Source organism: Streptomyces sp. NPDC006610 (assembly GCF_040611575.1).
In the GTDB taxonomy this organism is placed as follows: domain Bacteria; phylum Actinomycetota; class Actinomycetes; order Streptomycetales; family Streptomycetaceae; genus Streptomyces.
The window spans coordinates 1-56202 of sequence record NZ_JBEXOP010000009.1; the positions used below are offsets into that span (position 1 = coordinate 1).

Below are 56202 nucleotides of genomic sequence, written 5' to 3' on the forward strand. Positions count from 1 at the left end.
CTTCCGGGTGCACGCCCTATGGGTCGTCCGTGTCGGGGGGCCAGCGGCCCCCGGAGCGGGGCGCCCCGGGGGCGGGTGCCCCCGCGGGTGCGCGGGGCCGGCCGGGGGGCGCGGCCTAACGCGCCGGCGACCGCGCCGGGGTCGGCGGTGGCGCCGTCCGTGGGGCCGGGGGCCGCTGCGCCGTCGGCCGGGCGGAGCGCCAGGTCGACGGCCAGGTCGCCGGCGGTGAGGGTGAGTTCGCCCGCCCCGTGCCCGGTCACGGTCGGCACCTCGCCCGTCGCGGTGAGGGTCAGCGGCCCGGACGGCGGCAGCGGGACCGGCTCCCCGGTACCCCGCCAGGTGGCGCGCGCGGTGGCGCCGTGCTGCGTGAGGCCGACGTCGAGCCGGGTCTCGGCCCGGACGCCCGCCGCCCCGAGCGCGGCGAGGTCCGCGACCGCCTGCTGCGGGAACTCGACGCTGGCGGCGACGTCCGCCGGCCGGATCTCCTCGCCGACGTCCGCCCGGTCGGGAAGGGCGGCCAGGACCCGCACCGTCACCGAGCGCTCCCCGGACGGCAGGGCGCACACGTACGGCAGCGCGGTGTCGACGTCCTGCGTGCCGACGGCGACGGCCGTGGCCGGGAAGGTGGCGGCCAGCACGACGAACGCGGCGATCGCCGCGCTGCGGGCGCGGGACCGCGCCGGCGGCCGGACGGCGCTGCGGGAACCCCTCATCTCTTGCTCCGATGCTCGGCGGGCCGCGCCCGGTGACGTGCGGGCAGCCCGCGCGCCCGGCCGGGATCGCCGGCCGGACCGCCGCGAGCCGCCCGTGGCTTACGGGTTGGTGCCGACGATCTTCGGAATGGTGCTGGTGCCGGTGACCTTCACCGCGTAGTTGCCCCGGAAGGTGGGCTTGGTGGCGGTGGTGACCACCGTGCCGCAGCCGGAGGCGGAGGTGACGGTCAGTTCACCGGAGACGCTGTTGACCGCCAGGATCCCGGTGGAGTTGGTGTAGGTGGCGGAGGCCTTGCCCTGCACGTTGAACACGCAGGCGCCGGCGGTCACCTTCGCCTTGACGTTGCCCACGTAGCCCTTGGTGACGCCCGTCGAGGCGGTGTAGTCCTGCGCCACGACCGTCCACGGCGTGGTCGCCACGGTGGTGACGTTGCCGAGGACGCTGGTGCACGGCGAGGTGCTGGTGCCGAAGTTGATGGCGCTGATGGAGGCGACCGTCGCCGGGTTGCCGGTGGCGCTCTGCATGGTGCCCGACGCGGTCGACGTCGTGCACGTCATCGGGATGTTGGCGGTCAGCACGATGTTCCCGCTGTTGGTCGCCGTGTAGTTGGCGGGGGACGGGGTGACGGTCCACACCGTGGACGGCACCGCGGAGGCGGGAGCGACGGCCATGCCGAACGCGGCCGCACCCGCGCCCGCCACGACGGCGATTCTCTTCATGGGCTTTTTCATGACTCCGGGACTCTCCTTGTGGATTGGCCGGCAGAGGGGGACCGCGTTCTGACTGAGTGAGGGAGAACGGACGGTCCGCGGCTCGGAAACCTCGGCCGCGAGCATCGACGTTACTTGCGGGAAACTTAGCCGAACAATGGAGCAGACCAAGATTCTTTGTGGAACGGAAAACATCTGCGGCGGAGTGAGCGGTCCGCGGAGCGTTTTAGTCATGCGCTGCCAAGGCGGGTCGTCCGGCAGGGGTGTTCGCCGACGCGGCGGTTTCTCACCCGATGACAAATCCGGTGCGCGGTTTTGTGTCCGCGGTGACAGGTCGGCGGCGGCCCCGCCGAACTCCGGGGGAAAACTGGGAATCGGCTCTTGCCCGCCCAGGTTACTCGACCGTAACCTGCGGAGGCCGGCGCTGATCACGCGTCGCACCGGCCTGACGTGCGCCGCGCCGGGTACGCCGGCCCGATCCCCCGGGAGGTGATGTGGGAATCGAAGTCGTGGTCGAGGGCCTGACCAAGTCGTTCGGCAGGCAGCGGATCTGGCAGGACGTCACACTCACCCTGCCCGCCGGAGAGGTCAGCGTGATGCTCGGTCCGTCCGGCACCGGAAAGACCGTATTCCTCAAGTCGCTCATAGGGTTGCTCAAACCGGAGCGCGGCCGTGTCCTCATCAATGGGGTGGACATGGTGAACAGTCCGGAGCGCGATATATACGAGACCCGGAAACTCTTCGGGCTCATGTTCCAGGACGGCGCCCTATTCGGTTCGATGTCCGTTTTCGACAACATCGCCTTTCCGCTGCGCGAGCACACCCGTAAGAAGGAGTCGGAGATCCGCCGCATCGTCATGGAGCGGATCGAGGTGGTCGGCCTCCTCGGCGCGGAGGGCAAGCTGCCCGGGGAGATCAGCGGCGGGATGCGCAAACGCGCCGGCCTCGCCCGCGCCCTGGTGCTCGACCCCCAGATCATCCTGTGCGACGAACCCGACTCGGGACTCGACCCGGTGCGCACCGCCTACCTCTCCCAGCTGCTGATCGACCTCAACGCCCGCACCGACGCGACGATGCTGATCGTCACCCACAACCTCGACATCGCCGCCACGGTCCCCGACAACATGGGCATGCTCTTCCGGCGCGAACTGGTCACCTTCGGCCCGCGCGAGGTCCTGCTCACCAGTGAGGAGCCGGTCGTCTCCCAGTTCCTCGACGGCCGGCGCGAAGGCCCGATCGGCATGTCGGAGGAGAAGGACGCCGCCACTCTCGCCGCCGAGGCCGCCGCCCCCCGCGCCGGGCAGACGACGCCGCGACGGATCGTCCCGCAACTGGAGCCCTCCCCGGGCCTCCCGCCCCGCCGGGCCGTCACCCGGCGCCGCGAACGCGTCCTGTCCCTGCTCGACCGGCTGCCACCCGCCGCCCGCGCCGCCATCGAGAGCTCCTACGCCGCCACCCCGCTCCCCGTGACCACCCCGCTCCCCACGTCCGGGAGCGGCGCATGATCACCGGGGCCCTGCGGCAGACCGGGCAGCTCTTCGCCCTCGCCGCCGAGGTCGGCCGCGCGGTGTTCAGAAGACCGTTCCAGTTCCGGGAGTTCGTCGAGCAGTTCTGGTTCGTCGCCAGCGTCACCATCCTGCCCGCCGCGCTCGTGTCCATCCCGTTCGGCGCCGTCATCGCCCTCCAGGTCGGCTCTCTCACCGAGCAGTTGGGCGCCCAGTCGTTCACCGGCGGCGCGAGCGTCCTCGCCGTCGTCCAGCAGGCGAGTCCGCTCATCGTCGCCCTGCTCATCGCCGGCGCCGGGGGCTCCGCGATCTGCGCCGACCTCGGCTCCCGCACGATCCGCGAGGAACTGGACGCCATGGAGGTCATGGGCGTCTCACCCGTGCAACGCCTGGTCGTGCCCCGGGTGCTGGCCACCATGGGCGTGGCCGTCCTGCTCAACGGCCTGGTCTCGGTGGTCGGCATCGCCGGCGGCTACGTCTTCAACGTCTTCCTGCAGAACGGCACCCCCGGCGCCTACCTCTCCAGCTTCTCCGCCCTCGCCCAGCTGCCCGACCTCTACATCAGCGAACTCAAGGCCCTGGTCTTCGGCTTCATCGCGGGCATCGTCGCCGCCTACCGCGGACTGAACCCGCGCGGCGGCCCCAAGGGCGTCGGCGACGCGGTCAACCAGTCGGTCGTCATCACCTTCCTCCTGCTGTTCTTCGTCAACATGGTGATGACGGCCGTCTACCTCCAACTCGTCCCGCCGAAGGGAGGCTGACGCCCGTGGCCTCCCCGCTCCTGTGGCTGGACCGCTCCGGGGACCAGCTCCTCTTCTACGCCCGCTCGCTGCTGTGGGTCCCGCGCACCCTCGTCCGCTACTTCAGGGAGGTGCAGCGGCTGCTCGCCGAGGTCGCGTTCGGCACCGGCGGTCTCGGCGTCATCGGCGGCACCATCGGCGTGATGATCGCGATGACCCTGTTCACCGGGACGGTCGTCGGACTCCAGGGGTACGCGGCCCTGGACCAGATCGGCACCGCCGCGTTCACCGGGTTCGTCTCCGCGTACTTCAACACCCGTGAGATCGCCCCCCTCGTCGCCGGGCTCGCCCTGTCCGCGACCGTCGGCGCCGGCTTCACCGCGCAGCTCGGCGCCATGCGGATCAACGAGGAGGTCGACGCCCTGGAGGGCATGGGCATCCGCTCCCTGCCCTACCTGGTCACCACCCGCATCATCGCCGGCGTCGTCGCCATCGTCCCGCTCTACGCGATCGGACTGCTCTCCTCCTACCTGGCGTCCCGCTATGTCACGGTCCTCTTCAACGGCCAGTCCGCGGGCACCTACGACCACTACTTCAACCTGTTCCTGTCGCCCACGGACGTCCTGCTGTCCGTGCTCAAGGTGCTGATCTTCAGCGTGATGGTGGTCGTCGCCCACTGCTACTACGGCTACCGTGCCACCGGCGGCCCGGCGGGCGTCGGCGTCGCCGTCGGCCGGTCGGTGCGCAACGCCATCGTGCTGATCAGCGTCACCGACTTCTTCCTGTCGCTCGCCCTGTGGGGCGCCACCACGACCGTGAAGGTGGCGGGTTGAGATGAGCGAATCCCGAGGCGCGACGCTGCGCCGCCGGCTCGCCGGGGTGGTGTTCCTGCTGGCGCCCGCCCTGCTGGTGTGGCTGGCCGTCGCCGTCTACGACAAGAGGTTCACCGACTCCGCCCGGGTCGTCGTGGAGACCGGCAGCGTCGGCAACGAGATGCACCTGGGCGCCGAGGTCAAGCTGCGCGGCGTCGTCGTCGGCGAGGTCCGCGCCATCGACGCCACCGACGACGGAGCCCGGCTCACCCTCGCCCTGAGCCCCGGCGCCCTCGCCGACATACCGGCCGACGTGAGCGCGCAGATGCTGCCGACGACCCTGTTCGGCGAGCGGTTCGTCGCCCTCGTCCCGCCCGAGCGGCCCACCGTCGAGCGGCTCGCCGCAGGCGCGGTCATCCCGCAGGACCGCTCCGCGAACGCCGTCGAACTGCAGCAGGTCCTCGACAACGTGCTGCCGATGCTCACCGCCGTCCAGCCGCAGAAGCTGTCCGCGACCCTGTCCGCCGTGTCCCGGGCGCTGGAGGGCCGCGGCGAGCGGCTCGGCGCCACGCTCACCCGGCTCGACGCGCACCTGCGCGAGTTCAATCCCCATCTGCCGGCCCTCAACCGCGACCTGAAGGAACTCGTGAAGGTCGGCCACCTCTACGCCGACGCCGCACCCGAGGTCCTCACGGCGCTCACCGACTTCACCACCACCAGCGGCACCCTCGCCGAGAAGGAGAGCGAACTGGCCGGCGCCTTCGGCGCCACCACCCGGGCCGCCGAGGACCTGACGGCCTTCCTGCGGGCGAACGAGCGCACCATCATCCGGCTCTCCGCCGCTTCCCGGCCCACCCTGGAACTGCTCGCCGAGTACTCCCCGTCCTTCCCCTGCACCCTGCGCACCCTCGCCGACTTCGTCCCCGCCATGGACAAGGCGCTCGGCAAGGGCACGGACCGGCCCGGACTGCGGGTCGACGTCACCACCGTGCCCTCCCGCGGCGCCTACGTCCCCGGCCGGGACACCCCGTCGTACGACGCCGGCGGAGGCCCCCGCTGCCACCCCGTCCCCTACCTCGGCGTGCCCGCCGAACCGGCCGCGCAGCCCCCCGCGTCCGCCGCCCAGGACCTCGGGCCCGCCAACTCCCCGCAGGAGAACGACCTGGTCAACGAACTGCTCGCGCCCGGCGCCGGGAAACGCCCCGCCGACCTGCCGGACTGGAGCAGCCTGCTCGCCGGCCCCGTGCTGCGCGGCTCGGAGGTGACGCTGCGATGAGACCCCGGCACGGCAAGGACCGCACCGAGCGCTCCGCGCACACCCGCCGCCGCCCCCTGACCGGCCCCCTGCTGAAGTCCCTCGCCTTCCTGCTGGTGACCGCGACGGCCACGACCGTGCTCGGTCTGAGCGTCGCCGGCACCGGCGTCGGCGACGGCAGCCGCTCCTACAAGGCGCTGTTCACCGACGTCACCGGCCTCGTCGCCGGCGACAGCGTACGCATCTCCGGCGTCGAGGTCGGCGAGGTCACCGACGTCCGCGTGGTCGAACGGCGCACCGCACAGGTCACCTTCACCGTCGACGAGGACCGCACCCTGCCCCGCTCCACGACCGCCGCCGTGAAGTACCTCAACATGGTCGGCCAGCGCTACATCGCCCTGGACCGCGGCACCGGAGACCTCGCCGGCTCCCTCGCCGGCGGCGACACCATCCCCCTCGACCGCACCGCGCCCGCCCTGGACCTGACCCTCCTCTTCAACGGCTTCAAGCCGCTGTTCGAAGGGCTCTCCCCGAAGGACGTCAACGAACTCGCCGGCTCCATCGTGCAGGTGCTGCAGGGCGAGGGCGCCACCGTCGACAGCCTCGTGCGGCACATCGGCTCGCTCAGCACGACCGTCGCCGCCAAGGACAAGGTGATCGGCGAGGTCGTGGCCCACCTGAACACGGTGCTGACCAGCCTCAACGACCGCGAGGCCGACTTCGACGACCTGGTCGACACGCTGCGCAGGCTGGTCTCCGGCTTCAACGAGGACCGCGAGCCGCTGGGCAGGGCCGTCACCGCCATGGGCGAGCTGACCACGGTGACCGCCGGCCTCCTGGACGAGGGACGCGAGCCGCTCAAGGAGGACATCCGCGAACTGGGCCGCCTCTCCCGCAACCTCGGCGACGCCACCGGGCGCATCGAGGACTTCCTCGCCCGGACGCCCGCCAAGATGACCGCGCTGGCCCGCCTGTCGTCGTACGGCTCCTGGTTCAACCTCTACCTCTGCGAGGCCCGGGTCGGCGGGGTCGGCACCTCGGACGGCTCCCGCCCGCCGACCGGGATCGCGGTCACCGAAGCGAGGTGCGGCGCATGAGACTCAAGCCCGTCAAGGAACGCGACCCCGTCGCCGTGGCGCTCGTCGGCCTGCTCCTGCCGGCGCTGCTGACCCTGCTCGCCTACAACGCCGACCGGCTTTCCCTGTCCGGCGGCACCGCCTACAGCGCCGACTTCTCCGAGGCGGCCGGCCTCGACGTGGGCGACGAGGTGCGGATCGCCGGCGTCAAGGTCGGCGAGGTCACCGGCGTCGCGCTGGACCGCGACCGGGTCAAGGTCGGCTTCGAGGTCGAGGATGCCTGGATCGGCGACCGCACCACTGCGGCCATCGCCGTCAAGACGCTGCTCGGCGACAAGTACCTCGCCCTCGACCCGCTCGGCACGGCCCGCCAGGACCCCGGCGCCCGCATCCCCCTGGCCCGCACCACCTCGCCGTACGACGTGACCCAGGCGCTGCAGGACCTCAGCGGGACCGTCGACGCCATCGACACCCGCCGGCTCGCGGAGAGCTTCGAGACCATCTCGAAGACCTTCGAGAACTCGCCGCCGCACGTCCGCAAGGCCGCCACCGGACTGTCCGACCTGTCCGAGTCCGTGTCGAAGCGGGACCGGGAGCTGTCGCAACTCCTGGACGGCAGCGCCCGGTTCAGCCGGACCCTGGAGAACAAGAAGTCCAGCTTCGAGACCCTCGTCGAGGACGGCGGCTCCCTCCTCGGCGAACTCCAGGACCGCCGCGACGCCATCGACGCCCTGCTGGAGGGCAGCCGCGCCCTCGCCACCGAACTCGACGGCCTGGTCCAGGACAACAACCGCCAACTCGGCCCCACCCTCAAGGCGCTCGGCCGCGTCACCACGGTCCTGGAGCGCAACACCGACCAGCTCGACCGGACCCTGGCACTGGTCGGCCCCTACTACCGGCTGATCGGCAACACCCTCGGCAACGGCCGCTGGTTCGACAGCTATCTCTGCGGGGTCGTGCCCCGCGACTACCTGCCCGCACAGTCCCGGCCGGAGAGCGGATGCATGCCGCCGAAGCAGCCGGCGCAGGCCCCGGGAAGCGGTGAGCGATGAGCAGGCGCAGCAGACTCCTCGCGGCGGCAATCGCCCTCGCCGTCGTCGCCGCCGGACTGGCCGCCGTGCGGGCCCTCGACGACACCGGCCTGCGCCTGACCGCCTACTTCGACCGGGCCGTCGGCATCTACGCCGGGTCCGACCTGCGCATCCTCGGCGTCCGGGTCGGCGAGGTGGAGTCGGTGCGGCCGCAGGGCACCCGGGTGCGGGTGGAACTGGCGGTCGACGAGGGCGTACGGGTGCCCCGGGGAGCGCGGGCCGTGGTGGTCGCCCCCAGCGTCGTCGCCGACCGCTTCGTGCAGCTCACCCCCGCCTACCGGTCCGGGCCCGCCCTCGCCGACGGCGCGGTGCTGCCCGCCGACCGCAACCGCATCCCGGTCGAGATCGACCAGCTCTACGCCTCCATCACCGACCTGAGCAAGGCCCTCGGCCCCGACGGCGCCAACTCCGCCGGCGCCCTGTCCGAGCTGCTGACGACCGGCGCCGCCAACCTCGACGGCAACGGTGAGGCGATCGGCGACAGCATCGAGGAGTTCGGCAAGGCGGCCAAGACCCTCGACGGCTCCAGCGAGGAACTCTTCGCCACGCTCGCCAGGCTGCAGTCGTTCACCACCATGCTCAAGGAGAAGGACGGCGACGTGCGCACGGCACAGGAGCGGCTGGACACGGTCGTGACGTTCTTCGCCGACAACAAGGACGACCTGGCGGGCGCCCTGGAGGAACTCGGCACCGCCCTCGGCCGGGTCAAGACCTTCATCGAGGACAACCGGGGCGAGCTGAAGAAGAACACCGAACGGCTGGTGCCGATCACCGAGACCCTGGTCCGGCAGCGGGCCTCGCTCGCCGAGGCCCTGGACGTGGCGCCGCTCGCCGCGGGCAACGTCGTCGGCGCCTACAACCCCCGCACCGGCACGCTCGACGGGCGGGCCAACCTCAACGAGATCAGCATGGGCGGACCGCTGCTGCCCCTGCCCGCGACCGGGGGGTCGCAGAGCGGCGATCCGGCGCCCGCGGGGGAGGAGCGGCGGTGAGGCGCGCAGCGTTCACGGCGCGCGGCGTGGCCGCGGGCACCGGGCTCGGCATCGGCGGACTGCTGGCCCTCGGTCTCGGGTTCACCCTGGCCGTCGGCGCGCTGTCCGTCCCCCTCCCGCGCTTCGACGGCATCGAGGACCTGCCGCTGCCCGGCGGCGCCGACCTCGGCCCCCGCCCCTACACCGTCACCGCCGAACTGCAGGACGCCCTCAGCCTGGTCCCGCAGGCCGCCGTCAAGGTCAACGACGTCGCCGTCGGCCGCGTCACCGGCATCCGCCTGGGCGACGACTGGTCCGCCCGCGTCACCATGAAGATCAACGGCGACGTGCGGCTGCCCGCCGACGCCGGCGCCCGTCTCGAACAGTCCAGCCTCCTCGGCGAGAAGTACGTCCAGCTCGTCGCGCCCACCGAACCGGCCACCGCCGAACGGCTCCGCGACGGCAGCGTCATCCCCGTCTCCCGCACCGGCCGCAACACCGAGGTCGAGGAGGTCTTCGGCGCCCTGTCCCTGCTCCTCAACGGCGGCGGCGTCAACCAGCTCAGGACCATCACACGGGAGCTCAACGCCGCCCTCGGCGGGCGCGAACCCGAGGTGCGCTCCATGCTCGAACGGGTCGAGGAACTGGTCGCCGACCTCGACGCCCACCGCGGCGACATCACCGGCGCCCTCGACGCCGTCAACCGGCTCGCCGCGACGCTCGCCGACCGCGACGACGACGTCCGCACCGTCCTCACCGACCTCTCGCCCGGCCTGAAGACCCTGGAGGAGCAGCGCGGTTCGCTGCTGACGATGCTGCGCTCCCTGGACACCCTGTCCGGCGTCGCCGTCGCCACCGTCGACGCGAGCAAGGACGACATGATCGCCGACCTCAAGGCCCTCGCGCCCACCCTCGAGGCGCTCGCCGACGCGGGCGCCGACCTCCCCGACTCCCTCCAGGTGCTGCTGACGTACCCGTTCACCGACGAGGTGCTGCGCGGCGTCCGCGGCGACTACCTCAACGTGTACCTGACCATGGCAGCCGTCCCCGGCACGCAGGTGATTCCGCCCCTGGTGCCGCGGGGAACGGCGAAGAAGCCCTCCGGCGAGGGGAGGCCGGCGTCCCCGCCCGTGCCGCTGCCGTCGGTGTCCGCGCCGACGGGAACAGGAGGCGAACCGGGATGATCACCCTCGCCGTACGGCTGAAGAACCTCGCCTTCCTCGTCATCGCCGTCCTCGTCCTCGGCTTCCTCGGCATCCGCTACGCCGACCTCGGCCGGTACGTCGGCGTCGCCGACCACTACACCGTGGACGTGGAACTGCCGCGCACCGGAGGTCTGTTCACCCACTCGGACGTCACCTACCGGGGCGTGTCGGTCGGCCGGGTGGGGCCGATCGACCTCACGGCGGACGGGGTCGTCGCCGAACTGCGCATCAAGAAGTCCGCGCCCCGCATCCCCGCCGACACGCGGGCGGTGGTGGCAGGGCTGTCCGCGGTCGGCGAACAGTACATCGACCTGCGCCCCGACAGCGACGGCGGCCCTTACCTCGCCGACGGCGCGCGCATCGAGCGGTCCGACACCGAGGTGCCCGCGCCCGTCACCGACGTCCTCACCGGCGTCAACGACCTGACCACGTCGGTGCCGCTGGAGGATCTGCGCACGGTAGTGGACGAGTTCGGCAAGGTCTTCGAGGGCCACGGCGACGACCTGGAGGCGCTGCTGGACAACGGCAGCGCCTTCATCGAGGCCGCCGACCGCGCCCTGCCGACCACGACCCGGCTGATCACGGACGCCGAGACCGTCCTGCGCACCCAGGCGGAGGAGGCCGAGGCCATCCGCGGCTTCGCCACCGGCGCCGAGGAACTCGCCCGCGCCCTCAAGGGCTCCGACGCCGACCTGCGCCGACTGCTCACCGTGACCCCCGATGCCGCGACCCAGGTCAGCGGCCTCCTCCAGGACCTCGACCCCAGCCTGGGCGTCGTCCTCGCCAACCTGCTCACCACCTCCGAGATCGCGGTCACCCGCCAACGCGGCCTGGAGGAACTCCTCGTGAAGTACCCGGCGGCCGTCTCCGCCGGCGCCACCGCCGTCGAGGGAGGAAAGATGCGGCTCGGCCTGGCCGTCACCTTCTTCAAGCCCTTGCCCTGCACCGCCGGTTACGGCGGCACCCGCTACCGCAACGGCCTCGACCTGGGCACCGCCCCCGCCCTCAACACCGGCGCGTCCTGCACCGCGCCGGCCGCGAGCGGGGTCAACGTCCGCGGCTCTGCCAACGCCCCCAGGGGCGGACCGGTTCCCGCGCCGGCCAGGCCCGGCTCCCTGCCCTCGGGCAGCAGCCGGGCCGGGACCGGCGCACCCGCCGCGTCGCTGCCGGGCGCGCTCGCCCTGCCGGGGACGGGCGGGAGCATCCGCCCGGACGGCCTGGCCGGGCTGCTGGTCCCGGACCCGGGGGCGGGCCGATGACACGGGGCCGACTGCTCACGGGCACGATGCTGGCGCTGGCGCTGGGCTTCTGCGGGGCGGGCGCATGGAGCTACGCCCAGGCGCGGGGCGACGACTCCCTCGCCCACGGCCGGGCACGCGACGCGGCGCTGGCCGACGGGCGCGAGGCCCTGGCCGTGCTCCACACCCTCGACGCCTCGTCCCCGCAGCGCGCCCGGGCGGGCATCCGGGCCTGGCGCGCCGCCTCGACCGGCCCGCTCGGCGACGAACTGGCCCGCACCGAGGCCAGGTCGGGCGCATCCGCGCGGGGCACGGTCACCGAGGCCGCCGTCACCGCCCTGGACACCCGGTCCGGCACGGCGAAGCTCATCGCGACCGTGCGCGTGGAGGTCACGCCGGCCGGCGCGAAGACGCCGACCACGGACCGCAAACGCCTGGAGGCCGTCCTGGCCCGCACGGGCGACGGGGAGTGGAAGGTCAGGGCACTGAGCGCCGTACCGCTCGCGCGGACGGCGGGGGAGGACGACGGCCGATGACACGGCTCCTGCACATCCGGCGGCCGCGGGACGAGGCCGGCGACGGCCCGGACGCCGAGACCGTCGCCCAGGGCGACGGGGCCGGGGGCGCTCCGGACGCCGACACCGTGGCCGGGGGCGACGGGACCGAGGGCGAGCAGGGGAAGGAAGCGAGCGCCCCGCGCCCGTCACGCACTCGCCTGCGGCGCGCCGCCCCGGCCACGGCCGCCGTCGCGCTGGTCCTCGCCGGCTGCGGATTCTTCCACCACGCCCACGAGCTGAGGACCGATCCGTCGGCGCGCAACCGCGCGCTGACCGACACCGAGGCCACCACCCGCGTCGCCGGGGACGTCGGCAGCGCCCTCGCCCGCGTCTTCTCGTACGCGCCGGACGGCCTCGCCGCCACCGAGCGGTCCGCGCGCTCCGTCCTCACCGGACGCGCGGCCCGCCAGTACGCCGAGCTGATGGAGCGGGTCCGCGCCGACCTCGCCGGGCAGCGCGTCACCCTGAGCACCCAGGCCGTCCGTACGGGAGTGGTCGAACTGGACGGCGACACGGCGACGTTGCTCGTCTTCCTCGACCAGATCTCCCACCGCGGCAAGGAGGAGCCCACCACCGCGGCGGCCCAGCTCACCGTCACCGTCCGCCGGCAGAACGACCGGTGGCGGATCGCCGACATCAAGGCCCGCTGAACGCGCGGCGGAGAGGGGAGACCACCATGCAGCGCACAGCACGCGCCTCGGCAGCGTTCCGGTCACTGCCGGTCGTGGCAGCCCTCGCCCTCACCCTCGTCGCGGGCGGGTTCGCGGCGTGGACGGGCTGGGGCTGGTACGACGCCGCGCACGACGACTCGGCCGCCTACGCCGCCCAGCGCGACCAGGCCCTCGCCGCCGGTGAGCAGGCCGTCCAGAACCTCAACACCCTGGACCACCGCAGCCTCGACCGGGGCCTGGACCTGTGGGAGTCGTCCACGACCGGCGAACTCCACGACCAATTGGTGGCCGGACGCGAGGAGTTCGCCGACCAGGTGCGGAGCGCGAAGACCGTCACCACGGCCCGCGTCCTGTCCGGCGCCGTCACCGAACTGGACGACCGGGCCGGCCGCGCCCGCATCCTGGTCGCCCTGCGGGTCACGGTGAAGGCGCCCGGAGACGCGAGCACCGACAAGGACAGCCGCATGCTCGGCGAACTCACCCGCACGGGCGGCCGGTGGAAGCTCAGCGCCCTGGGCCAGGCCCCCGTCGGCGGCACCCCGGCCGGCTGACCCCGGCCGCCGCACGAGAGGACGACACGCCATGCCGACGACCCGACACCACATCAACAGCCGGCGCCGCCGCCAGGCCCGCGAGGCGACCCGGACGCCCCTGCCCACCCCCGCGGGCGCCGCCCGTGTCGCCGTACTCCCGAAGCGTGCCGCCGCCCCACCCGCGCCCACGGACGGCGGGCGCGAGCGCACAAGACCCCGCTCCCGGCCGCAGGCCCCGCTCTCCCTGGTGCTGCTGTGCCTGCTGACCCTCGCCCTCGGCGGCTTCGCCGGCTGGGCGCACGCACGCGCCGAGAGTCTGCGGGACGACCCGGCGACACGCAACACGGCCCTGACCGACGCCGCCCGCACCAGCGAGATCAAGGGACAGACGGCCAAGGCCGTCGCCGCGCTCTTCTCCTACGACCACGCCGACCCCGCCGCCTTCGAGAAGGCCGCCCGGGAACTGCTCACGGGCCGGGCCGTCGCCCAGCACCGGACCCTGCTCGACGCCGTCCGGGCCGGCGCCCGGCAGCAGAAGGCGGTGATCACCACCACGGTCACGGACAGCGCGGTCGAACGCATCGACGGCGACCGCGCCCGCGTCCTGGTCTACGCCGACCAGAGCAGCGTCAGCACCGCCGGCACCAAGGACGCCGCAGGCGAGGGGGCCGACCGCGGCACGTACGCCGGGGCGATGCTCGCCGTGGACGTCGTACTGCGCGACGGCCGCTGGCTCGTCTCCGGCATCGACACCTTCGGCCGCTGAACACGGCAGGCCGCCCGGCCGGACGGCCGCCACCGGAGACGTCCGTGCCTCGGCCATCGAGGACGTCCGCGCCCTGCTCGACCGTTTCCGGGACGACATCGCCCGGCACCGCGCCGAACTGCCACTGGCGGACACCCTGACGGCCGTCGCGTCGGACGTCGACAGCCGCCTCGAAGACCCCCCGGGCTCCAACGAGGCGCCTTTGCGGGCCGCCGCCCAGACGCTGCCGGCCCCGGTCGCGGGCACGGTCGTGGCGGAGGGCGGCCAGGCGCTCGCGACGGCGCTGGGCGGCCTCCTCGGCTGACGAACTCCCCAGCCGGCACACGCGTTTCCCCGCCCGCCCCCGGGTACGTTCGTGACGTGCCCGCCCGAGCGGGAACCACCGGGCCCCGCACCCGACCTGGGAGGCCTCATGCCGCTGCCCGCGCGCGTGCCCGTGCTGCCCGAGGGCGTCGACCCCGCCTGGCTCCCGCCGGCCGTCTTCCGGCCGCTCGGCTCACGGCGGACGCTGATCCGCGGCTCGGGGCCGCCGGTGGACGCCGTGCACGCTGAAGTGGCCGATGCCTGCGCCCGGTTCGGCGGGCAGATGACGAGCGACGACGCAGGCGCGGCGACGCCCGCACACGACCTCGTGCTGGAGGCCGGGGACGCGAAGGGCCCGGAGGGGGAGGAGTTCACCTGCTCCCGCCGCGACGGCACCACCACCGTGACCGCCGCCGGACCCGCCGGACTGCTGTACGGCCTCTTCCACGTCGTCCGGCTAGGCGAGGACGCCTTCCGCGGCGCGTGGCCGCCCGAGACGCACCGTCCGGCCGTCGGCCTGCGAATGCTGGACCACTGGGACAACGTGGCCGTGCATCCGGTCATGGGCCAGGTCGAGCGGGGTTACGCGGGCGGGTCGCTGTTCTGGGCTGACGGGCGGGCACGCGGCGAGTCGGAGCGGGTGCGGGCCTACGGCAGGCTGCTCGCCGCCTGCGGGATCAACGCGATCACCGTGAACAACGTCAACGTGCACGAGACCGAGGCGCGTCTGCTGACCGACCGGATCGGTGAAGTCGCCGACATCGCGCGCGCGTTGCGTCCCTACGGCATCCGCACCCACCTGTCGGTGACGTTCGCCGCGCCGGTCGTGCTGGGCGGGGAGGACACCGCCGATCCGCTGGACCCGGCGGTGCGGCGGTGGTGGGCCGACGCGACCCGCCGCGTCTACCAGGCGATACCCGACTTCGGCGGATTCGTCGTCAAGGCCGACTCGGAGGGTCAGCCCGGCCCGTTCGCCTACGGCCGCAGCCACGCCGACGGCGCCAACATGCTGGCCGCCGCGCTCGCCCCGTACGGCGGCACCGTGCACTGGCGGGCGTTCGTCTACGACCACCGCCAGGACTGGCGGGACCGGACCACGGACCGGGCCCGTGCCGCCCACGACCACTTCGTGCCGCTGGACGGCGAGTTCGCCCCCAACGCCGTGCTCCAGGTCAAGCACGGGCCGATGGACTTCCAGGTGCGCGAGCCCGTCTCGCCGCTGATCGGAGCGATGCCCCGCACCCGGCTCGCGGTCGAGGCCCAGGTCACCCAGGAGTACACCGGGCAGCAGCGGCACGCGTGCTGGCTGGGGCCCATGTGGAGCGAGGTGCTGCGCTTCCGTCCGGACGGGCGGGGCGCCACCGTGGGGGAGCTGGCGCGCGGCGGGCTCGTCGCCGTGTCCAACGCCGGCGACGACCCCTTCTGGACCGGCCACCCGCTCGCCCAGGCCAACCTGTACACGTTCGGACGGCTCGCCTGGCAGCCCGGCGCCGACCCGCGCGCCCTGCTCGGCGAGTGGATCCGCCTCACCCACCCGGACGCCCCGCAGCGGCTGACCGACGGCCTGCACACGGTCCTCGACGGGTCCTGGCGGACGTACGAGAAGTACACCGCACCGCTCGGCGTGGGCTTCATGGTGCAGCCGGGGCACCACTACGGGCCGAGCGTGGACGGCTACGAGTACAGCCCCTGGGGCACCTACCACTTCGCCGACCGGGACGGCGTCGGCGTCGACCGGTCCCGCGCCACCGGCACCGGATACGCCGGGCAGTACGCCGAGCCGTGGGCGGACCTGTACGAGTCGCCCGGCACCTGCCCCGACGAACTGCTGCTGTTCTTCCACCACGTCCCCTACGGGCACGTGCTGCACAGCGGCCGGACCGTGATCCAGCACATCTACGACACCCACTTCGAGGGCGTCGAGGAGGTCGAGGCGGCCCGCGAGGTATGGGCCTCGCTCGCCCATCTGGTCGAACCCGCCCGCCACGCGCGGGTCGCCGAGCTCTACGAGGAGCAGCTGCACAGCGCCCGCGAGTGGCGCGACCAGATCAACACGTACTTCTTCCGCAAGTCCGGCGTGCCCGACGAGCGGAGCAGGCCCATCCACTGAGCGCGAGCCCGTCCGTGGAGCGCGCGTGCTTCCCGGACCGGCGGCTCCCGGTCCCGGTCACACGGTGAAGTCCTTCCGGGTCTCGGCGATGACCGGGCGGCTGCCGTGCAGCAGCGACAGCAGCAGCGGGGCGGCCAGCAGGGCGGGCAGGGCCTCGGTCAGCAGGGCGGTGCCGGCGGCGGTCAGGACGAGCAGCGAGGCCGCGGCCAGGGTGGCGCGGCCGTGCCGGAGCAGGAAGTACGCGGCGAGGCGGGCCGTGTCGCGGGCCCGGAAGGCGAACAGGGACGTCAGCACGAGGGCGTGTGCGCCCCACAGCAGGGAGCCGGCCCCGATCCCCGCGAGCAGTACGGCCCACCAGCCGGGCAGACCGGTGGCGGCGAAGTGGGTGAGCGTGAAGGCGATCACGGTCAGCCAGGCCAGCAGGGGCGCCCACAGCTTCAGCGCCGGCAACGCGTTGAGCCGCCAGCCCCGCCAGTAGGTGCGCGCCGGGTGGAGGTCGGTGAGGTCGTGGCCGCGGTGGTGGAGGGCGTACAGGGCGGCGGACAGGGCCGGGCCCAGCGGCAGCAGACAGCACGCCGCCAGGGGGAGGCCGGCGGTGTCCGGGCGGAGGAGGAACAGACCTGCCAGGCCCGGGGAGGCGGCCAGGAGGAGCAGCGCCTCGACCGTGACGACGGTGTGGACCAGGGCGGCGGCCCGCGACAGGGGGCCGGCGCCGAACGACGCCTGCGAGGCGCTCACCGCGGGCCCCCGGCGGCCGGCCCCGGGAGGGCGGGGAAGGCCCGGTGGCGCCGGCCGCGGCGCGGCGTCGGGCCGGGCCGCCCGGCCCCGGCCCCGGCGCGGGCGTGCCCGGCGTCGGGGTGGCGGCCGGCCGGCGCCGCGGGGACGCGGATCACCCGTTCTCCTTCCGGAAGCGTTCGTACGCCTTGTTGTGCAGGTCAACCAGCTGCTGCATGTTCTTCGCCTTCAACTCCGAGACGTACGCGCCCCACTCGGACAGCGGGCGCTTGCCGAGGGCGAACTTCAGGGTGTTCTGGGTGACGTGGTCGCGCAGCGGGGTCTCCCAGAGCGAGGCCTGCTCCTGCTCGACGGACTGCAGAGGGTGGGCCGGGGCCACCGGGAGCTGCTCGCGCACCACCATGGCGTCCTGGAACCTCTTCTCGTCCGGGCCGAACGACGAGGACACCAGCTCCCAGCTGCCGCCGTAGGTGAACACGCCGTTGAAGAAGCCGTAGTCCTTCTGCAGGTCCTTGGGCGCGTCCGGGTCGGAGCCCATCAGACTGATGCCGGGCTTGAGCGCGTACCGGCTGCCGGAGCGGGTGTAGGTAACGTCCTCGACGCCCCACTTGGCGAACCGCTGGCCCTCGTCCGAGTAATACAGCCAGTCCACGAACTGCATCAGCGCGACGAAGCTGTCGCTCTCGAGCGCCCTGCTGGAGATCATCACGCCGTTCTCCAGCCGCGCGCCGCCCAGCACCACCGGACCGGCCGGGCCGAGCGGCACCGGGATCATCTCGATCTTCGCGCCCTCGACCTGCTTCTCCAGGTTGAAGCGGTAGTTCTGCACCAGCTCCTGCGGGTTGGCGCTGATCGCGAACGCCTTCTCACCGAGGAGCTTCTGCACCGCCTCGTCGTCGGTCTGCGTGAAGCTCTCGGGATCCATCAGCTTCTCGGCGACCAGCTTGTGCAAGAACTCCACGACGTGGTGGAAGCCGTCCGTCGCGCCGGTGAAGACGAACTTCTCCGCCTGGGAGTCGAAGCTGATGTTGTCGTACGTCCAGCCGGCCCGGACGCCGAACGACTGGCCGAGGTAGCTCATCAGCGCGCCCACCGGGAAGGGCGTGTTGGTGCTCCAGCGGTCGGTGAAGGGGTAGCGGTCGGGATACTCCTCCTTGATCGCCCGGAACACCTGGTGCACCTCGTCCCAGGTGGTCGGCAGGGCCAGCCCGAGCCGCTCCAGGACGTCCGTGCGCAGCGCCAGCGAGTAGTTCGACCGGACCCTCTCGTGCAGGCCGGGCAGCAGGTAGAACTTGCCGTCGGACTGGCGGATGGAGTCCAGCTCCGGCTCCAGCTTCCACTGCCTCACCTTCGCGCGGAAGTTGGGCATCAGATGCACGTAGTCGCTGACCGGGAGGATCGCCCCGGACGCCACGAACGCGACCTCCGAGGGGTGGTACGTCTTCGGGATCAGGAAAGGCGCGTCACCGGCGCCGATCATGACGCTGCGCTTCTTCTCGTAGTCGCTGAGCGGGACGCCGATCGGCTTCAGGGTGACGCCGGTGCGGCGGGTCAGCTCCTTCCAGAACAGCCAGTCGCGCTTGAGCGGGTAGACCGGGTTGTCGTTGTGCAGCAGGTCGAAGTCGAGGGGTTTCGACGCCTTGAACTGCTGCCCGGCCCGGTACTCCTTCATCGCGCCGTTCTGCTTCTTCGACAGGTCCTTGCCGCCCCCGCCGTCGTCGCCGCTGCCGCAGCCGGTGACCGACGCGAGCCCCGCGAAACCGGCCGCGGCCAGGACCTGACGCCGCGACAGCCCGCCGGTGTTGTTGCGTCTTGCGTTGCGCACGGGTACTCCCTTGTTCCTGTTGGCCAGTTGACGAGAGGGGCGCGCGGTCAGCCCTTGACCGCGCCGAGCATCACGCCGGAGACGAAGTAGCGCTGGACGAACGGGTACACGCACAGGATGGGCAGCGACGTGAGCACGATCGTGACCGCCTGGATGTTCGCCGCGGTCTGGCTGAGCTGCTCGGCCCCGGCGCCCGCGTTGGAGCCGCTGGTCGCGCCGGCGATGAGGTTGCGCAGATACACGGTGACCGGCATCAGCTCGGTTCTGTCCATGTAGAGGAACGCGCCGAACCACGAGTTCCAGAAGGACACCGAGTAGAACAGCACCATCGTCGCCACGACCGCCTTCGACAGCGGCAGCACGATCCGCAGCAGAACGCCGTAGGTGTTCAGCCCGTCGATCTGCGCGGCCTCCTCCAGCTCGGTCGGCAGACTCTCGAAGAAGGCCTTCATCACCAGCAGGTTGAACACGCTGATCGCGTTGGGCAGCGCCAGCGCCCAGATGGTGTTCTTCAGGCCGAGGCTGGTGATCAGCACGTAGTTGGGGATCAGGCCGCCGGTGAAGAACATGGTGAACACCGCGGCCCCCACGAGGAAGCCGCGTCCCCTGAGCTGCTTCTTGGACAGCACATAGGCGTAGCAGGTCGTCAGGACCATGGCGACGGCGGTGGAGACGACCGTGTACAGCACGGTGTTGCCGTAGTTCCGCCAGAACATGCCGTCCCGGAACACGATCTCGTACGTGGTGAGGTTGAACCCCTTGGGCCACAGCGTGACCTCGCCGGCGCGGATGTGGCGTTCCCCGCTGAACGAACGGGCGATGATGTTGACGAAGGGGTAGAGGGTCACGGCCACGACGAGGGTCAGGATCACCCCGTTGACCGCCTGGAAGACACGGTAACCGCGCGTCGGCCGGTCGACGCTCACCACAGGCTCGTCCCCACCGTGCGGCGCGACAGCTGGTTCGCGGAGATGATCAGGAACAGGCCGATGACCGCCTCGAACAGGCCGATCGCGGCGGCGTAACTGAAGCTGTTGGACTCCACGCCGGTGCGGTACAGGTAGGTGGAGATCACGTCGGCGGTGGGATAGGTCAGCGGGTTGTACAGGAGCAGCACCTTCTCGAAGCCGACCGCGAGGAACGTGCCGATGTTGAGGATCAGCAGCGTGATCATGGTCGGGCGGATGCCGGGCAGTGTGACGTGCCAGATCTGCTGCCAGCGGTTGGCGCCGTCGATGCGCGCCGCCTCGTACAGGTCCTCGTCGATGGTGGTGAGCGCGGCCAGGTAGAGGATGGTGCCCCAGCCGGCGGTCTGCCAGATCTCCGAGCCGACGTAGATCGTGCGGAACCACTCCGGCTCCTGGATGAACCGGATCGGCTCGTGCCCGAACCAGCCGAGCACATGGTTGACCGGGCCGTCGGTGGCGAGCATCTGCAGCGTGATGCCCGCGACGATCACGATCGACAGGAAGTGCGGCAGATACGAGACCGACTGCACGAACCGCTTCAGGGACCGTCTGCGCACCTCGTTGAGGAGCAGCGCGAGCACGATCGGGATCGGGAAGCAGAAGACGAGGGTCAGGCCGCCGAGCCACAGGGTGTTGCGGAACACCTGCCAGAAGGTGGGATCGCTGAGGAACATCTCCACATAGCGCAGCCCCACCCATTCCTCGCCGAAGATCGACCCGCCCGGCTCGAAGCGGCGGAAGGCGATCACGTTGCCGATCATCGGCAGATAGCGGAAGACCAGGAAGAACAGCAGCGGCAGCACGACCAGCGAATACAGCTGCCAGTCGCGGCGCAGCGTCCGTCGCAGGCCGGTCCTGGCCAAAGGCCGGTCGCGGCGGGCGGTGCGTGCCGGAGGGGGGTCCTGGGCGCCGGGCGGGGGAGCCGGCCGGACGGAGGTGCTCATGCTCGGGCCTCTCACATGCGGGGGGAACGCAGTTGACCGAAACTTTCGAGCTTCTTCCCGTAACTTCGCGGCAACTTAGGGGTGGCTGTAAGCGCTGTCAATGGGTGTGGCAGGCAGGGTTTCTGAGGCGACGACACCTGGCTCGCCCTCTTGGCCGCCGGCTCACGACGTGATGGGATCGGCCGACAGGTCTGAAGTTTCCGAGTCGGGATCGAAACAATCGGAGCGGGTGTGAGGCGTCTCGTGCCCGCCGTTCGGTGCGCGCCGAGCAGGGTCGGAGAAGGTCACGGGCGACGGCCGGGGCGGCGCCCCGGCCCGGCCGACGGGCCTGGTTTCGGACTGACTTCAGCCGTCTGGCGATATCCACTGGTGACCGGGGCGATCGCCGTGTAGCGTCGCTGTCAGATGTCTGGTTCGCCGTACCCGCCCGCGCTCCGGTGCGGGCGTTTTGCTGTGCAGGGCCCGAGGACCAGGACCATCACCTTCGGGTCCGCGCGGTGCGGATCCGTCACCGACCGAGAGGTACTGGCATGGCCAGCGGAACCGTCAAGTGGTTCAACTCCGAAAAGGGCTTCGGCTTCATCGCGCAGGACGGGGGCGGCCCCGACGTCTTCGCGCACTACTCCAACATCAACGCCAGCGGCTTCCGCGAGCTCCAGGAAGGCCAGGCCGTGACCTTCGACATCACCCAGGGTCAGAAGGGCCCGCAGGCGGAGAACATCACCCCCGCCTGACGCAGCACCCATCAGGCCGTGGCCCGCACAGCGATCGCTGTGCGGGCCACGGTCCGTGGACGGTCCGTGGGCAGGCCCGCCGGGCGGCCGGCTCGATCGGCGAAGGGGGAGCGAGTGAAGCGGACACGACGGGGAGCGGCCGGATTCGAGCCGGTTCTCGACCTCCAGTACGAGACGTACGCGCGTCTGCTGGCCGAGATGCGCCTCCCGGTGGACGACATGCCGACGCGGGCCGACGTCGAGGCGCTCCTGACCCCGCCGGTGCGGGACTGGCTCATGGTGCGGGCGCGCACCGGCCACCACGACGACCTGGTCCTCGCGCCCAGCGTGCGGCGTCTCGGGGGCTGGCGGCGTTTCCGGGAGCTGATCGACGGCGTCCCCTGGGCCGTCTTCGACGACAGGGCGCCCACCGGACCCTTCCGCTACCCGCTGGAACCGCCGGAGCGCCGTCCGCCCACGCTGGGGCGGTTGTCGGACGGCGTACGCGGCGCCCTCGGCCGTCCGCGCCGCGCCGACGCGATCGCGGCGGAGCGCGCCCGGTACGCGGCCCGGCACGACGACGGGCAGCGGGCCGACTGGCTCGTCGGCTTCGTCCTCGACACCCGCCCGCGGCCGGACCGGCCGCAGGAGGAGCGGGGACTGCACTGGACCACACTGCACTGGCGCGGGCAGGCGGAGGCCATCCGGAAGGCCGACGAGGAGGAACACCGGCCGCACGGACGGCGCGTCGGCTCCCTCACCGTCCCGCAGTACTTCGTGTGGCAGGCCATGCGCCACCGCACCGGCGTTCTCCCGGCCGACACGCCCACGGAGAAGCCCTTCCTCGACATGGGCACGTCGGTGACGGTCCGGTGGGGTACGCGCTTTCCGTACTACCCCACCGCCGACTACCGCGTGCCCACCGACGACCACGCGTATCCCTTCGGGCGCACGGACGTCTACGGTCTCGTGGGCTCGGCGTCGCCGGACGGCGTGATCTCCGTCCGCGCGCGGGAGGGCTCCGACCGGGCCGTGCAGCACGAGGGCGTCAGGCTCGTCCTGAGACTGGCCTGACGCCCCCGCTCCCCGCTGCCGGTGCTATCCGGCGTAGGTCTCGAACTCGGCCACCCTCGGGGTGCCGGACGAGCCGGTGATCTCGAAGGTGACCTTGGTCAGCGAGGTCCGCGGGAAGGTGATGACGCCCGCGCCGCTGCCGGAGGCCAGGACGGACCCGGTGCTGCCGTTCAGCAGCCGCCAGGAGCCGATGTTGCCCACGGCGCCCGCCGCCTCACGGATGTTCACCGAGGACACCGCGGTGGCGGAGCCCCACTTGACCGAGACCGCGCCGGTGGAGCCGGCCGGCGACCAGTAGGTGCTCATGTTGCCGTCGCGCACGTTGCCGTAGCTGGTCCCGTCGGCCTTGCTGGTGCCGTCCGCTCCGGCGCCGATGCTGAGGTTGGTCCCGCTCGGCTGGGTCGGCGTCGGGGTGGGGGTGGTCGGCGTCGGCGTCGGGGTGGTCGGCGTGGGAGTGGGGCTCGGCGTCTGCGGGGTGCAGCTGCCGTCGGACACCCGCAGGCCCTTGTTGGCGCCGGCGGTCTGGCTCACCACGCTCGGCACGCAGTTGGCCGGGTCGAGGCTGAAGGCGTACGGAATGCCGACCGTGGTGTTCGACGTCGGGTTGGGCCCGGCGGGGTAGTTGTCGGTGCCGGGGCTGGACCAGGTCACGTTGTCGAAGATGTTGCCGCCGACCTGCCAGTAGCCCTTGGCGTCGGTGTAGAAGGTGCCGAGGACGTCCTTGGAGTCCTCGAAGTAGTTGTTGTCCACCTTGGCCCTGGCTCCGGCCCGGGAGTTGATGCCGGACTCGTTCAGGCTCTTGTAGTGGTTGTTGTACATGTGGCCGATCCCGCCGCGCAGCAGGGGCGCGCGCGAGTCGATGTTCTCGTACAGGTTGTGGTGGAAGGTGACGTACCCGTTCGACAGGTCGCTCTCGCTGGAGCCGACGAGTCCGCCGCGCCCGGAGTTGCGCAGGATGCTGTACGACAGGGTGACGTACTGGGTGTTGTTCTTCATGTCGAAGAGGCCGTCGTAGCCCTCCGACTCACCGCCCGACGCCTCCAGCGTGGTGTGGTCCACCCAGATGTTGCGGACGTTGTCCTCCATGCCGATGGCGTCGCCGCCGTTGGACAGGGGAGAGCCCGACTTCTTGACGTTCCGGACCGTCACGTTCTGGATGATGATGTTGCGGGCGTCGCGGATGTGGATGCCCAACTGGTCGAAGACGGCGCCGCTGCCGACACCGACGATCGTGACGTTGCTGATGCCCTTGAGCTCGATGCGGTCGGCGGCCGTGCTGCAGCCGGGGCCCGAGACCTGGCTGGTGTTGCCGTGGTTGATGGTCCCCTCGACCTGGATGACGATCGGGGTGCTGGTGCTGGCGCGGTTGCACAGGGCCGTGTGGATCGCGGTGCCCGTGGTGGCCCGTACCGTCTGGCCGCCGGCGCCGCCGGTCGTCCCGCCGTTCTGGGTCGCGAAGCCGGTGGCGCCGGCGGTCGCCGCCGATGCGGTGGGCATCGACAGGGCCACACCGGTCGCGGCGGCAACGGCCCCCGTGGCCAGCGCCGCACAGAGTCGCAGTGCGACTGGTCGTCTCATTGTTGCCTCGTCCTTCGTCCTTGAATTGCCGAGTGGTGGTGCCGTGGGCTGCGCGGCCACGTCACAGCTGTGTTGTGGGCATGACAGTGGCCCGCTCAACGGGAAGCGGATCGGCGATGCCGCGGCAGCGTGGAACCGCTCTGCTCGGGTGCGTCCCCGTCCCGTGGTGCGTCGACAGCCCGGGCGGCCTCGCGCCGGATCTGCAGCGGCTCCGCACGAGGGCGCGGCAGGCGCCGCGATGAGCGCGCCTCCACCGGAACGACCCCTGAACCGGGAAAGCGCTTTCCGTCGGTGAGAATAGGATGGCGTCGGCGGGCTGACAAGGCTCCGCGCAATTTCGGAGTATCAACTTCCGGATCGTCCGGCGCACTTGCGCGCGGACCGGACCGCATGGGTCGGTACCTGTTGTGCGGAGATGCGACTCCGATGTGCTGCCGATGTGATGCCGGAGTCCCTGCTTCGCCGGCGAAGAGCAAGCGCACCGGCAGGGCATCCGGACCACGTCGTGTGCAATCCCACCCTGCAGTGCGGCGACCCGGTGGCCCGGCGTTGTCCGGTGGGTGGGGCCGGTCGCGCAGTGGGGTCGAGTGGACTGGTGCGCGACATGCTCGTCGCTCCCCGGTGGGCTGGAGCGAGCGATGTGCGTGGGCCCTGTCCCAGGAGGGCCGGCAGGCGCTCGCTCGGCGGAGGGACCGCCGAGCGGGCGATGGGCCCCTGTTGCCCGTGGGTCGCCCGGACCGATGCGTGCCGTTCCCCGTTCAAGGAGGGTCCGTCCGCCGGATGCCGGGGCAGGGTCGTCGTCGAGCGTGCGTGTCGGGCTGTCGGCGGCGGTCCCGGAACACCGCACCGCAGACCCCTCCACCCCCGATTGTCAGTGGCTGTTGGTAGAACTGCGGTCATCGCCACACGCACGCCCTCACTCTGCACAGGAGCAGCCGCATGACCATCACCGGCCACCTCGACGCGCTGTACCGGCTGCCCGCCTGCACGTTCCCGGGGCCCGATGAGCGCACGGACGACCTGCCCGAGGCCGACTCGTTCGCCTGGCGGGTCACCAGTGACGTGTACGACGCCGACGAGGAGTGGACGGCGGCGTTCGCCCGGTTCTGCGCTGCTGTCGACACCACGCGGGTGCGGGCGCTGATCGTCGGCGCCTGGCAGGAGGCCTACGACAGCGACCCGTCCCCGGTCATCGAGGCCCTGCTGGCCGCGCGCGAGCGCTTCCCCGCGCTGCGGGCGCTGTTCCTCGGCGACATGGAGATGGAGGAGTGCGAGATCTCCTGGATCCACCAGACCGATGTGACGCCCCTGCTCGAAGGGTTCCCCGCACTCGAGGAGTTCGGCGTCCGGGGCGGCACGGACCTCGCCTTCACGCCGCTGCGTCACACGGGCCTGCGCCGGCTGACCGTCGAGACCGGCGGGCTGCCCGCGCAGGTCGTGCGCGGGGTCGGCGCCAGCGACCTGCCGGCGCTGGAGCACCTCGACCTGTGGCTGGGCACCTCCGACTACGGCGGCGACAGCGAGATCGCCGACCTGGCGGAGATCCTGTCCGGCGCCCGGCTGCCGAGCCTGCGCCATCTGGCGCTGCGCAACAGCGAGATGCAGGACGCCGTCGCCGCGGCCGTCGCCGCCTCGCCGGTGGTCGACCGCCTGGAGGTGCTGGACCTGTCGATGGGCGTTCTGACCGACGAGGGCGCCGCCGCGCTGCTGGACGGCCGGCCGCTCACCCATCTGAAGAAGCTCGACCTGCACCACAACTACCTGAGCGAGCCGGTGAAGGAGCGGCTCCGGCAGGCGCTGGAACCCGCGGGCGTCGAACTCGACCTCGACCGCGCGGACGCCGACGAGGACGTCGAGGGCGACGGCAGCGTGTGGCGCTACGTCTCCGTGGGCGAATGACCCCTCGGCACGTCCCCGGCACGCGCTTCGCGGTCGTCGGCAACCCCGGCAGCCGCCGGGTGGCCCTGTTCGGCGACGCGGTGCAGGCGGCGGGCCTGCCCGCCCCGCGCCTCGTCGCCTGGCGGGACGTCCTGCGCGCCCAGGGTGCGGAGTTCGGGCCGGACGAGGTGGTCCGGCTCGACTCACCGGGAGAGGACGCGGAGGTCGACCGGCTGCTGCGCGGTGCCCAGGACCCGACCCGGGTGGAGGGCTCGGCACGCTGGTACGCCGGCTTCCTCGCCGCCGTGCGCACACTGCGCGGCGGCGTCCGCCTGGACGACCCCGACGAGCTGGCGGTGCTGTTCGACAAACGGCGCTGCCATGCCGTCCTCGACGCGGCCGGGGTGCCCGTCCCGGCCTCGCCCACGTCGGGCGCGGGGTCGGCGCATGTCCGCGGCTGGGACGACGTGCGGGCGCTGATGCGGGAGCACCGGATGCCCCGGCTGTTCGTCAAGCCCGCGCACGGCTCGTCGGCCTCCGGCGTGCTCGCCGTGGAACGCGGCGGCGCCGGCCGGATCCGGGCGACGTCCTCGGTGGAACTCACCGGGGACGGCCGTCTGTTCAACTCGCTGAAGGTGCGCCGCTACGAGCGGGAGCAGGACGTCGCGGCCATCGTCGACGCGCTCGCCCCGGACGGACTGCATCTGGAGCGCTGGCTGCCGAAGGCCTCCCAGCAGGGGCGCGCCGCGGATCTGCGGGTCGTCGTCGTGGCCGGCCGGGTCACCCACGCGGTGGTGCGCACCAGCCGCTCTCCCATGACGAACCTGCACCTCGGGGGCGCCCGTGGCGACCTGGATGCCGCCCGGCACGCCGTCGAGGCCGCGGGCGCCCGCTGGACCGACCTGCTCGGCGTGTGCGAACAGGCCGCCGCCTGCTTCCCCGGCACCCTCTGCGTGGGCGTCGACCTCCTGCCCGCGACCGGCTGGCGCCGGGCGGCCGTCGGCGAGGTCAACGCCTTCGGGGACCTGCTGCCCCGCCTCACCGGCCTGCCCGGCAGCGACGCCGAGGGCATGGACACCTACGCCGCCCAGGTCGCCGCGGCGCTGCGCCTGCACGCCGGTCCGGCCGACACGGCGGACCGCCCGCACACCCCGGACCGCCTCTGGGACCCGCCGCCCGCCCCGCACCACCGCACGCCCGCCCCGCCCACCCCGGACGACCCCCCGCAGCCCTCACCCGCCCCGCACCCCGCACCCGCCCGGGGTCACCCGCAGCCGCATCCTCCACCCACCCCGCACGCCCCTGACCCTCCGCACCCGCACGCTCCGCACCCGCACCAGCCCCGAACCACAGGACCCGGCCATGCCCTCGCCCGCCCCAAGCCCTGAGCAACTCCCGCCCCCCGCCCCGGCAACGGCCGAGCCGGACATGAACGCGGTCGTCGGCAGTCACGACCTGCTCCTCGTCACGCTCGACACCCTGCGCTACGACGTCGCCGCCGAGCTGGCCGCCGCGGGCCGCCTCCCCAACCTGGCCCGGCACCTGCCCGGCGGCCGGTGGGAGAAGCGGCACGCCCCGGGCAACTTCACCTACGCCTCCCATCAGGCGATCTTCGCGGGCTTCCTGCCGACCCCGGCCGGCCCCGGACCGCACCCCCGCCTGTTCGCCGCGCGCTTCGCCGGCAGCGAGACCACCGCCGAGAAGACGTTCGTCCACGACAGCCCGGACCTGGTCGCCGGCCTGGCCGCGGCCGGCTACCGCACCGTGTGCATCGGGGGAGTGGGGTTCTTCAACAAGCAGGGCGCGCTCGGCTCGGTGCTGCCCGGACTCTTCCAGGAGTCCCACTGGACGCCCGAGTTCGGCGTCACCTCACCCCGGTCGTTCGAGAACCAGGTCGCCTGCGCCGAGCGCGTCGTCGCCGGACTCCCCGCACAGCAGCGGCTGTTCCTCTTCGTCAACGTCTCCGCCCTGCACCAGCCGAACTGGTTCCACCTTCCCGGCGCGACCCGCGAGGCCGGCGACACCCGGGAGACCCACGCCGCCGCCCTTGAATACGTCGACCGGCACATCGGGCGGCTGTTCGCCGCCGCGAGTTCCCGGCGCCGCTGCCTGGCCATCGTCTGCTCCGACCACGGCACCGCCTACGGCGACGACGGCTACACCGGCCACCGCCTGGGCCACGAGTCCGTGTGGACGGTGCCCTACGCCCACTTCTTCCTCGACCCCACGCCGACCGAGGCCGCCCGATGACCACCGCCGCCCTGCCCGCCACCCACCTCGGCCCCTACCAGAGCTACGTCTACGCCTACCCCCACAAGACCGCCTACCGCAGGCTGCCCGACCGTCCGGAGCTGGCATCCCTGTGGGCGGCCGAACCCAAGCACGCCCTCTCCCTCTACCTGCACATACCCTTCTGCGAGGTGCGCTGCGGGTTCTGCAACCTGTTCACCCGTATCGGCGCCCCCGACGGCCTGACCGGCGCCTACCTCGACGCCCTGGAACGCCAGGCGGACGCCGTGCGCGCCGCCCTCGGCGACGGGGAGGCAGTCCGTTTCGCCACCGCCGCGTTCGGCGGCGGCACGCCGACCTTCCTGACCGCCGCCGAACTGGAGCGGCTCTGCGACATCGCCGAGCACCGCATGGGCGCCGACCTGCGCGCCGTCCCGTTGTCGGTGGAGGCCTCGCCCGCGACCGCCACCGCCGACCGGCTCGCCGTGCTCGCCGAGCGCGGCGCCACCCGGCTCAGCCTGGGCGTGCAGAGCTTCGTCGACTCCGAGGCCCGCGCCGCCGTACGCCCCCAGCGCCGCGCCGACGTCGAGGCGGCCCTCGGGCGCATCCGCGACGCCCGCGTGCCGGTCCTCAACATCGACCTCATCTACGGCATCGACGGCCAGACGGAGGAGACCTGGCGGCACTCCCTGGACGCGGCCCTGCACTGGCGGCCCGAGGAGCTGTACCTCTACCCCCTCTACGTCCGCCCCCTCACCGGCCTCGACCGCCGCCGCCCCGGCCCCGACCCGCAGTGGGACGAGCAGCGGCTGCGCCTCTACCGCGCCGGACGCGACCATCTGCTCGCCCACGGCTACACCCAGCAGTCGATGCGTATGTTCCGCCGTGCCGACGCCCCCGCCCAGGGCGCCGACGACTACGCCTGCCAGACCGACGGCATGATCGGCCTCGGCTGCGGCGCCCGCTCCTACACCGCAGGACTGCACTACTCCTTCGACTACGCCGTCGGCATGCACCAGATCCGCGGCATCATCGACGACTACGTCGCGACGGCCGACTTCTCCCACGCCGAGGTCGGCTACCGCATGAACGCCGACGAGACACGCCGACGGCATCTGCTCCAGTCCCTGCTCCAGGCCGAGGGCCTGCGCGTGGACGACTACCGCGCCCGGTTCGGCGCCGCGCCCGCCGACGACTTCGCCACCGACCTCGCGCGCCTCGCCGACCGGGGCTGGCTCGCGGACACCGACCCCACGACCCTGCGGCTCACCCCCGAGGGCCTCGCCCACTCCGACGCCATCGGCCCCGAGCTGTTCTCCCCGGCGGTGCGGGCCGCCATGGCCGCCTACGAGCGGAAGTGACCGCCCGGCCATGGATCTGACCCTCCTCTACCGGGGCCCCCTCGCCTCCTGCGACTACGACTGCCCCTACTGCCCGTTCGCCAAGCGGCGCGACACCCCCGCCCAGCTGCGCGCCGACCGCGCGGCCCTGGAACGGTTCGCCGCCTGGGCCGAGGGCCAGACCGGCGACCGGCTGTCGATCCTGTTCACGCCCTGGGGCGAGGGCCTGGTCCGCTCCTGGTACCGGCGCACGCTGGCCCGCCTGTCGCACCTGCCGCACATCCGCCGGGTCGCCATCCAGACGAACCTCAGCTGCCGCACCGACTGGCTCGCCGACGCCGACCCCGGCACGCTCGCCCTGTGGTGCACGTACCACCCCGGCCAGACCCCCTACGACCGTTTCCTCGCCAAGTGCCGGGACCTCGCCGAGCGCGGCGTCCGCTTCAGCGTCGGCGTCGTCGGCCTGCCCGACCACCTGCCGCACGCCCGCCGCCTGCGCGCCGACCTGCCCCCGCACGTCTACCTGTGGGTCAACGCCGCCGAGGGCCACGTCTACACGGACGCCGACGCCGACCGGTGGACCGCCCTGGACCCGCTGTTCCCCTACAGCCGCCACCCCCACGCGAGCGCCGGACTGCCCTGCCGCACCGGCGAGTCCGTGATCTCGGTCGACGGAGAGGGGACCGTCCGCCGCTGCCACTTCGTGCCCGCCCCGCTCGGCAACCTCTACGACGGCAGCTACCGTGCCGCCCTGCGCCCCCGCGGCTGCCCGCTCGCCGCCTGCGACTGCCACATCGGCTACGTGCACCTGGAAACCCTGCCGCTGTACGACGTCTTCGCGGGCGGCGTCCTGGAACGCGTCCCGGCCGTCCTCGATGGGAAGACGCCGATCCCCAGGCCGGTGATCGAGGTCATGAACTGAGCAACGCGAGCTGAAACGCGCTGCGGTGCGAGATGACCCTGCTGTACCGCGAGGGCCGGGGGAGGAAGCTGCTTCACGAAGCATTCCGGACACTGTCCGGACGTCGCGCACGACAGCGTGCTCCACGGCGCGAGGGTGGTGCAGGCCCACTGCTCGGCGCCCGGATACCACCAGCTCCGGCAGCTGCAGAACCGGTAGTCCGGGCCGAACGACCGGCGCCGGTCTGTCCCACCGCCCCGGGATCCTCCACCATGAGGCGAGCGACCGTACGACTTTGCCGCCTCGCCTGGAGGATCCGTGAGACAACCGTCCCTCGCCCCGGCCGTGTCGACCGCCCTGGCGCTCCTGGCCGCCTGCTTCCTGGGCGCAGCCCCCGCCCACGCCGCCGGCTCCGTCGGCGCCCAGCAGGTCGTCGTCCGGGGCGGTGACCTGCTGTACGGCGACAACGGACGCGTGTGCACGGTCGGCTTCAACGCCCGCAGCTCCACCACGACCTACGCGCTCCTCGCCGGGCACTGCCTGTCGACCGGCACGACCTGGTACGCGGACCCGGGTCGCACGATCCCGGTCGGCGTCACCGACGCCGTGTCCTTCCCGTCCGACGACTACGGGGTCGTCCGCTACACCAACCCCTCCGTCGCCCGCCCCGGCGAAGTCTCCCTGGGCGGCGGCGCGGTCCGCGACATCACCGGCGTCACCGCTCCGCGCGTCGGCCAGAGCGTCTGCCACGTCGGCCGGGTCGGCGGGCTGCGCTGCGGCACGGTGACCGCCATCAACGTCACCGTCTCCTACGGCGGAGGCACGGTGTACGGCCTCTTCCGCTCGAACGCCTGCCTGGAGCCGGGCGACACGGGCGGCCCGGCCTTCTCCGGCACCACCGCCCTCGGCCTCCTCGTCGGCGGCAGCGGCAACTGCTCCTCCGGCGGCGTCGCCTACTACCAGCCGGTGGTCGAGGTCCTGTCGGCGTACGGGCTGACCGTCTACTGAGCGCCGTCCCGTTCCCCCTGCCCGTCGCGGGCCAGGGCGCTGGGCCACCATGCCCGGGGACCGATGTCGATCATCAGCGCGGGTACCAGCAGCGAGCGGACGACGAGGGTGTCGAGCAGAACGCCGAAGGCCACGATGAACGCGATCTGCACCAGGAAGGCCAGCGGGATCACCATGAGCGCCGCGAACGTCGCGGCGAGCACGACGCCGGCCGAGGTGATCACGCCGCCGGTCGTGGTGAGCCCGCGCAGCACGCCCTGTCGGGCGCCGTGCTCCAGCGCCTCCTCCCGGACCCGGGACATGAGGAAGATGTTGTAGTCGACGCCGAGGGCCACCAGGAACACGAAGCCGTACAACGGCACCGACGCGTCGGCGCCGCCGAAGCCGAGGAGGTGCTCGAAGACCAGCGTCGACACGCCGAGCGTGGCCAGGAAGTTGAGCGCGACGGTCGCCACCAGGAGCACCGGCACCAGCAGTGAGCGCAGCAGGAGGACGAGGATCAGCAGGATGACGCCGAGCACCACGGGGACGATCACCGTGCGGTCCCGGGCGGCGGTCCGCTGGGTGTCGTACTGCTGGGCGGTGTACCCGCCGACCAGGGCGTCCGCGCCCGGCACCGCGTGCACCTCGGCGCGCAGCCGCTCGACGGTCTCCTTGGCGGCGTCGCTGTCCGCCGCCGCCCGGAGGGTGGCGTCGATGCGCACGCGGCCGTCGACCACGAGTGGCTCGCCGCCCCCGGGCCGTCCGGAGGCGGAGACCGGGTCGGCCGTCGCCACGCCCTCGGTGTTGCGCGCCGCCGCCGTCACCTGCGCGGCACGGTCCGCGTCGGCGATGATGACGGCGGGGTTGCCGGATCCGCCGGGGAAGTGCTCACCGAGCGTCTCCTGGGCGGCGACCGAGGGGGCCTCGCCCACGAAGACCTCGTCGAGTGGCACGCCCTTGGCGGACAGGGAGGGCGAGAACGCCGCGAAGAAGGCCAGCACGAGGGCGGTCACCAGCCAGGTCCGGCGCGGCCGGCCGTCCACCTCGGCGGCGACCCGGCGCCACACCCCGTGTCCCTTCGCCGAGGCGTCCGACGCACGGGGCCGGGACGGCCAGTAGGCGGTCCGGCCCAGCAGGGCGAGCACGGCCGGCAGGAAGGTCAGTGTGGACAGCACCGCGCACCCGATGCCGATGGCGCCGACCGGTCCGAGGGCGCGGTTGTTCGTCAGATCGCTCGCCAGCAGGGCCAGCAGGCCGAGCGCCACGGTGGCCGCGCTCGCCGTGATCGCGCCGAACGACCTGCGCACCGCCGTCGCCGCGGCGGCGGTCCGGTCCCCGCGGACGGCGAGCTCCTCGCGGAAGCGGGCGGCCAGCAGCAGCGCGTAGTCGGTGGCCGCGCCGATCACCAGAATCGAAAGGATGCCCTGCACCTGGCCGTCCACCCGGACCACGTCCCGGTCCGCGAGCGCGTAGACGACGGCGCTCGCCAGTCCGAGGGCGAACACGGAACCCAGGATGATCACGAATGGGAGAAGGACGCTCCGGTAGACGAGCAGCAGGATCAGCAGCACGGCGCCGAGCGCCACGCCCAGCAGGAGGCCGTCGATGCCCGCGAAGGCGTCCGACAGGTCGGCCTGGCTCGCCGCCGGTCCGGCGATCTGCACCGTCGTGTCCGGGACGCTCTCCGCCGCCTCGCGCACCCCGTCGAGCACCGTGGGCAGTTCCTCGCCCAGGTGGGGCTCCAGTTGGACGACGGCCTGCAGTGCCCTGCCGTCGTCGGAGAGCAGGGCGGGGGACGGACGGCCGACGACGCCGGGGGCGCCGGCGAGCGCACCGACGGCGTCGGTGGCGGTCGTGCGCTGCGCCCCGGCGACCCGCTCCCCGTCCGCCGTCCAGACGACGACGGCGGGCAGCGTCTCCGCCTGGTCGAAGGCCTCCCGTTCGTCGAGCACCCGGGTGGATTCGGCGCTGCGCGGGAGGAAGGCGGCCTGGTCGTTGGTGGCCACCTCGCCCAGTTTCCCGGCGTACGGCCCGAGCGTTCCCCCGATGCCCAGCCAGACGAGCAGCAGGAGCAGGGGCACGAGCCGGCGGGCCCGGCGGGGTGTGATGTTCATGAGCATCCCGGAAGTGGACGGAGTGACCGCGGCGTGATCATGCCTCGACAGTAAAGTATGTCAATCATTGAGAAACCTTATACTCAAGACATGAGCGGTTCCGGCATGCCCTCGCCATCACTTCCGGCGGACGACCCGACGGGGTTGCAGTCCTTCGCGGTTCTGCTGCGTCGCATGAACGCCGAGTTCAACCGCATCGCCCAGGACTTCGCCCAGGCGCAGGGCCTGCACCTGACCGACGTGCAGGCCCTCATCGCGATCCTCGACGCCGACCCCGACGACGGGCCCATGACGCCCGGCCGGCTGCGGCGCCGGCTCCACCTCACGTCCGGCGCGGTGACCGCGTGCGTCGACCGGCTGGAGAAGGCCGGTCACATCCGGCGCGTCCGCGCGGCCGACGACCGCCGCGTGGTGCACCTTCACTACGCACAGGCGGCCAGAGCCGTCGGCCGGGACTACTTCCGGCCACTGGCCCGCGGCACCGACGCGGCGCGCAGCCGTTTCACCCAGGAAGAACTGGCCGTCGTCGTGCGGTTCCTCGCCGAGCTGAACCGCGAACTCGACGCCCTGCGCCCGGCTTCCGCCGACTGAACGACCCGAACGCTTTCGAACGCCCCGGCTGTCCGTGTATCGCCTTTGCCGCCGGGCCCCGCACCGCGACAATGACTGCGTCGGCGGGGGAGCCACGAGCCCGGCGGAGCGGGCCGCAGTGTTCACCCGGCGCATTGCTGACGGTCACACACCTCACGGCGCCTCAACACCCACGGAGCGTCAACTGAACGCTGACCCCTGCCCGCCGGAACGAGAGCGAAAGAAGTCAGCCAGTGTCGTTCCCTCCTGATCCCGCCGCCCCGCGCACGCGGACCGCGAGACGGCGCACCCGCGTCGTCCTCGCCCTGGCCATGGCACTCGGCATCGGCGCCGCGACGGTGACGACCGCTCAGGCGTCGGCCCCCGACGACGTCGTGGCGGCCCCGCACGGCGCGCCGGGCGCGGGCGCAGCGCCCCGCCTGATCCCGAGCACTCCCGGGGAGTCCATCGTCACCCGGGAGGACCGCACCCCGGTCGCACCCGGCCTGACCCTGACCCGCTTCGATCGGTTCGGGGCAAGCGGATGGGTCCGCGGACAGGTGCTCGTCGCGGACCTCGCCGACGACCGGCTGAGCGTCGACCACATCTCCTCCGGCACCGTCACGGGCAAGTCACGGGTGACCGAACAGGCCCGGCGCACCGGAGCCGTCGCCGCGATCAACGGCGACTACTTCGACATGAACGACACCGAGGCCCCCATCGGCGCCGCGGTGTCCCGGAAGGACGGTCTGGTCAACTCGCCCACCCCGGGCCGCGGTCAGGCGGTCGCCATCGGCGCCGACGGCATCGGCCGGCTCGCCCAGGTCCTCCTGGAGGGCCGGGTCACGGTCGGCGGGACGCGGACCCTCGAACTGGCGGGCGTCAACTCCCCGGTCCTGAAGGCCGGCGGCATCGGCCTGTTCACCGACCAGTGGGGTCCCTCGCCCCGCACCAAGCCCGTCAGCGGCGCCGGCCGGGTCGCCGAGGTCCGGCTGCGGGACGGCAGGGTCACCGACGTACGCACCTCCGTCGGCGGCGACCCGGTCCCCGCGGGCGACTCCGTGCTGCTCGGGCGGGAAGCGGGCGCCGACGCGCTCGCCGGACTGCGGCCCGGCGACGCCGTCGAGGTCGCCTACCGCCCGCGCGCCGACTTCGGCGAGGTGGCGGTCGCGGTCGGCGGCGGGCAGGTGCTGGTCGCGGACGGCGTGGTACGGCGCTTCACCGAGGGCGACACCGTCACCGCCACCTCGCGCACCGGTGCGGGCTTCTCCGCAGACGGCCGCACCATGTACCTGGTCGCGATCGACGGCAAGCAGACCGACAGCCGCGGCATGGACCTCAACGAACTGGGCGCCTTCATGAAAGGGCTCGGCGCCGTGGACGCCCTGAACATGGACGGCGGCGGCTCGACCACCATGGCCGCCCGCCTGCCGGGGGAGGACACGACCGGCCTGGTCAACAGCCCCTCCGACGGCTCGGAACGGCAGGTCGCCAACGGACTGGGACTGTTCGCCGCCCCAGGATCGGGCGCCGTGCACGGCTTTCGCGTCCTGCCCGCCCTGACGGCGGACGGCGCCGACCGGGTCTTGCCCGGACTGCGCCGCACCGTGCGCGCCCTCGCCCACGACGAGACGTACGCTCCCGTCTCCGCCGGCCGGGTGCACTGGCGCGCCGAGGGCGGCCGGCTGTCGGTCGACTCGCGCGAGGACGGCACCGCGGTCGTCACCGGCCGCCGCTCAGGCACCGCCCGCGTGGTGGCGTCCGCCGGGCACCGGGCCGACGGGCACAAGGAGTTGACGGTGCTGGCCCCCGCCGTGCGGATCGCCCCGAGCAGCAGCCTGGTGGCGCTCGACGGCGCCGGCAAGGAAGCGCGACTGACGGTCACGGGCTACGACGCCCTCGGCCACTCCGCCCCGATCGAGGCGTCCGACGTCCAGGTCACCGGAGGCCGGGGAATCGTCGAGGTGCGGCCCGCGGACGACGCCACGTTCACCGTGCGAGGCCTGGTCGACGGCGCCTCCGCCACCCTGCGCCTGACGGTCCGCGGGATGACCACCGACGTCGCCGTCACGGTCGGCCTGGCCGAGACGCCCTTCGCCGACCTCTCCGACGCCGCGTCGTGGACGTCCGCGCACGACCGCGCCCCCGGCGGATCGGTCGCCCCGGCGCCCGGCCACGACGGCGCGCCCGGTCTGCGGCTGACGTACGACTTCACCCGCTCCACCGCGACGCGCGGCCAGTACGCCGTCCCGCCGCTGCCGATCCCACTGCCCGGCCAGCCGCAGGCCGTCACCCTGTGGATCCACGGCGACGGCAACGGCGCCTGGCCCCGGCTCCAGTACCGCACCGGCTCCGGAGTGACCGCCAACCTCGACGGCCCCACGATCACCTGGACCGGCTGGCGCAAGGTCGAGTTCCCGGTCCCCGCCGGCACCGCCCACCCCCTGACCTTCCAGCGGATCCGGCTCCTGGAGACCAGCGCGGCCCGCTCCTACACCGGCGCGGTCACGGTGAGCGACCTACGGGTCAAGGTCGCCCCGGACGTCGAGCTGCCCGACCCGCCCGGGGTCGCCGACCCGGTCGTGGTCACCGACGGGACCGTCGGCGGCCGTCCGCTGCGGGTGGCCGTCATGTCCGACGCCCAGTTCGTCGCCCGCGCCCCGGACAGCCCGCTGGTCGAGGCGGCCCGCCGTACCCTCGCCGAGATCGCCGAGGCCCGCCCGGACCTGCTGGTCATCAACGGCGACCTCGTCGACGAGGGGTCCCCGGCGGACTTCGCCCTCGCCCGCACGCTGCTCGACGAGTTCGACGCCCGCACCGGCGGGAGCGTCCCGTGGCGTTACGTCCCCGGCAACCACGAGATCATGGGCCCGGGCTCGACCCGCAACTTCGAGGCCGAATTCGGCCCCACCACGTCCGTGTTCGACATGAAGGGCACCCGCTTCATCACCCTGGACTCCTCCACCGGCACCCTGCGCGGCGGCGGCTTCGGCCAGCTCCAGACGCTCCACGACCAGCTCGAGGCGGCGGCGGGCGACAGGTCGGTCAGCGGCGTCGTCGTCTTCCAGCACCATCCCACGGACGACCCGCTCCCGAACAAGGCCAGCCAGCTCGGCGACCGCAAGGAGGCGGCCCTGGTACGGCAGTGGCTCGCCGGCTTCCGCGCCGAGAGCCACAAGTCCGCCGCGTTCGTCGGCGCCCACGCGGGCGTCTTCGCCGCCTCCTCCGTCGACGGCGTGCCGTACCTGGTCAACGGCAACTCGGGCAAGAACCCGGCCGGCACGCCCGACGGCGGCGGCTTCACCGGCTGGACCATGCTCGGCATCGATCCGGGCCGGGGACGGATCCACGACCTGTACGACGTCCCGTCCGACGACTCCGAGAGGTGGCTGCGGGCCGAGGTGCACGCCCGTACCGACACGGTGACGCTCAGCGCTCCGCAGACGCTCACCGTCGGAGAGCGGGCCGAGGCGGCGGCCACGCTCACCCAGGACGGCGCCCGGAGCGTCCCGGTGGCCTGGCCGGTTTCCGCCGACTGGAGCGGAACCCGCGTCGACGTGGCCGGGGACGGGGAGCGCGGCCACGACGGCGGAGCGCCGGTCGTCTCCTACGACCCCGTCTCGGGAACGCTCGTCGCACGCCGTGCCGGCACGGCGGTGCTACGGGTGACCGTGAACGGCGTCGGCGCCGAGCGGCGGATCACCGTGCACCGGGACTGACGTCGGGTCCGGGGCTGCTTCGACCACCGGGTTCGGCGCCCTCACGGGGGCGTTGGGCCCGGTGCCGGTTTCCCCGTCACCGGCCGTCCTGCTGGGCCCGGCACCGGCCTGTGGGAGGTGCGCGGCGATGGCGAGGCCCGCCGCCACCAGCACGACGTTCTTGATCACGTACTGTCCGGCCATGGTGGGCACCGCGACGTTCCCGTCCCACACCTCCGAACGCAGGACGACCAGCGCGGTGAACGTCCCGGCCATGTGCGCGAAGAACACCAGCAGCGTCAGGCGCGGCAGCAGCCCGGTGACCAGCCCGGCCCCGATCAGAATCTCCATCAGGGCGACGAGCGGCCGGGACACGTCGGCCGGCACGGCCCCGGAGGTCAGCTCGTGCACCACGCGGGTGGCCATGTCCTCGGCATGGCTGACGTCCGGCAGGAACTTCAGCGCCCCGAACCATACGAACAGCAGCCCCACGGACACCCGCAGCACGGTGAAGCTGTGCTGCCGGTAGCGGGCGGGGAGGGTGCGCAGACCGCTCGTGGCGGCAGAGCTCGATGGTTCGCGCGTCTCGACCGCGCTCCGCCTCCGGCTCATGCGGGCCGCCTCGAAGGAGGAGCCGCGCGCCGCCCGGACGGTTCGGGGGTGGCTGAACATAACCGGCAGGAACTCATGAGTGCCTCCGATGAGGGGGGTGAGTCGGCGGAGGTCATGGGAGCGCTCCCATGGCTGCTCAGCGGAGCGTACGGTCAGGTGCGCGGAGCTGACAAGACACGCTGCACGGACTTTTCGGCCGGTGCCGCCCCCGCGCCTGCCGCAGCGGTTCCGGGGCATACGGGAGTCACCGAACCCGAACGGAACCGAACCGAAGTGAACCGAACCGACGTCAGGAGACCGACATGATGGCGATCATCGCAGCGGTGCTGTTCTTCATCGCGTTTCTGATCAACGCCGCGGAACTGAGCACCAACGACGTGTTCTCCTCCACGAACCTGATGCTTCTCGGCCTGCTGGCGCTGGCCCTCCAGCTGGCGGGGGTGGGGGCCGGATGGCGCGGCGCCAGAAGGTGACCGCCCATGTCGCCGCCGGGGTGGGCGCGGCTCAGTGGACGGAGAACCCGCCGTCCACGCAGATCGACTGCCCGGTGACGTAGGCGGAGGAACGGCTCGCGAGGAACACCGCCGCACCCGCGAAGTCCTCGGGCAGCCCGTTGCGTCCGACCATCGTGCGCCCGGCCAGCTCCGCCGCCTTCCCGGGGTCGGCGGACAGCCGGGCGTTCAGCGGCGTCATGACGATGCCGGGCACGAGGGTGTTGCAGGTGACGCCGTACGGCGACCAGGCCTCCGCCTGCGATCGGGCCAGCGACTCGAGCCCGCCCTTGGAGACGCCGTACGCCCCGCTGTCCACGAAGGCCCGGTGCGCCTGCTGGGACGTGACGTGGATGATCCGGCCGAAGCCCCGCTCGGCCATGCCGGGCCCGAAGCGCTGCCCCAGCAGGAACGGCGCCTCCAGGTTCACCGCCATGGTGGCGTCCCAGACGTCCTCGCCCAGCTCGCCCATCGGCGGACGCAGGTTGATCCCCGCGCAGTTGACCAGGATGTCCGGCTCGCCGAAGGCCCCGGCCGCCTCCTGCGCCGCCGAGCGCACGCCGTCGCGGCTGCCGAGGTCGGCGCGGACCCGGGCCGCCCGGCAGCCGTCGGCCGTCAGCTCGGCGACGGTGGCGGCCAGCCGTGCCTCCGTGCGGGCCACGACCACCACGCTCGCCCCGGCGCGCGCCAGCGCCCCGGCGATCGCCCGGCCGATGCCGGAGCTCCCGCCGGTCACCACGGCGACCAGGCCGTCCAGCGAGAACAGCCGGGAGAGGTAGGGCTGTGAGGTCATGCCCGCAGCGTAACCCCCGCCCCGGCAGCCCGTCGGTCGGGGCCGGAAGGGGCGGTCAGGAGTCCCGGAAGAGGGCGGTTCGAGGCGGGACGGGGAGGATTCGGAGCCGGACGTCGCGACGCTCAGGGAGCGCCCGCCGCGACCGGCCCGCGTCCGCCTCCGCGCCGCCGGTTCATGTCGCGTCGAACAGGGCGCTCACCGACTCGCCGTTGTGGATGCGCCGGACCGCCTCCGCCAGCGCCGGGGCGATGGACAGGACGCGCAGCTTGTCCGTGTGCTCGCCCGGCGGGACCGGGACGGAGTTGGTGCACACGATCTCCAGGACGTCGGGCTGCTCGGACAGCCGCTTGAGAGCCCCCGCCGAGAACAGCCCGTGCGTACAGGCCACCCGCACCGAGCGTGCGCCCAGCTCCCGCAGCCGCTCCAGGAGTTCTAGCACGGTGCTGCCCTTGGCGATCTCGTCGTCCAGCACGATGACGTCACGGCCGGCGACGTCCCCGATGACGGAGCTGATGCTCACCCGGTCGTCGGCGAAGCGCTGCTTGGCCCCGGCCGCCACCTTCGCGCCGAGCATCCGGGCGAAGGCCGCCGCCTCCTTGGCGTTGCCCAGGTCCGGCGAGACGACGGTGGTGTTGCTCAGGTCGTAGCGGCGGAAGTGCTGCGCCAGCTCCCGCAGCGCGTGCAGATGGTCCACCGGGACCGAGAAGAACCCGTGCACCTGCGGCGAGTGCAGCGTCAGCGCCAGCACCCGGCTCGCGCCCGAGGCGACCATGAGGTCCGCGACCAGCCGGCCCCCGATCGAGATCCTAGGCGCGTCCTTCTTGTCGGAGCGGGCGTAGGCGTAGTGCGGCATCACCACCGTGATCCGCCGGGCGGACGCCCCGCGCGCGGCATCGCACATGAGCAGCAGCTCCACGAGGTGCTCCTGCACCGGAGCGACCAGCGGCTGCACCAGGAACACGTCCCGCTCACGGCAGTTGGCCTGCAACTGCACTTCCAGGCAGTCGTTCGCGAACCGGTTCACCCGCACCGGGCTCAACGGCACCCCCAGGTGCGCGCACATCTCGGCCGCCAGCTCGGGATGGGCGCTGCCACTGAACACGGCGATCTCTCGCACGACGCTCCTCTGTTGATCAATCCGGTGCAGCCACATGCTAGTGGCCCGTGGAAACCGGTCACGGTCCGGTGCGCCGCGGTGAGCCCGCCCGCGTTTGGACCGGTGGATCACGCCGTCTTTGGCTCTGTCGGCCGGTCCATGCCGGCACCAGGCTGGGACCACCTCGAACGAACCCCAGCGGAGGCCCCCCTTGAGCATCGCGTTCCTGCTCACCACCCTGATCGTGGTGGTGACCCCCGGCACCGGCGTGGTGTACACCCTCGCCGCCGGACTCGCCCACGGCCGCCGGGCGAGCCTGATCGCCGCGTTCGCCTGCACCGTCGGCATCCTGCCGCACCTGGCGGCGACCATCAGCGGCCTCGCCGCGCTGCTGCACACCAGCGCCGTCGCCTACGAGACGGTGAAGTACCTCGGCGTCGGCTACCTGCTGTACATGGCCTGGTCGACCCTGCGCGACAAGGACGCCTTGGTCGTCGAGGGCGGTGCGGAGCGGCAGCCGGCGAGCCGCGTCATCGTCTCCGGGGTGCTGCTCAATCTCCTCAACCCGAAGGTCACGATGTTCTTCGTCGCGTTCCTCCCGCAGTTCGTCCCGGCCGGCGAGTCCGGCTCCGTCGCCGCGATGCTGCGGCTCAGCGCGGTGTTCATGGCGATGACGTTCGTGGTCTTCGCCGCCTACGGGCTGTGCGCCGCCGCCGTGCGCGACCGCGTGCTGTCCCGGCCCGGGGCGATGACGGCGCTGCGCCGGGTGTTCGCGGTCTGCTTCGCGGGCATGGGCGTGCGGCTGGCGGTGGCCTGATCATGCGCTTCCGTCATGCCGACGCCATCTGGTCCGCCCACCCGCACCTCACCGTCGGCGCCCTGTACGCCGCGGGCGTCGACGCCCGCGCCGACACCGGTACGCGCGCCGCCGTGCACACCGAACGCGCCGCGGCCCGGCTGGCCCGCGCACCCGAGAGCGAGTTCCCCGAAGTGCTGGCCTGGAGGCGGGCGTTCTCCCGGATGGGACTCAAGCCGACGCAGTACCGGTGCGCCTCGGAGTCCCTGCTGCGACGGCTCAGGACCAAGGGCGACCTGCCGCGCATCCACCCCGTGGTGGACCTGTGCAACGCGATCTCCGCCGCCTACGGCGTCCCCGTCGCCGCCCTCGACGCCGACCGCATCACGGGACCGCTGCTGGAGGTGCGTCCCGCCCGCGGTGACGAGCACTACACCGCGTTCGACGGCAGCCTGGAGCACCCCGCTCCCGGGGAGGTGACGTTCGTCGACTCGGCCGGACGCTCCCACGCCCGCCGCTGGACCCACCGGCAGAGCGGTCACTCCGCGGTCGGCGAGCACACCCGCCGCATCCTCGTGGTCACCGAGGCCATGCACGACGACGGCGGGCGGATCATGCCGGACCTGCTCGGGACGATCGGCGGGGAACTGACCGCCCACTGGCCCGCCGCCCGCACCCACACGGCGATCCTCACCGCGTCCGACCCGGAGTTCGCGTTCGAGGACCGGCACGCCGCCGTATGAGAGCAGGCGCCTGCCACGCGGCTCGAGTCGGGGCGTGCGGCTGGGGCCCGGCGTGCGGCTGGAGCCCGGGTGCGGGGCTGGGGTCCGGATGTCGGGCTCCCGCGCGGGCGCGCGCACGGCTCAGGTCCCGCGGAAGAAGCCGCGTCCCGTCACTGGCCGACGCGCCCGTCGACGCACTCGCGCAGCAGATCGGCGTGGCCGCAGTGGCGGGCGTACTCCTCGATCCGGTGCACGAGCAGCTCCCGGACCGACGTCCGGTCCTTCCCCAGGCGCTCGCCCAGGTCCGGATGGGCGGCCAGCGCCGCGTCCGTCGCGGCCTGCTCGCGCTCCAGGTCGGCGAACGCGGCGTCGACCACGGCCCGGTCGGCGACGGCGCCGTGGAAGTCCGCGTCGCGCTCGCCGTACAGCTTCGGCAGCGGATCGCCGTCGGTGATCCAGTTGCGCCAGTCCCGCTCCACCTCGGCGAGGTGGCGGACCAGGCCCAGCAGCGACATCGTGGACGGCGGCACCGAACGGCGGGCGAGCTGCTCCGGGTCCAGGCCGTCGCACTTCATCCGCAGGGTCAGGCGGTAGCCGGAGAGGAAGTCCTCCAGCGTCGCGAGCTCCCCCTCCGGACCGGGGCCCTCGGCGTGGCGGGGGTCGTGGTCCGGGTCGGTCCACATGTCGGGGTAGACGGTCGCCTGCGTCCAGCGCTCGGGTTGATCACTCATGGGCACATCGTCGTCCAGAACTCGTCCGGCTCGCCACGCCTTTACGATCGCGGCCGTGCCGCACGGGCCCGCCGCCGCGCTTGCCCTGGAGAGGACTCCAACCCGTAGGGTCGCGGCGTTCCCCCCGACAGGACGACGGCCAAGGAGAGTCGCATGAGGCACCGTGTACTGGGCGGGACCGGCATCGAGGTCAGCGCCTACTGCCTCGGCACGATGATGTTCGGTTCCGTCGGCAACACCGACCACGACGACTGCGTCGGGATCGTCCACGCCGCGCTCGACGCGGGGATCAACTTCGTCGACACCGCCGACATGTACTCGGCCGGGGAGTCGGAGACCGTCGTCGGCAAGGCGCTCAAGGGCCGCCGCGACGACGTGGTGCTCGCGACCAAGTTCCACTTCCCCATGGGCGACGGCCCCAACCGGGGCGCAAACTCCCGGCGTTGGATCGTCCGGGCGGTCGAGGACAGTCTGCGGCGGCTGGACACGGACTGGATCGACCTCTACCAGGTGCACCGGCCCGACCAGACCACGGACGTCGAGGAGACGCTGTCCGCGCTGACCGATCTCGTACGGCAGGGCAAGATCAGGGCGTTCGGCTGCTCCACGTTCCCCGCGCACGACATCGTCGAGGCGTACCACCTGGCCGACCGGCGCGGCCTCCAGCGGTTCCGCACGGAACAGCCGCCCTACTCGCTGCTCGCCCGGGGAGTGGAGCGGGACGTGCTGCCGGTGGCGCAGCGCCTCGGCATGGGGGTGCTGACCTGGAGCCCGCTGGCCTCCGGGTTCCTGACCGGCCGTTACCGCAAGGGCCGCCCGCTCGACCTGAGCAGCGGCCGCCCCACCCTGCACCCGGCCCGCTTCGACCCGGCGGCGCCGCGCACCGTGGCGAAGCTGGAGGCGGTCGAGCAGTTCGTCGCCGTGGCCGAGGAGGCCGGCTGCACGCTCCCGGAGCTGGCCGTCGCCTTCCCGCTGGCGCATCCCGCCGTCACCTCGGTGATCATCGGCCCGCGCACCATGGAGCAGCTGCGCGACACCCTCAAGGGCGCGTCCGTGACGCTGGACGACGCCGTACTCGACCGGATCGACGCCATCGTGCCGCCCGGAACCGACGTCTACCCGCCGGACGGCGTCTGGAGCCCGCCCGCGCTGACCACGCCGGCGCTGCGGCGGCGCCCGGCGGAGTCGAGGACGGCCGCCTGATACGGGCACCGGGCCGGCGGTCGTGGACGGGCACCGGGAGCGTCGTCCGCCGGCCGGCATGACAGCATGTCCCGCGGTGAACGACGAGAGGACGGGATCTGCGGTGGCGGCCGAGTCGACGGGCGACGCACTCCCCGCCCACGGCTCCGACTTCCTCCAGCTGGACATCGGGGACGCGCCCGCCGGAGGCAAGGCGCAGTGGCTGGCGCGGCGGCTGCGGCAGGCGGTGGCCGACGGCCGGCTGGCCGTCGGCAGCAGACTGCCGCCCACCCGCGTGCTCGCCGGCGAACTGCGCGTGTCGCGCGGCGTGGTCACCGAGGCGTACCGCAGGCTCGCCGAGGAGGGCCACGTCGAGGGACGCCGACGCGGCGGCACGGTCGTCGTCGCGGCGCCGCACCTCGGTGGCGGCTCATCGGACTCCGCGGCATCGCGGCTCCGACCGGCCACGCCCGGCCCTCTGTTCGAGGGCGAGCCCGACGCCGCCGTGTTCGACGCCCTGCGCGCGACGCCCGCCCGCATCGACTTCACGCCCGGACAGCCCGACCTCGCGGCGTTCCCCCGAGCGGCCTGGCTGCGCGCCGAACGGGCCGTGCTCGCCGAGCTGTCCGCCGAGCACCTCGGCTACGGCGATCCTCGCGGCGCACCCCGACTGCGCCGGGCCGTCGCCGACTGGCTCGCACGCAGCCGCGGGATCCGGGTCGAGCCGGACGATGTGCTGATCGTCGCCGGCACCGCGCAGGCGCTCACCCTGCTCAACCCCGTCCTGCACGCGGACGGCGTCCACGCCGTGGCGGTGGAGGAACCCGGCTCCCTGGGCACCCGCCAGCACCTGCGCAACGGAGGGATGGCCACCCCGCCCGTGCCCGTGGACGAGCACGGCGTACGCGTCGACGCGCTGCGCGCCACCGGCGCCGGCGCCGTACTCCTCACGCCCGCCCACCAGTTCCCCACCGGTGTGGTGACCAGTGGTGAGCGCCGCCGCGAGCTGCTGCGCTGGGCCCGGGACGGCGGGCTGATCGTGGAGGACGACTACGACGCCGAGCACCGCTACGACCGGTCGCCGGTGCCCGCGCTGCGCGCCCTGGTCGCCGAGCAGGTCTGCTACACGGGGAGCGTCTCCAAACTGCTCGCGCCCGCCCTGCGGACCGGCTGGATGGTGCCGCCGCCCCGCCACCGCGACGCGCTGACCGAGGCCAAGCGCTTCACCGACCTGGGCAACGCCGTGCTGCCCCAGCTGGTGCTGGCCCGGCTGATGGAGTCCGGCGACCTGGAACGGCATCTGCGGCTGCTGCGGGGCCGGCACCGGCGACGCCGCGACGCGATGATCGCCGCGCTCCGCGCGCACCTGCCCGGCGCGGTCGTGCACGGCGCGGCGGCCGGCCTGCACCTGACCGTCACGTACGGGCCCGACGTCCCGGACACCGCACTGGCCGCCGCCTCACTCGCCCGCGGCGTGAAGTGCCAGCCCCTGTCGTGGCACCGGCAACTGCCCGGCCGCCCCGGCCTGGTCCTCGGCTACGCGGCCACCCCGCCCGGCGTCATCCCCGACGGGATCGCCGCCCTGGGAGAGGCGCTGCGCGGTCTGGCCTGACGGCGTCGCCCCGGCGCCGGGGCCCGCTGATTGACGGATTGGCGCCCGCCGGAGGTGGGCAGGGAGCCCTCCAGTACGTGTCATGAGCACGCCTACCTTCCCCCACAAGGAGGTCGACCATGCACTCACGCACCTTCGTCCATGGCCTCACCGCCGCGCTCACCGCCGTCCTCACCCTGGCCGGCGGCCAGGCCTATGCGGCGGCGACCGGACCGGACGCCCAGCCCCTCGCGGCCCGTGTCGTCACCTACGACGCCAGCGCGTCGGCCGAGTTCAGGGCCGCCGTCGACCGGGGCGCCGCCATCTGGAACGAGACGGTGGACAACGTCGAACTGCGCCCGGTCGCCGCCGGCCAGCGCGCCAACATCCGCGTCATCGCCGACAACGGCTGGCCCCGCGCCCTGACCACCTCGCTCGGCAACGGCACGGTCTACATCGGCCGGCAGGCGACCAGCCAGGGCTACAACACGGTCCGGATCTCGTCCCACGAACTCGGCCACATCCTCGGCCTCCCGGACCGCAAGCCCGGACCGTGCAGCAGCCTGATGTCCGGTTCGAGCGCCGGCGTCTCCTGCACCAACCCGTACCCGAACGCGGCCGAACGGGCCGAGGTCGAGGACAACTTCGCCTTCGGCCTGACCAACTCGGTGTCCTCCACGCGCCCCTTGCTCACGGTGGACTGACCGCGCGGACGCGCGGGGACGGCCGCGTCGTCGTCCCCGCGCATCCGCCGCCGCGCCGCGATCAGCCGGTCAGCGGCTCCCACCGGTCCTCCAGATCAGGGCGGACGCTGCTGAGCCACACCAGCGTCCCGCCGATCAGCCCCGGCTTGTCCCCGGCGGCCAGTTCGGGGGCCTCCAGCGCATCGGCGGCCTCCTCGAGGTAGGTGACCAGCGTGTCCACCTCCTCGCCGGGAGGCTCGTCGAACCGTGACCACCAGCCCAGGCGGCCGGTCGCGGCGTCGAGATACAGGCCGTACACCGTGTCGGCGGGACTGAGCGAGACCACCGGAATCCAGGTCGGCCGCCACGCGACGACACGCTCCTCTTCGGGGAGGCGGGCGTTGCGGACGTCGAGGTCGGTCTGGACGTCGGTCTGCAGCCGGTGCACGGCCTCCACCGACTCCAGCGGCATCAGGGCCATGTTGCCCGGAAGGCAACCCCAGCCGTCCGACCCGTCGTCACCGGCGGTCAGCATCCACAGGACGCGCAGCTCGACGGGTATCCGGACGCCGAGGGCGCTCTCCAGCGCCGCGATCTCCGCGGCACCGGCCCCGGCGCGGAGCGCGGCGTACGAGTCGGGGGCGTGGTCGCGGAGCCGGCGCGAGATGCGGTACCAGGCGTCGGCGATCTGCCGCACGGCGACCGCGGCGCCGGCGGGATCGACGGGCGGCGCCTCGCCCCGCCCGCCCTGCCCCTGCTCCTCCTCTTCCCCCTGCCCGTCCGGGGCCTCGGGGGAGGGGACCGCCTCGAGATACCGGATCTCGATCCGGTCCGGCTCACGGATGTACCCGACGTACAGGTCGGGACAGTCCTCGAACATGCCGCCGTCGACGGTCACGGTCAGAATGCCGGGCAGATCCGAGGGCCGGCCCATGTCGGGGTCGTCGGCCAACTGCCCGGCGAGTGCCTTCAGCGCGTAGGGGGCGTCGGCGCCGAGCCGGGCGGCGGTGTCGCGCAACAACGGGTCGATCTCGATGCGCACGGCTTCCTGCTTCCTAGGGTGGGATGTCGGGTGTCGCGGTGGGATGTCGAGGATCGCCGCCCAACGTAGTCGGAGCCACTGACAGGCTCCGATCCGGTGACTGCCCGGCGACCGGGGCTCCGTCGCCTCGCGGACCTCGCGGCGAAGAAGCGGGGCGGAGCGGATCGTCGCCACCCGGCGCGGCCGGAAGGGCGGCCGCCGCGAGCGCCCCTGGGCGGCCCGCCGTGGCGCAGTTGAGTAGGAACACTCAGGCGGCGGGTCGGGCGCACGGGCGAGGATGATGATCGTCATCGCCCGGACCCCTGGAGAACCCTCATGCTCAGCGACCTCGCGGACGTACTGGTGCCGGCCTGCGGCCGTCTCACGGTGACCACGGACCCGGACGCCGACTTCGCACCCGGCAGCATCGTCGCCGCGAACCACACCTCGCTCGCCGACCCGGCCGTCGTCCTGGCCGCCCTGCACCGCCTCGGCGTCCGGCCGGTGGTCATGGCCGCCGCCGGACTGTGGCGCGCTCCGGTCCTCGGCCGCGCGCTGGCCCGCGAGGGCCACATACCGGTCCACCGCAACGACCCGCGCGCCGCCCGCGCGCTCGACCTCGCCGCCGACGCGCTGGACAGCGGCCGCCTGGTCCTCATCTACGCCGAGGGCGGCATCCCCACCCGCAGGGACGCCGCCGAGGCCGAGCCCCGCCCCTTCCGCAGCGGTCTGTCCCGGCTCGCGGAACGCACCGGCGCCCCCATCGTCCCGGTCGGCCAGGCCGGCGCCCGCAGGATCACCTCCGGCGGTGCGGTCAAGCAGCTCGCGGGCGTGCTCACCGCGCCACTGCGCCGCCCGCGCCTGCACGTCCACGTGGGCGCGCCGCTGAAGCCGGCCGGCGACCGCGCGGCGCGCACCGCGCAGGCGCACGCCGCGGTGACGGCCGCCTGGCGCGTGGCCGCGGCGGGCCGGGGCGAGCACACGGCTCTGGCGGCCTGACGTCCACGGCCGCTTCGGTGGGATGTCCGGCACTCGAACCGCTCGACGCGCAGGGGGTGGACACCGCGTCGTCCCGGTCGAAGCCCCGCGCCGGGTCCGGGGGGCCACCACCGCGCCGTCCTGCGGGAACCCGTCGCCGATCCCCTGGCATGCGTCCCTGGGCGAGGTCCTACTGAGCCACCCCCGACAGCAGCCAGCGCCGCACCGAGACCTCGATCAGCACCCGCTCCGCGCCGGGGCGGTGCGCAGCCGCGACGTCCCAGCCGTACTTCACGGCGAAGGCCGCCGTGACCTCCTCGGGGAACCGCCCCCGGTGCACGACGGCGTCCCCCTCGGCCACGACGGGATGCCGGCCGTCCTCCAACGCCAGGGAGACCCGAGGACGCCGCTCGGCATTGCGGACCTTCACCGACCCGGAGTCCGCGCCGATCCACCAGCGGCCCCGCAGGAACACGAACCTGACCGGCGTCACATGGGGCGATCCGTCCTGCCGCACCGTGCACAGCCAGGCGTTCCTCTCCCGGGACAGCCGGTCGCGCATGGCCGTGCCGGTGAACGCGGTTTCACTCATGCCCCCATCCCACCGCAGACGCCCGCCGCAATGCCTCGGTCCCGCGACCCGGACGCCTGCGACCTGCGGCCTAGGTCCACGGGCCTCCGACGCCGCTCGGGGCGCCGGAGGCCCGACGACGCCAGGGGCGGGGAAACAGGGTCCCCGCCGGTCCCGTCAGGGGCGGGCGTACGGCCGGGTCATGATCTCCATGTTGTGGCCGTCGGGGTCGTCGAAGTAGGCGCCGCGGCCGCCGAACAGGCGGTTGACCCGCCCGGGTTCGGTGTGGTCCGGGTCGGCGTAGTAGGTGACGTCGGCCGCCTCCAGGCGGGCGACCATGGCGTCGAAGTGCTCGTCGGGCACCAGGAAGGCGTAGTGCTGCCCCTGGATCGGCTCGTCGCGCTTCTCGTAGTAGTCGAGCGTCACGCCGTTGCCGAGGTCGACCGGCAGGAACGGGCCGAACGGCGCGGCCACCTCCAGGCCGAGGATCGTGGCGAGGAACTCGGCGGAGCGCTGCCGGTCGCTCGCGAAGACGACGGTGTGGTTCAACTGGACGTGCGGGTACTGCTGCTCGTCGGACATGGGTGGGGCCTCTCCGGTCTCGGGATCCGCTGGAACGGCGCCGCAGGGGCGCCGGGAACGAGGACGCGGTGGGCAGGGGCGGGCCTCTCGCCCGCCTCGGGCTCACGCCGAGGCCGGGAGCCCCACTCGTGCTTGGCCCAAGGCCGACCCGGCAGTCACCCGGCCGACCTTAGTGATCGTCGAGGGCCGGGGCAACCGTGTTCACGGCCTGCCGGCCGGTGGGCCCGCCCGGGCTCAGAAGCGTGTTCCCCCGGCGACGGGGCATGCGGTGTCCCACGGACCAACCGGTCCGGCGTCCGCATCCCCACTCCGGAGGCATCTCATGATGGTCGTCGGCATCATCGCCGTGTGCGTGGTCATCGCCGTTCTGGCGTTTCTCGTCCCGCGCCTGTCCCGGCACCCGCAGAACGGCGCCCAGCGCACCCTCGGCATCGGGTCCCGGGCAGGGTCCAAGGCGCCGGGTCCGCTCGGCCGCCTCTTCAGCAAGCCGTTCCGCTCCAGCTCCCGCGCGGTGGGCCGCAGCGGTTCCGCGGGGCGCCGGGCGCGTGGCCGACTGCCGTTCTGACGTCGGGCGCCCGGCGCGGAGCCGCTGGAGGACGGGGCTCACGGCACGGTGATCACGGCCTTGCCGCGGGCGTGGCCCCCTTCCAGGTGGCGCAGCCCCTCGGCCGCGTCGGCCAGGGCGTAGGTCCGGTCGACGACGGGGGAGAGCTCGCCAGCCTCGACCAGGGCGGCGACGGCCGACAGGTCCTCGTGGATCGGCCCGTCCGGGGCCGCCGGCAGGATCACCTTCAGCCGCTGCCGTCGCACGACCACGCCGGTCGCGAGCACGCCCAGCATGGAACCCACCGCGCCGAGGACATGGCCGGGTGAGCCGCCCCCGTTGGCCACCAGCGTCCCTGTCGGCGCGAGCGCGCGGCGCAGCCGGCGCAGCGGCCGGTTGCCCACGTTGTCCAGGATGACGTCGTAGCGCACGCGCCCCTCGGTGAAATCCTCGCGTGCGTAGTCGATGACGTGAGCGGCCCCCAACGAGCGCACCAGTTCGGTGTTGCCGGCGCTGCACACCCCCGTGACCTCGGCGCCAAGGCCCGCGGCCAGCTGCACGGCGAACGTGCCCACGCCCCCGGCGGCCCCGTTGACCAGTACCCGCTGCCCGGCCCGCGCCCCGCCCACGGTGCGGATGCCGCGCAGGGCCGTCACCGCCCCCATCGGCAGGGCGGCGGCCTGCTCGAAGCCCAGGCGCGCGGGCTTGGGCACCAGCAGATCCGCGGTGGTGCAGGCGTACTCGGCGAAGGAACCCGGACAAAAGCCCAGCACCTCGTCGCCGGGCCGCAGCCCGCGCACGTCGGAGCCGACCGCCTCCACCTCCCCGGCCGCATCGATTCCGGCCACCCGGGACTTCGGCCGGGTCAGCCCCACGGCTCCCATGAGCCGCGCCACATACGGGTCGCCGCGCAGCAGGTGCCAGTCGTACGGGTTGAGCGCGGCGGCGCGCACCCGCACCAGCACCTGGCCCGGCCCGGGTTCGGGCCGGTCGACCTCCGCCAGCCGCAGGACGTCCGGCGGGCCGAACCTCTCCTGGACGATCGCCTTCATCAGGCTCCCCCTCACCTCCGGCCGCCGACGGCCGACGGCCCGGCTGGATGAGCGTAGTGCCGCAACGACCCCCGCCACAGGGACGGTTCGAGGGGCGATACACGCGGCTGCGTGCCGTGCCGGAAGTGCTGGACGCGTTGACGGGGGCGCGGGGAGAACCTATCTTCTGGCCGACGTGACGAACCATGTTCGAAATCCCGACCCGAAGTGTGGACGCCCGTCGGCGCCCGTGAGCGGGTCGTATCTCCGCCCCCCACCCAGAGGGAGTAGCCCCGTGAGCCCTGCGCCCACCCGCCGAACCGTCCTCGGCGCGATGGCCGGCGCTGCCGCCGCCACCGTCGCCGGCGACCCGTCCGGTACCGCCCACGCCGCCGCTCCGGCGTCCCCCGGCGTGACGTACACCAACAGCCTCGCGGAGCAGCGGGCCGACCCGCACATCTGGAAGCACACCGACGGCTTCTACTACTTCACGGCCACCGTGCCCGCGTACGACCGGATCGTGCTGCGCCGCGCCACCACCATCCAGGGGCTCTCCTCGGCCCCCGAGACGACCATCTGGACCAAGCACGCCGACGGCCCGATGGGCGCCCACATCTGGGCTCCGGAGATCCACTCCATCGACGGCAAGTGGTACGTCTACTTCGCCGCCGGGGACGCCGGCGACGTCTGGAGGATCCGGCCGTACGTCCTGGAATGCGCCGCCGCGAACCCGCTGACCGGCGCCTGGACGGAGCGAGGCCGCATCGCCCTGCCGCTCGACACCTTCTCCCTGGACGCGACGACCTTCGCCGTCAACGGCGTCCGCTACCTCGCGTGGGCGCAGAACGACCCGGCCGTCGGCCCCGGCACCAACCTCTACCTCGCGCGGATGTCCAGCCCGTGGGCCATCACCGGCACGCCGGTCATGCTCAGCAGGCCGACCGCCTCGTGGGAGACCGCCGGAGGCCAGACGGTCAACGAGGGCCCGGCGGTGATCCAGCGGGGCGGCAGGGTCTTCATGACCTTCTCGGCCAGCGCCACCGACGCCAACTACTGCATGGGCCTGCTGACGACGTCCGCCTCGGCGAACCTCCTCGACCCGGCGTCGTGGACCAAGAACGCGGGCCCGGTCTTCGCCGGCAACACGGCCACCGGCCAGTACGGCCCGGGACACAACCAGTTCACGGTCTCCGAGGACGGCAGGTCCGACATCCTCGTCTACCACGACCGCGGCTACCGGGACATCAGCGGCGACCCGCTCCGGGACCCCAACCGCCGCACCCGCGTCCAGAAGCTCTACTGGAAGGCCGACGGCACCCCCGACTTCGGCATCCCGGTCGCGGACGGCGTCACCCCGATCAGGCTCTCCTCCTACAACTTCCCCGAACGATTCGTCCGGCACTGGGAGTTCCGCGCCCGGACCGACGCGAACGTCGCCCCGCTGGCCGACTCCCAGTTCCGGGTCGTCACCGGACTGGCCGGCGGCGGCTCGATCTCCCTGGAGTCGGCCAACTTCCCCGGCCACTTCCTGCGCCACCGCGACTTCGAGGTGTGGCTGGAGAAGAACGACGGGACGGCCCTGTTCCGCGGGGACGCGTCCTGGACGGCCCGGCCGGGGCTCGCCGACCCCGCCGGAGTCTCCTACGAGTCGGCCAACTCACCGGGCCGCTACATCCGCCACTACAACCACCTGCTGCACGTCCAGACCCCCGGCACCGCGACCGACCGGGCCGACGCCACCTTCCACACCCAGTGAACCGCCGGCCTCGGCGACGGGCCGGCCGCCCGCGCGTACCGGGCGGCCGCGGGACGCCGGCCCCGTCGCCGGGGCCGGCGCCGGTCACTCGGCGCCCCGCTCCGGCAGGGGCGAGTAGCGCGTGGGCCCCGGTGTCCGGCCCTCGGGCGGATAGTCGCAGTCGAGGCTGGAGATCTCGTAGTCGTCGTCCTCGTTCTGCTCCTGGTCGACCACCACCGTCGCGGTGCACACGCGGCCGTGCTCGTCGGTGAACGTGACGATCTCGCTGTAGTCCGTGGGGGTGCCGCATCCCGCGAGCAGCAGCACCGCCACCGCCGTCGGGCCGGATCCGCCCAGCCGTTTCATCCCTGCCCCCTCCCGTTGCGGCGACGCCGACCGACCGGCTGCCGCGCTCACACGGTAGCCGCGTACCGACGGGACCGGTCACGGGGTCCGTCGCCGTCGGGACGGAGCGCGAGGAGTCCCCGGCCGTCGGGCCGGGGACTTCGCACGGGCTCCGGGGTCGGTCGCCGTCGGGACGGAGCGCGAGGAGTCCCCGGCCGTCGGGCCGGGGACTTCGCACGGGCTCGGGCCGTCGGGCCGAGGGCCCCGCCTCGCCGGAGACCCCGGCGGGCCGGGCCCCGCGTCGGCGCCGGCCGGCTCAGCGCCCGGCCTGGAGGGCGCTCCAGGTCGCCGCGCCGACGACGCCGTCCACGCTCAGTCCGCGCGAGCCCTGGTAGTCGCGCACCGCCTGCCCGGTGGTCGCTCCGAAGACGCCGTCCGCGGAGACGGTGCGGGCCAGTGCGGCGGTCAGCGCCCGCTGGAGGCGCTGGACGGCCTCCCCGGAGGCGCCCTGGCTCAGCACCGGACGGGTGCCCGCCGACAGCAGCGCCGTCCAGGTGCGCGCCCCGACCACACCGTCCGCGCTCAGCCCGCGCGCCGTCTGGAACGAGCGCACCGCCGCCGCCGTCCCCGACCCGAACTGCCCGTCCACCGCACCGGCGTTGAACCCCTGGGCGTTCAGCAGCCACTGCGCGGCCTTGACCTGGTCGCCGGTGGAGCCGGTGCGCAGGGTGGCGTACGAGGCGAAGCTGAGCTGCACCGGCCCGGCCGAACTGCCCCCGACCAACTGCATGTAGCGGTTCCAGTCCCAGTGCGGGCCGGGGTCGGTGTGATCGTTGCCCGGGACCTCCACATGGCCGACGATGTGCGCCCGGTCCTTGGGGATGCCGTAGCGGTCGGCGATGGAACGGGTCAGCGCCGCGGAGGAGCGGTACATGGCGTCGGTGAACCAGGCCGGCTGGTCGACGTACCCCTCGTGCTCGATGCCGACGGAGTACGGGTTGGCGGAACGCGCGTGCCAGGCGGTGTCCTTCTCACGGACCATCTGCGTGATCTGGCCGTCGGAGGAACGGACCACGTAGTGCGCGCTCACCTGGGCCGAGGGGTTCTGGAACCAGCTGACGGTGCCCGCGTACGACCCCTGGGTGACGTGGACCACGATGGTGGTGACGGCGGCGCTGCGGCCCACCGCGTAGTTGGCGGTGCTGGCCGGCACCCACAGTGCGGCCGGGTAGTCGGGGGCGGCGGCCAGCGGCGCGGCGTCGGCGTAGGCGCCGCGGTCGGGCTGGACGGCGTCGGGCCGGACGGTGACGGCGGAGCCGTCCTCGGCGCGGGCGGCGATGCCCTGGGCGAGCAGGTCGTAGACGCCGTCGGCGTAGAAGCGGGCGGCACGCGGGTCGGACGAACCGCCGTACCGCGCCACCGCCTCGTACCAGGCGGCCGGGTCGGCGCGTTCCTCGGCGGTGAGGCCGGCCGCGTCGGCGCGGGCGCGCAGCACGGCGGCGCCGCCGCGGATGTTGGCGGCGGTGTCCCGGCGCAGGACGGAGACGGGGAGGCCGGTGAGGGCGGAGGCCTCGCGCAGCGTCTGCCTGCGCGGGTTGTCCACCAGGTGCATCACCCCGTATCCGCGGGCCTGGCTGGGCTTTCCGTCGTGGCCGTCGAGGCGGCTCTCGCCGTAGCCGACGGCGACGAGGACGTCGCGCGGGACGCCGAACTCGGTGGCAGCCCCGGTGAAGGCGTCGGCCACGGTCGGGGGCGCGGGCCGGGCCTGGGCGGTCGGCGCGACGGCCGCCAGGGTGAGGGCGAGGGTGGCGGTCAGAACCGCCGGAACGGTGTGCCGCGTCGGTGCCGTACGTCTTCTCACGGTGCCTCCGTCGAAGGGCGTGGGGGGGAGCGACAGGGCGGTGCCCGACCACTGAACCGGTAGCCCGGCGCCGCCGTCAACGGTGCCTCAGCCGCCCCCACGGCCCCACAACTCCACCTGAACCCACGGGAGATGGGATTTACCTCCGTGCGTGCGGGCCGTGCGTTCTGAGAAGCTTCCGGCCATGACGTCCGCGGGCGGGGCCGGGCGAGCCGGACTCCCTCCGACGGACCGAACGGACGGCGGGCGACCGGTGATTCTGCGCCGACCGCTCGCATGAACGGCCCGCTACCGGAAGGACGCGACGATGACGGGGCCCACGCCACCGACGCCCGACGAGCGCGGCGCACTGCTGGAGGGCGTGCGCCGTGCCCGCCGCACGCTGGAGACCGCATGCGCGGGACTGGACGCCGACCGGATGGCCCGGCGCTCCGTGCCGCCGTCGACGATGTCCCTGCTCGGACTGGTACGGCACATGGCCGAGGCCGAACGGACCGTCCGCCGGATGTGCGGCGAGGACGCGCCCAGGATCTACCGCACCCCGCAGGACCGCGACGGCGACTGGAACGGCGCTGTCGCCGATCCGGCGGTCGTGGAGGACGCCTGGCGCCGGTGGCGCACGGAGGCCGCGCTGACCGACCGCTTCACGGCCGGCCTGCCCGACCTCGGCACCCCGCCCGGAGGGGAGGCGCCGCTGCGCGAGATCCTCGCCGCGCAGATCGTGGAGTACGCGCGGCACTGCGGCCACGCCGACCTGCTGCGCGAACGGATCGACGGGCGGGTCGGCCGGTGATCACCGCGGGCCGGTGGTGAGCCGTACGTTTCGTCACGCAGGTGTGGGACGAGGGCGGGCGCAGGGATGACAGATTCCTCCCGACCTGGGAGGGATCGATCCTCGATGACCAAGAAGCGTTTCGGACACATGCTGCCGGCTGTCGTGGGCCTGGCCGCGGCTGCCCTCGCCGCGAGCGCCTGCGGCCCCGGCGGCGACGGCGCCGGACACGCGGAGACGGACCGGCTCCC

The 56202-nt window shown here is 73.2% G+C and carries 53 protein-coding genes (1 of these 53 only partly in view); 35 read left to right on the top strand and 18 right to left on the bottom strand.

The genetic code is table 11. From position 1 onward, the window contains the following. Together ABZY13_RS09560 and ABZY13_RS09565 are read right to left on the bottom strand one after the other, a co-directional pair. Positions 1-713: DUF6801 domain-containing protein (locus ABZY13_RS09560; RefSeq protein WP_356628534.1), on the bottom strand; the 713-nt coding region annotated here is incomplete at its 3' end. 99 nt (positions 714-812) lie between these two features. Further along, positions 813-1445: a hypothetical protein gene (locus ABZY13_RS09565; protein ID WP_356628536.1), complete on the bottom strand. Its 633-nt coding sequence runs from the start codon at positions 1443-1445 to the stop codon at positions 813-815. 473 nt (positions 1446-1918) lie between these two features. Here ABZY13_RS09565 and ABZY13_RS09570 point away from each other — a divergent pair, with 473 nt between their 5' ends. The 14 genes from ABZY13_RS09570 to ABZY13_RS09635 all read left to right on the top strand — a co-directional run bounded on the left by ABZY13_RS09570 (position 1919) and on the right by ABZY13_RS09635 (position 16257). After that, on the top strand, positions 1919-2929 hold the full coding sequence (locus tag ABZY13_RS09570; RefSeq protein WP_356628538.1) for an ATP-binding cassette domain-containing protein: 1011 nt from the start codon (positions 1919-1921) through the stop codon (positions 2927-2929). Continuing rightward, on the top strand, positions 2926-3690 hold the full coding sequence (locus ABZY13_RS09575) for an ABC transporter permease (RefSeq protein WP_356628540.1): 765 nt from the start codon (positions 2926-2928) through the stop codon (positions 3688-3690). The genes ABZY13_RS09570 and ABZY13_RS09575 overlap by 4 nt, the downstream gene beginning before the upstream one ends. Before the next feature lie 5 nt (positions 3691-3695). Further along, entirely contained in the window at positions 3696-4502 is an 807-nt protein-coding gene (locus ABZY13_RS09580; RefSeq protein WP_356628542.1) for an ABC transporter permease, read from the top strand. Between the two features lies 1 nt (position 4503). Further along, the gene (locus ABZY13_RS09585) at positions 4504-5757 is read left to right on the top strand and encodes an MCE family protein (protein ID WP_356628544.1); all 1254 of its coding nucleotides are present in this window, start codon (positions 4504-4506) and stop codon (positions 5755-5757) included. Beyond that, a complete protein-coding gene (locus ABZY13_RS09590; protein ID WP_356628546.1) occupies positions 5754-6833 on the top strand; it encodes an MCE family protein in 1080 nt (359 codons plus the stop codon). The genes ABZY13_RS09585 and ABZY13_RS09590 overlap by 4 nt, the downstream gene beginning before the upstream one ends. Next, positions 6830-7864, top strand: coding sequence for an MCE family protein (locus ABZY13_RS09595; RefSeq protein ID WP_356628548.1), 1035 nt, complete (start codon positions 6830-6832; stop codon positions 7862-7864). Before ABZY13_RS09590 ends, ABZY13_RS09595 begins: the two co-directional genes overlap by 4 nt. Then, positions 7861-8895, top strand: a complete 1035-nt coding sequence (locus ABZY13_RS09600; protein ID WP_356628550.1) for an MCE family protein — start codon at positions 7861-7863, stop codon at positions 8893-8895. Before ABZY13_RS09595 ends, ABZY13_RS09600 begins: the two co-directional genes overlap by 4 nt. Further along, a complete protein-coding gene (locus ABZY13_RS09605) occupies positions 8892-10058 on the top strand; it encodes an MCE family protein (protein ID WP_356628552.1) in 1167 nt (388 codons plus the stop codon). The genes ABZY13_RS09600 and ABZY13_RS09605 overlap by 4 nt, the downstream gene beginning before the upstream one ends. Further along, positions 10055-11338 (top strand): MlaD family protein, encoded by a 1284-nt coding sequence (locus tag ABZY13_RS09610; protein WP_356628554.1) that lies wholly within the window; start codon positions 10055-10057, stop codon positions 11336-11338. The genes ABZY13_RS09605 and ABZY13_RS09610 overlap by 4 nt, the downstream gene beginning before the upstream one ends. After that, a complete protein-coding gene (locus tag ABZY13_RS09615; RefSeq protein ID WP_356628556.1) occupies positions 11335-11853 on the top strand; it encodes a hypothetical protein in 519 nt (172 codons plus the stop codon). The genes ABZY13_RS09610 and ABZY13_RS09615 overlap by 4 nt, the downstream gene beginning before the upstream one ends. Next, positions 11850-12524 carry a hypothetical protein gene (locus ABZY13_RS09620; RefSeq protein ID WP_356628558.1) on the top strand — a complete coding sequence of 225 codons (675 nt, stop codon included), beginning with the start codon at positions 11850-11852 and terminating at the stop codon, positions 12522-12524. Before ABZY13_RS09615 ends, ABZY13_RS09620 begins: the two co-directional genes overlap by 4 nt. 26 nt (positions 12525-12550) lie before the next feature. Further along, positions 12551-13096: a nuclear transport factor 2 family protein gene (locus ABZY13_RS09625; RefSeq protein ID WP_356628560.1), complete on the top strand. Its 546-nt coding sequence runs from the start codon at positions 12551-12553 to the stop codon at positions 13094-13096. A 31-nt stretch (positions 13097-13127) separates the two neighbouring features. Continuing rightward, on the top strand, positions 13128-13844 hold the full coding sequence (locus ABZY13_RS09630) for a hypothetical protein (RefSeq protein ID WP_356628562.1): 717 nt from the start codon (positions 13128-13130) through the stop codon (positions 13842-13844). 412 nt (positions 13845-14256) lie between these two features. Then, on the top strand, positions 14257-16257 hold the full coding sequence (locus tag ABZY13_RS09635) for an alpha-glucuronidase (protein WP_356628564.1): 2001 nt from the start codon (positions 14257-14259) through the stop codon (positions 16255-16257). A gap of 57 nt (positions 16258-16314) precedes the next feature. On the opposite strand, the gene ABZY13_RS09640 is transcribed toward ABZY13_RS09635, so the two are convergent. The 4 genes from ABZY13_RS09640 to ABZY13_RS09655 all read right to left on the bottom strand — a co-directional run bounded on the left by ABZY13_RS09640 (position 16315) and on the right by ABZY13_RS09655 (position 20729). After that, positions 16315-16995: a hypothetical protein gene (locus ABZY13_RS09640; protein ID WP_356628566.1), complete on the bottom strand. Its 681-nt coding sequence runs from the start codon at positions 16993-16995 to the stop codon at positions 16315-16317. Between the two features lie 151 nt (positions 16996-17146). Next, on the bottom strand, positions 17147-18817 hold the full coding sequence (locus tag ABZY13_RS09645) for an extracellular solute-binding protein (RefSeq protein WP_356628568.1): 1671 nt from the start codon (positions 18815-18817) through the stop codon (positions 17147-17149). A 47-nt stretch (positions 18818-18864) separates the two neighbouring features. Next, positions 18865-19746 carry a carbohydrate ABC transporter permease gene (locus ABZY13_RS09650; protein ID WP_356628569.1) on the bottom strand — a complete coding sequence of 294 codons (882 nt, stop codon included), beginning with the start codon at positions 19744-19746 and terminating at the stop codon, positions 18865-18867. After that, positions 19740-20729, bottom strand: coding sequence for an ABC transporter permease subunit (locus tag ABZY13_RS09655; RefSeq protein ID WP_356628571.1), 990 nt, complete (start codon positions 20727-20729; stop codon positions 19740-19742). The genes ABZY13_RS09650 and ABZY13_RS09655 overlap by 7 nt, the downstream gene beginning before the upstream one ends. Before the next feature lie 530 nt (positions 20730-21259). Here ABZY13_RS09655 and ABZY13_RS09660 point away from each other — a divergent pair. Together ABZY13_RS09660 and ABZY13_RS09665 are read left to right on the top strand one after the other, a co-directional pair. Then, positions 21260-21463 carry a cold-shock protein gene (locus tag ABZY13_RS09660; protein WP_059190954.1) on the top strand — a complete coding sequence of 68 codons (204 nt, stop codon included), beginning with the start codon at positions 21260-21262 and terminating at the stop codon, positions 21461-21463. A gap of 114 nt (positions 21464-21577) precedes the next feature. Then, positions 21578-22516, top strand: coding sequence for a hypothetical protein (locus ABZY13_RS09665; RefSeq protein WP_356628573.1), 939 nt, complete (start codon positions 21578-21580; stop codon positions 22514-22516). A gap of 24 nt (positions 22517-22540) precedes the next feature. Here ABZY13_RS09665 and ABZY13_RS09670 read toward each other — a convergent pair whose 3' ends face one another. Beyond that, on the bottom strand, positions 22541-24094 hold the full coding sequence (locus tag ABZY13_RS09670; RefSeq protein ID WP_356628575.1) for a pectate lyase: 1554 nt from the start codon (positions 24092-24094) through the stop codon (positions 22541-22543). Between the two features lie 939 nt (positions 24095-25033). Between ABZY13_RS09670 and ABZY13_RS09675 the strand changes: the two genes are divergently transcribed. From ABZY13_RS09675 to ABZY13_RS09700, 6 genes are all read left to right on the top strand, one after another. After that, the gene (locus ABZY13_RS09675) at positions 25034-25993 is read left to right on the top strand and encodes an STM4015 family protein (RefSeq protein WP_356628577.1); all 960 of its coding nucleotides are present in this window, start codon (positions 25034-25036) and stop codon (positions 25991-25993) included. After that, positions 25990-27360, top strand: a complete 1371-nt coding sequence (locus ABZY13_RS09680) for an STM4014 family protein (RefSeq protein WP_356628579.1) — start codon at positions 25990-25992, stop codon at positions 27358-27360. The genes ABZY13_RS09675 and ABZY13_RS09680 overlap by 4 nt, the downstream gene beginning before the upstream one ends. Before the next feature lie 40 nt (positions 27361-27400). Then, positions 27401-28222 carry an STM4013/SEN3800 family hydrolase gene (locus ABZY13_RS09685; RefSeq protein ID WP_356628581.1) on the top strand — a complete coding sequence of 274 codons (822 nt, stop codon included), beginning with the start codon at positions 27401-27403 and terminating at the stop codon, positions 28220-28222. Then, positions 28219-29562, top strand: a complete 1344-nt coding sequence (locus tag ABZY13_RS09690) for an STM4012 family radical SAM protein (protein WP_356628583.1) — start codon at positions 28219-28221, stop codon at positions 29560-29562. The genes ABZY13_RS09685 and ABZY13_RS09690 overlap by 4 nt, the downstream gene beginning before the upstream one ends. Before the next feature lie 10 nt (positions 29563-29572). Then, positions 29573-30463 carry an STM4011 family radical SAM protein gene (locus tag ABZY13_RS09695; protein WP_356628585.1) on the top strand — a complete coding sequence of 297 codons (891 nt, stop codon included), beginning with the start codon at positions 29573-29575 and terminating at the stop codon, positions 30461-30463. A gap of 297 nt (positions 30464-30760) precedes the next feature. Further along, a complete protein-coding gene (locus ABZY13_RS09700) occupies positions 30761-31450 on the top strand; it encodes a S1 family peptidase (RefSeq protein WP_356628587.1) in 690 nt (229 codons plus the stop codon). Here the strand turns inward: ABZY13_RS09700 and ABZY13_RS09705 are convergent. After that, a complete protein-coding gene (locus ABZY13_RS09705; protein WP_356628589.1) occupies positions 31444-33546 on the bottom strand; it encodes an MMPL family transporter in 2103 nt (700 codons plus the stop codon). The two genes, ABZY13_RS09700 and ABZY13_RS09705, sit on opposite strands and share 7 nt — an antisense overlap. Before the next feature lie 90 nt (positions 33547-33636). Here ABZY13_RS09705 and ABZY13_RS09710 point away from each other — a divergent pair, with 90 nt between their 5' ends. Together ABZY13_RS09710 and ABZY13_RS09715 are read left to right on the top strand one after the other, a co-directional pair. After that, positions 33637-34137 carry a MarR family transcriptional regulator gene (locus ABZY13_RS09710; RefSeq protein WP_356628591.1) on the top strand — a complete coding sequence of 167 codons (501 nt, stop codon included), beginning with the start codon at positions 33637-33639 and terminating at the stop codon, positions 34135-34137. A 233-nt stretch (positions 34138-34370) separates the two neighbouring features. Next, positions 34371-37835, top strand: coding sequence for a phosphodiester glycosidase family protein (locus tag ABZY13_RS09715; protein WP_356628593.1), 3465 nt, complete (start codon positions 34371-34373; stop codon positions 37833-37835). Here ABZY13_RS09715 and ABZY13_RS09720 read toward each other — a convergent pair. Next, positions 37776-38426 carry a DoxX family protein gene (locus ABZY13_RS09720; protein WP_356628595.1) on the bottom strand — a complete coding sequence of 217 codons (651 nt, stop codon included), beginning with the start codon at positions 38424-38426 and terminating at the stop codon, positions 37776-37778. The genes ABZY13_RS09715 and ABZY13_RS09720 overlap by 60 nt on opposite strands. A 302-nt stretch (positions 38427-38728) precedes the next feature. Here ABZY13_RS09720 and ABZY13_RS09725 point away from each other — a divergent pair, with 302 nt between their 5' ends. Further along, complete coding sequence (locus tag ABZY13_RS09725) at positions 38729-38899, top strand: hypothetical protein (protein WP_356628597.1); 171 nt, start codon at positions 38729-38731, stop codon at positions 38897-38899. Between the two features lie 31 nt (positions 38900-38930). Here ABZY13_RS09725 and ABZY13_RS09730 read toward each other — a convergent pair whose 3' ends face one another. Further along, entirely contained in the window at positions 38931-39710 is a 780-nt protein-coding gene (locus ABZY13_RS09730) for an SDR family oxidoreductase (RefSeq protein WP_356628599.1), read from the bottom strand. Between the two features lie 172 nt (positions 39711-39882). After that, the gene (locus ABZY13_RS09735) at positions 39883-40827 is read right to left on the bottom strand and encodes a ribose-phosphate pyrophosphokinase (RefSeq protein WP_356628601.1); all 945 of its coding nucleotides are present in this window, start codon (positions 40825-40827) and stop codon (positions 39883-39885) included. Positions 40828-41017: 190 nt separating this feature from the next. Here ABZY13_RS09735 and ABZY13_RS09740 point away from each other — a divergent pair, with 190 nt between their 5' ends. Both ABZY13_RS09740 and ABZY13_RS09745 read left to right on the top strand, forming a co-directional pair. After that, positions 41018-41623, top strand: coding sequence for a LysE family translocator (locus tag ABZY13_RS09740; protein WP_356628603.1), 606 nt, complete (start codon positions 41018-41020; stop codon positions 41621-41623). Positions 41624-41625: 2 nt separating this feature from the next. Then, a complete protein-coding gene (locus ABZY13_RS09745) occupies positions 41626-42345 on the top strand; it encodes a phenylalanine--tRNA ligase beta subunit-related protein (protein ID WP_356628605.1) in 720 nt (239 codons plus the stop codon). A gap of 149 nt (positions 42346-42494) precedes the next feature. On the opposite strand, the gene ABZY13_RS09750 is transcribed toward ABZY13_RS09745, so the two are convergent. Continuing rightward, entirely contained in the window at positions 42495-43055 is a 561-nt protein-coding gene (locus tag ABZY13_RS09750; RefSeq protein WP_356628607.1) for a DinB family protein, read from the bottom strand. 153 nt (positions 43056-43208) lie between these two features. On the opposite strand from ABZY13_RS09750, the gene ABZY13_RS09755 reads away from it, so the two are divergent. From ABZY13_RS09755 to ABZY13_RS09765, 3 genes are all read left to right on the top strand, one after another. Continuing rightward, complete coding sequence (locus ABZY13_RS09755; RefSeq protein WP_356628609.1) at positions 43209-44258, top strand: aldo/keto reductase; 1050 nt, start codon at positions 43209-43211, stop codon at positions 44256-44258. Between the two features lie 76 nt (positions 44259-44334). Then, a complete protein-coding gene (locus ABZY13_RS09760) occupies positions 44335-45849 on the top strand; it encodes a PLP-dependent aminotransferase family protein (RefSeq protein WP_356628611.1) in 1515 nt (504 codons plus the stop codon). Between the two features lie 119 nt (positions 45850-45968). Then, positions 45969-46532, top strand: coding sequence for a snapalysin family zinc-dependent metalloprotease (locus tag ABZY13_RS09765; RefSeq protein ID WP_356628613.1), 564 nt, complete (start codon positions 45969-45971; stop codon positions 46530-46532). Positions 46533-46593: 61 nt separating this feature from the next. On the opposite strand, the gene ABZY13_RS09770 is transcribed toward ABZY13_RS09765, so the two are convergent. Further along, positions 46594-47553, bottom strand: a complete 960-nt coding sequence (locus ABZY13_RS09770; protein ID WP_356628614.1) for an SMI1/KNR4 family protein — start codon at positions 47551-47553, stop codon at positions 46594-46596. Positions 47554-47868: 315 nt separating this feature from the next. Here ABZY13_RS09770 and ABZY13_RS09775 point away from each other — a divergent pair, with 315 nt between their 5' ends. Then, positions 47869-48531 carry a lysophospholipid acyltransferase family protein gene (locus tag ABZY13_RS09775; RefSeq protein ID WP_356628616.1) on the top strand — a complete coding sequence of 221 codons (663 nt, stop codon included), beginning with the start codon at positions 47869-47871 and terminating at the stop codon, positions 48529-48531. Between the two features lie 169 nt (positions 48532-48700). Here the strand turns inward: ABZY13_RS09775 and ABZY13_RS09780 are convergent, their stop codons facing one another. Both ABZY13_RS09780 and ABZY13_RS09785 read right to left on the bottom strand, forming a co-directional pair. Next, positions 48701-49102, bottom strand: a complete 402-nt coding sequence (locus ABZY13_RS09780; RefSeq protein ID WP_356628618.1) for a pyridoxamine 5'-phosphate oxidase family protein — start codon at positions 49100-49102, stop codon at positions 48701-48703. A 156-nt stretch (positions 49103-49258) separates the two neighbouring features. Beyond that, positions 49259-49663, bottom strand: coding sequence for a VOC family protein (locus tag ABZY13_RS09785; protein ID WP_356628620.1), 405 nt, complete (start codon positions 49661-49663; stop codon positions 49259-49261). 322 nt (positions 49664-49985) lie between these two features. Here ABZY13_RS09785 and ABZY13_RS09790 point away from each other — a divergent pair, with 322 nt between their 5' ends. Beyond that, on the top strand, positions 49986-50228 hold the full coding sequence (locus ABZY13_RS09790) for a DUF6411 family protein (RefSeq protein ID WP_356628622.1): 243 nt from the start codon (positions 49986-49988) through the stop codon (positions 50226-50228). Positions 50229-50266: 38 nt separating this feature from the next. Here the strand turns inward: ABZY13_RS09790 and ABZY13_RS09795 are convergent, their stop codons facing one another. Continuing rightward, complete coding sequence (locus ABZY13_RS09795) at positions 50267-51259, bottom strand: NAD(P)-dependent alcohol dehydrogenase (RefSeq protein WP_356628624.1); 993 nt, start codon at positions 51257-51259, stop codon at positions 50267-50269. A 313-nt stretch (positions 51260-51572) separates the two neighbouring features. Between ABZY13_RS09795 and ABZY13_RS09800 the strand changes: the two genes are divergently transcribed. After that, positions 51573-52994, top strand: a complete 1422-nt coding sequence (locus tag ABZY13_RS09800) for a family 43 glycosylhydrolase (protein WP_356628824.1) — start codon at positions 51573-51575, stop codon at positions 52992-52994. 84 nt (positions 52995-53078) lie between these two features. Here ABZY13_RS09800 and ABZY13_RS09805 read toward each other — a convergent pair whose 3' ends face one another. Both ABZY13_RS09805 and ABZY13_RS09810 read right to left on the bottom strand, forming a co-directional pair. After that, positions 53079-53339 carry a hypothetical protein gene (locus ABZY13_RS09805; protein ID WP_356628626.1) on the bottom strand — a complete coding sequence of 87 codons (261 nt, stop codon included), beginning with the start codon at positions 53337-53339 and terminating at the stop codon, positions 53079-53081. A 295-nt stretch (positions 53340-53634) separates the two neighbouring features. After that, complete coding sequence (locus ABZY13_RS09810; RefSeq protein WP_356628628.1) at positions 53635-55179, bottom strand: peptidoglycan-binding protein; 1545 nt, start codon at positions 55177-55179, stop codon at positions 53635-53637. Positions 55180-55486: 307 nt separating this feature from the next. Here ABZY13_RS09810 and ABZY13_RS09815 point away from each other — a divergent pair, with 307 nt between their 5' ends. Further along, the gene (locus ABZY13_RS09815; RefSeq protein WP_356628630.1) at positions 55487-55972 is read left to right on the top strand and encodes a DUF664 domain-containing protein; all 486 of its coding nucleotides are present in this window, start codon (positions 55487-55489) and stop codon (positions 55970-55972) included. A gap of 105 nt (positions 55973-56077) precedes the next feature. Further along, positions 56078-56202 carry the 5' portion of a hypothetical protein gene (locus tag ABZY13_RS09820; protein WP_356628632.1) on the top strand. Its footprint extends 25 nt past the window's final position, so only the first 125 of its 150 coding nucleotides appear in the window; the start codon lies at positions 56078-56080; the stop codon falls past the right edge of the window.

What these genes read in the sequence shown, in the direction of transcription:
- ABZY13_RS09795 (WP_356628624.1), bottom strand. Translation starts at nt 51,259, where the DNA reads ATGAAGGCGATCGTCCAGGAGAGGTTCGGCCCGCCGGACGTCCTGCGG.
- ABZY13_RS09815 (WP_356628630.1), top strand. Translation starts at nt 55,487, where the DNA reads ATGACGGGGCCCACGCCACCGACGCCCGACGAGCGCGGCGCACTGCTG.
- ABZY13_RS09615 (WP_356628556.1), top strand. Translation starts at nt 11,335, where the DNA reads ATGACACGGGGCCGACTGCTCACGGGCACGATGCTGGCGCTGGCGCTG.
- ABZY13_RS09785 (WP_356628620.1), bottom strand. Translation starts at nt 49,663, where the DNA reads ATGTCCGACGAGCAGCAGTACCCGCACGTCCAGTTGAACCACACCGTC.
- ABZY13_RS09805 (WP_356628626.1), bottom strand. Translation starts at nt 53,339, where the DNA reads ATGAAACGGCTGGGCGGATCCGGCCCGACGGCGGTGGCGGTGCTGCTG.
- ABZY13_RS09695 (WP_356628585.1), top strand. Translation starts at nt 29,573, where the DNA reads ATGGATCTGACCCTCCTCTACCGGGGCCCCCTCGCCTCCTGCGACTAC.
- ABZY13_RS09565 (WP_356628536.1), bottom strand. Translation starts at nt 1,445, where the DNA reads ATGAAAAAGCCCATGAAGAGAATCGCCGTCGTGGCGGGCGCGGGTGCG.
- ABZY13_RS09775 (WP_356628616.1), top strand. Translation starts at nt 47,869, where the DNA reads ATGCTCAGCGACCTCGCGGACGTACTGGTGCCGGCCTGCGGCCGTCTC.
- ABZY13_RS09790 (WP_356628622.1), top strand. Translation starts at nt 49,986, where the DNA reads ATGATGGTCGTCGGCATCATCGCCGTGTGCGTGGTCATCGCCGTTCTG.
- ABZY13_RS09590 (WP_356628546.1), top strand. Translation starts at nt 5,754, where the DNA reads ATGAGACCCCGGCACGGCAAGGACCGCACCGAGCGCTCCGCGCACACC.
- ABZY13_RS09750 (WP_356628607.1), bottom strand. Translation starts at nt 43,055, where the DNA reads ATGAGTGATCAACCCGAGCGCTGGACGCAGGCGACCGTCTACCCCGAC.
- ABZY13_RS09680 (WP_356628579.1), top strand. Translation starts at nt 25,990, where the DNA reads ATGACCCCTCGGCACGTCCCCGGCACGCGCTTCGCGGTCGTCGGCAAC.
- ABZY13_RS09745 (WP_356628605.1), top strand. Translation starts at nt 41,626, where the DNA reads ATGCGCTTCCGTCATGCCGACGCCATCTGGTCCGCCCACCCGCACCTC.
- ABZY13_RS09630 (WP_356628562.1), top strand. Translation starts at nt 13,128, where the DNA reads ATGCCGACGACCCGACACCACATCAACAGCCGGCGCCGCCGCCAGGCC.
- ABZY13_RS09720 (WP_356628595.1), bottom strand. Translation starts at nt 38,426, where the DNA reads ATGAGCCGGAGGCGGAGCGCGGTCGAGACGCGCGAACCATCGAGCTCT.
- ABZY13_RS09635 (WP_356628564.1), top strand. Translation starts at nt 14,257, where the DNA reads ATGCCGCTGCCCGCGCGCGTGCCCGTGCTGCCCGAGGGCGTCGACCCC.
- ABZY13_RS09655 (WP_356628571.1), bottom strand. Translation starts at nt 20,729, where the DNA reads ATGAGCACCTCCGTCCGGCCGGCTCCCCCGCCCGGCGCCCAGGACCCC.
- ABZY13_RS09625 (WP_356628560.1), top strand. Translation starts at nt 12,551, where the DNA reads ATGCAGCGCACAGCACGCGCCTCGGCAGCGTTCCGGTCACTGCCGGTC.
- ABZY13_RS09705 (WP_356628589.1), bottom strand. Translation starts at nt 33,546, where the DNA reads ATGAACATCACACCCCGCCGGGCCCGCCGGCTCGTGCCCCTGCTCCTG.
- ABZY13_RS09620 (WP_356628558.1), top strand. Translation starts at nt 11,850, where the DNA reads ATGACACGGCTCCTGCACATCCGGCGGCCGCGGGACGAGGCCGGCGAC.
- ABZY13_RS09690 (WP_356628583.1), top strand. Translation starts at nt 28,219, where the DNA reads ATGACCACCGCCGCCCTGCCCGCCACCCACCTCGGCCCCTACCAGAGC.
- ABZY13_RS09610 (WP_356628554.1), top strand. Translation starts at nt 10,055, where the DNA reads ATGATCACCCTCGCCGTACGGCTGAAGAACCTCGCCTTCCTCGTCATC.
- ABZY13_RS09730 (WP_356628599.1), bottom strand. Translation starts at nt 39,710, where the DNA reads ATGACCTCACAGCCCTACCTCTCCCGGCTGTTCTCGCTGGACGGCCTG.
- ABZY13_RS09780 (WP_356628618.1), bottom strand. Translation starts at nt 49,102, where the DNA reads ATGAGTGAAACCGCGTTCACCGGCACGGCCATGCGCGACCGGCTGTCC.
- ABZY13_RS09670 (WP_356628575.1), bottom strand. Translation starts at nt 24,094, where the DNA reads ATGAGACGACCAGTCGCACTGCGACTCTGTGCGGCGCTGGCCACGGGG.
- ABZY13_RS09595 (WP_356628548.1), top strand. Translation starts at nt 6,830, where the DNA reads ATGAGACTCAAGCCCGTCAAGGAACGCGACCCCGTCGCCGTGGCGCTC.
- ABZY13_RS09660 (WP_059190954.1), top strand. Translation starts at nt 21,260, where the DNA reads ATGGCCAGCGGAACCGTCAAGTGGTTCAACTCCGAAAAGGGCTTCGGC.
- ABZY13_RS09755 (WP_356628609.1), top strand. Translation starts at nt 43,209, where the DNA reads ATGAGGCACCGTGTACTGGGCGGGACCGGCATCGAGGTCAGCGCCTAC.
- ABZY13_RS09600 (WP_356628550.1), top strand. Translation starts at nt 7,861, where the DNA reads ATGAGCAGGCGCAGCAGACTCCTCGCGGCGGCAATCGCCCTCGCCGTC.
- ABZY13_RS09725 (WP_356628597.1), top strand. Translation starts at nt 38,729, where the DNA reads ATGATGGCGATCATCGCAGCGGTGCTGTTCTTCATCGCGTTTCTGATC.
- ABZY13_RS09800 (WP_356628824.1), top strand. Translation starts at nt 51,573, where the DNA reads ATGGCCGGCGCTGCCGCCGCCACCGTCGCCGGCGACCCGTCCGGTACC.
- ABZY13_RS09675 (WP_356628577.1), top strand. Translation starts at nt 25,034, where the DNA reads ATGACCATCACCGGCCACCTCGACGCGCTGTACCGGCTGCCCGCCTGC.
- ABZY13_RS09685 (WP_356628581.1), top strand. Translation starts at nt 27,401, where the DNA reads ATGAACGCGGTCGTCGGCAGTCACGACCTGCTCCTCGTCACGCTCGAC.
- ABZY13_RS09585 (WP_356628544.1), top strand. Translation starts at nt 4,504, where the DNA reads ATGAGCGAATCCCGAGGCGCGACGCTGCGCCGCCGGCTCGCCGGGGTG.
- ABZY13_RS09765 (WP_356628613.1), top strand. Translation starts at nt 45,969, where the DNA reads ATGCACTCACGCACCTTCGTCCATGGCCTCACCGCCGCGCTCACCGCC.
- ABZY13_RS09575 (WP_356628540.1), top strand. Translation starts at nt 2,926, where the DNA reads ATGATCACCGGGGCCCTGCGGCAGACCGGGCAGCTCTTCGCCCTCGCC.
- ABZY13_RS09710 (WP_356628591.1), top strand. Translation starts at nt 33,637, where the DNA reads ATGAGCGGTTCCGGCATGCCCTCGCCATCACTTCCGGCGGACGACCCG.